The following is a 56174-nucleotide window of genomic DNA, read 5'->3' as shown; positions in this document are numbered from 1 at the left end:
ATCGTGGTGCGGTTCCGCGCGGTCCGCCATGTGCCCGCGGGCTTCGCGGGAGAGGCGCCCGGGTCGGTGCTGCGGTTCACGCTGGGCCCCGACCGCATGTCGCTCGAACTCAACATGAACGGCGCGGACGATCCGTTCCAGCTCGAGAAGGCCGTGATGACCGCGGAGCTGGGCGAGGGGGCGCTGAAGGCGTACGGCGAAGTGCTCTCCGGCGTCCTGGACGGCGACGCGACGCTCTCGGTGCGTGCCGATGCGGCCGAGGAATGCTGGCGCATCGTGCAGCCGGCACTGGATGCGTGGCGCAGCGGCTCCGTGCCGCTCGACGAGTATCCCGCCGGCTCCACCGGGCCTGCGTCGTGGCCGGCCCTGGACGACGACGGGCCCGTTGCCGCTGAGGGCGCCGAGCCTGCGGGGTCTCAGGCGGCCAGCGCCTGACCCGTGGCGGCCAGCTGCACGCACAGCAGCAGCGCCGCGAGCATCACGAGCCGGAACACCCACCGCCCCGGCGGACGCACGAGGGCGAGCACGAGGCCGGCGATCGCGATCAGCACGACTCCCGCGAACGCGACGCCGGCCCCCACCGAGATGCCGGCATCCGGTCCGATCAGCACCGCGATCGCGCCCACGACGAGTGCCGCGGCCGCCAGCACCGCGGACACCCGCCGCCCCAGCCGGTGCGGCAGTCCGCGGACGCCCGTCTGCGCGTCGTCTTCGAGGTCGGGCAGGACATTCGTCAGGTGTATCGCCACGCCGAGCGCCGCACCGGCGACCCATGCCCAGCCGGCCGCCACGCTCGGCGGCTCGGCCGACAGGGTCACGAGCGAGGGCAGCAGTCCGAAGCTGACCATGAACGGCAGCACCGAGACGGGCGTGGATTTGAGTCCGGCGTTGTACGACAACGCCGAGCCGAGCGCGACCAGGTGCGCGAGGGCCATTCGCCAGCCGAGCGCAGCCGAGAGGACAAGGGCGAGGGCGAGGGCGAGGGATGCCGCGACCCACGCGACGCGCAGCGACACATCTCCGCGTGCGATCGGCTTGTCGGTACGGCCGGTCGCGGTGTCGCGGGCGGCGTCGATCGCATCGTTGGAGATGCCGACCGAGAGCTGACCGAGCAGGATGGCGAGCCCGAGCACGGCCAGACGCCACGGCTCCAGCCCGATGGCGATGCCGAGCGTGACCGCGACCAGCGTCACCACCACGCTGGGTCCCGGGTGCGACGAGCGCCAGAGGGCGCCGAGGACTCTCACGGTCAGGCGTCGAACGGGCGTCGCCAGCGCGCGATGCCGATGATGGCGAAGACGAGAGCCGCCAGATAGGCGAGTCCGGTCACGGTCGCGGCGACCGTGAAGACCGCCTGGGAGGTCTCGTAGGTGACAGCTCCCCCGGTCCACGTGGTCAGGGCGGAGTCGAGATGCCCGCTGTCGCCGGAATCCGGGACGGTGACCGCCGCGAGCACCAGTGCGCCCCACAGCACGAAGCTCGAGATGTCGTAGCCGAAGCGGGTCGCCCGGCCGCGGCGCACCGTGCGGTCGAAGAGCGTCATGACCGGCGGCAGCAGCAGCACGACGACCACGAGCAGCCCGTAGACGATGCCGACGATCGCCATCCAGCCCAGGTCTGCGCCCACGAGCCCGCGCCCGAGGAAGAAGAACACGGGCAGCAGCACCGCGGCCACCCATTGGGCGACGAAGACGAAACGGCCGGTGCGTGCGATGTGCATGCACCGACCGTACCGTCTGCCGCTCAGTCCTCCAGAAGCTCGGCCTCGATCACGTCGTCATCCTCCGCGGACTCGGGCGCGGCGGCCGGGCCGCTGCTGGTGAGCACCAGACTCGAGCCGGAGGCTTCGGCGTCCACTCGCACGAGGTCGCCGTCGCGCACCCCGCCCGAGAGGATCGCCATCGCCAGGCGATCCTGGATCTCGGACTGGATGAGCCGGCGCAGGGGCCGGGCACCGAACACCGGATCGTAACCGCGCTCGGCGAGCCACGCCCGGGCGTCGGGGGTGACCGCGAGCGTGAGCCTGCGGTCCTTGAGCCGGCGCTGCAGCGCGAACACCGCGAGCTCGACGATCTGGGCGAGGTCGTCCTGGGTGAGCGCCTGGAAGATCACGATGTCATCCAGACGGTTGACGAACTCGGGCTTGAACGCCTGGCGGACCAGCCCGTTCACGGCATCCCGCTTCTGCTCGATCGTCAGCGTGGGGTCGATCAGGATCGGCGACCCGAGGTTCGAGGTGAGGATCAGGATCACGTTCTTGAAGTCGACCGTGCGCCCCTGCCCGTCGGTCAGGCGGCCGTCGTCCATGACCTGCAGCAGCACGTCGAACACCTCGGGGTGGGCCTTCTCCACCTCGTCGAGAAGCACGACGCTGTAGGGCCGGCGTCGCACCGCCTCCGTCAGCTGGCCGCCCTGCTCGTACCCGATGTAGCCGGGAGGGGCACCGACGAGGCGCGAGACGGAGTGCTTCTCGCCGTACTCGGACATGTCGATGCGGATCATGGCGTGCTCGTCGTCGAAGAGGAACTCCGCCAGGGCCTTCGCGAGCTCGGTCTTGCCGACGCCGGTCGGGCCGAGGAACAGGAAGGAGCCCGTGGGACGGTCGGGGTCGCTGATGCCCGCACGCGAGCGGCGCACCGCGTCGGCGACCGCCTTGACGGCCTGCCTCTGCCCGATCAGGCGCTTGCCGAGCTCGTTCTCCAGGTGCACGAGCTTCTCGGTCTCGCCCTGCAGCAGACGCCCGACGGGGATGCCGGTCCACGCGGCGATGACCGCGGCGATGTCCTCGTCGGTGACCTGCTCGTTGACCATGCGGTCGCCCGCGGGCTCTTCGCGCTCGGCGTCGAGGAGCTGGCGCTCCAGGCTCGGGATCTCGGCGTACAGCAGCCGAGACGCCTTCTCGAGGTTGCCCTCGCGCTGGGCGCGCTCGGCCTGCATGCGCGCGGCATCCAGCTGGGTCTTCAGGTCGCCCACGCGGTTGAGCGACGCGCGCTCGCGCTCCCACCGCTCCTGCAGGCCGTCGAGCTGCGCCTGCTCCTGCGCGAGCGTGTCGCGCAGCGTCGCGAGGCGCTCCTTGGATGCCGCGTCCTTCTCCCTCTTGAGCGCGAGCTCTTCGAGCTTGAGCCGGTCCACGTGCCGGCGCAGCTCGTCGATCTCGAGCGGCGCCGAGTCGATCTCCATGCGCAGGCGCGACGCGGCCTCATCGATCAGATCGATCGCCTTGTCGGGCAGCTGGCGGCTCGGGATGTAGCGATTGCTGAGGGATGCCGCCGCTACGAGCGCGGCATCCGCGATCGCCACCTTGTGGTGGGCCTCGTAGCGCTCCTTGAGTCCGCGGAGGATCGCGACGGTGTCCTCGACCGTCGGCTCTCCGACGTAAACCTGCTGGAAGCGGCGCTCGAGCGCGGCATCCTTCTCGATGAATTGGCGGTACTCGTTGAGCGTGGTCGCGCCGATCAGGCGCAGTTCGCCCCGGGCGAGCATGGGCTTGAGCATGTTGGATGCCGCCACCGAGCCTTCGCCGCCGCCCGCGCCCATCAGCACGTGCAGCTCGTCGATGAACGTGATGATCTGACCCTCGGACTCGGTGATCTCCTTGAGGACGGCCTTGAGCCGCTCTTCGAACTGGCCGCGGTACATCGCACCGGCGACCAGGGCCGAGATGTCGAGGGTGATGAGCTCCTTGTTCTTGAGGCTCTCGGCCACGTCGCCCGCGACGATGCGCTGCGCGAGTCCTTCGACGACGGCCGTCTTGCCGACGCCGGGCTCGCCGATCAGCACGGGGTTGTTCTTGGTGCGCCGGGTCAGCACCTGACTGACACGGCGGATCTCGCTGTCGCGCCCGATCACCGGGTCGAGCTTGCCCTGCCGGGCGCGGTCGGTGAGGTTGATGCCGAACTGCTCGAGGGCGCTCTGCTGCTCCTCCTGTCCGGGCTGCTGCGTGGCGTTCATTCGTCTCCTGAAATCTGTGGTTTCGGCTCGCGTCCAAACTTGAGCCTTCTTGACTCAAGTTTATCAGAGGCCTCGCTCCCCGGCAACGGACCGGTGTCCCCCGCCGTCAGGGGCGCTGCTCGGCGAGCGCGTCCGCGTACGCCCGCCGCACCGTCTCGCCGATCCACTCGGTGCCGCGGTAGACGTTCCCCGGGCCGAGCTCGTCGGCCAGGCCGCTGACGACGACCTGATCGAGCACCTGCTGCTCGCTGATCACGAGCTTGAGCTCGGCATCCACGGCGCGAAGATCCCGCGCGTAGCGGCGGAGCACCTCGATGAGCGACAGGCCGATCTGATCGGTGCCGCGCAGCCGGATGATCACCACCGCGCCCCGCGAGCCGCGGCCGACCGCAGGCAGCTGCTGGGCGAAGATCGGCGCGCTCGCGAAGAACAGGCTGCCGTAGGGCTGTAGGACCACGACCTCGTTAGGGCCGATCTCCGCCGGCGGCGCGCCCTCGCGCATGCGGCCGCCGTCCAGGACGTGCACCTGTCGCAGGCGCACCCGGTTGGACTGCTGCGCGACGAACAGGATGATGCCGAGCCCCACGCCGACCAGGACCGCATACTGCAGCGGGATCACGAGGGTCAGGCCGAAGGTCACGGCCATGATCGCGGTCGGCAGTGGTCCGCTCTTGACCACCGACCACACCCTGCTGGGCTTGATCGTGCCGATCCCGATCACGATCAGCAGACCGGCCAGCGCCGGCATCGCGACATAGCTGACCACCTCCGAGGCGAACAGCACCAGCAGCGCCATCACCCCGCCGGCGAAGAAGAACACGAGCCGGGTCTTCGCGCCGGCGGCGACCACGAGCGAGGAGCCCGACATGGACCCGCCGACGGGCATCCCCTGGAAGAGCCCCGCGACGATGTTGCCGGCACCCTGCCCGACGAAATCGCGCGACGTGTCGGCGGGCTTCCCATCCGCCGTCGGCAGTCCCGCCGAGACCGCCGCCCCCTGCACCACGCCGACGAAGGCGAGCGAGAAGGCGGGGATCAGCAGGAACACCACGTCGTCGAAGTCCGGCAGCACCGGCGCGGGCAGCCCGCTGGGCACATCGACGATGTCGCCGAGAACCTGCACCGGCAGGAAGAGCCAGAGATTGAGCAGTGCCGTCATCGCGGATCCGATGATCACCGCGATCACGAGCCCGAGCGAGCCCACCGGCGTGAGGCGGAACAGGTAGATGAGCGCGATCACGACCAGGCCCACTCCGACCGACGCCATGCTCCACAGCGAAGCGTGCAAAAGCTGGTCGAACAGCTTCGTGATGCGGTTCGAGCCGAGCGACGCGTAGCCGGTGAGGTTCGAGAGCTGACCGAGGATGATGTTCACCCCGACGGCGGTCACGAAGCCGGTCATCACGGGCGTGGGCACGAAGCGCACGAGTCGCCCGCCCCCGAGCAGGCCCGCGATGATCATCACGATGCCGGTCATGATCGCCAGGGTGTACAGCGCCCGATCGGGATCGGCACGGCTCTGCAGGTCGCTGTCCGACACGATCAGGGCCATCGCCCCGGTCGCCTGGACTGCCATGAACGTGCTGCTGGTGAAGAACGTCGCACTGACCATGCCGAACAGGTACGCGTACAGGCCCGCGATGGGGTTGAGGCCCGCCAGCAGACCGGCCGCGAGCCCGTCCGGCACCGCCTCGATGCCCAGCACGACGCCCGACACGGCATCCTTGCCGATCGTCTTCCGGGAGAAGAGTCTCCGCAGGGCCGCGCGCACGCTCACACGCTATCGAACGCGCGCGGCCGCGTGCACTCAGGCCGCGGTGCCGGCGAGTTCGGCCTGGCGCCGCTGCAGGGCGGAGCCGCCCGTGCCGATCTCGCAGCAGAAGGTCGCCCGGTACGCGGTCGGGGTCGTGCCGAGCACGCGGGCGAAGTTCTGACGCAAGACGGATGCCGACCCGAATCCGCACTCGTCGGCGATGCGATCGAGCCCGAGGTCGGTCTGCTCGAGCAGCCGCTGCGCCTGGATGATCCGCTGCCTGCCGAGCCAGGCGGCCGGGGTCGTGCCGTAGTCGGCCTTGAAGCGACGTGCGAACGTGCGCGGCGACATGTGCGCCTTCGCGGCCAGCTGGTCGACCGTGAGGTCGCTGCGCAGGTTGGCGAGCATCCAGTCCGTGACCGGGGCGAGCGACATGCTCGACGCCTCAGGCAGCGGACGCAGGATGAACTGCGCCTGTCCGCCGTCGCGCTGCGGCGGCACGACCATCCGCCGGGCGATCGTGTTGGTCATCTCGGCGCCGAGCTCCTGCCGCAGCAGGTGCAGGCAGGCATCCAGGCCCGCCGCGGTGCCCGCACTGGTGATGATCCGACCGTCCTGGACGTACAGCACATCGGGATCGACCTCGATGGACGGGTACATCGAGGTCATCGTGTCGGTGTACATCCAGTGCGTCGTCGCCTTGCGGCCGTCGAGCACCCCCGCCTCGGCGAGGATGAACGAGCCGCTGCACACGCTCAGCAGCCACGCGCCACGCTGGGCAGCGTGACGGACGACGTCCAGGACGCGCGGGTCGGTGCGACCCCACCACTCGTGCGGAGTCGGCGAGACGACGACGAGGTCGGCCTCGTACGCGAAGGACAGATCGTGCTCGACGTTGATCGAGAAGCCGAGCTTGGACGGGACGACGCCCGGGGTGGGCGCGACGATGCGGAAGTCGAAGTTCGGGATGCCGTCATCGGTGCGATCGAGCCCGAAGGCCTCGCACGCGACGCCGAATTCGAACGGCGCGAACCCATCCTGGACGATGACGGCGACGGTCTTCATGGGGCTCCTCGAGACGCTGACGGTGATGGCAGTATTCGAACGATGTGTGTCCATCCTGCCACTCGTGGCGGAATCACGTCAAGCGTAGCGTTTCTGCCATGTTGATGCTCATTCTTCTCGCAGCCCTGTCCGCCTACGCCATCGGTGCGTCCCTCTACTCGCTCAGGAACGACGGTCTCCACCGGATGCCGACCGACTACACCCGCCTGCCCTGACGCCGTGGGGCCTCGAGCGCTCGCCCACATCGTCGCGAGATCACCCGCTGTTCGCGAGTCCACCCCGCGTACGCTCGTACTGCGTGTGACTTCGCGAGCAGCGGGTGATCTCGCGCAGAGCGCCGCGGGCTCAGCCGCGCACGCGCTCGTAGATCCCGACCATCGCCGCGGTACGTGACGACTGCCGGAAACGCTCGCGGACCGACGGGTCAGGCACCGGGGCCGTGCCGGCGGCGATGTCGGAGGCCGCGATGCGCAGCGTCTCGGCGAGAGCCGACACCGAGGCATCCGGCACCTGCCAGAACCCCGAGCCGAGCTCGCCACCGATGTCCGGGTCGCTGATCACGGCCGGTGTTCCCAGCGACGCGGCCTCGAAGACGGTCATGCCCTGCGTCTCGAAGCCGACCGAGGTCTGCACGACCGCATCGGCCCCGGCGATGCGGCGCAGGGTCTCGGCGTAGGGCAGCCGGCCCGCGAACACCACCGGGTCCTGCAGGCCGAGCCGTTCGATCAGTCGGCGGGCCGCCTTCTCCTGCGCCCCTCCGCCGATGACCTCGACCTCGGCGTCGACGCCCGCCTCGCCCACTGCCTCGAGGAACGGCAGCAGTCGCTTCTCGGGACTCATCCGACCGAGCCAGACGAAGCGCGGTCTGCCGGGCACCCGTTCCCGCGGGCCGGCCGCGAGCGCGGCATCCAGCACGTCGTCGTCGATGCCGTTCCACACGTCCACCACCGGCGAACCGTCGGCGGCGATCACCCCGTGCTCGTCCAGCCGGCGTGCGAAGTGCGCGGAGGGGGCGGTGACGGCGGCGGATGCGGCCGCGAAGCGACGCAGGTACGACCAGCCGTCGCGACCGGCGTCGGCGGCGACGATCCCCCGGAGCGCGCGGCGCTGCCAGCCTTTCAAGACCCGCAGCACCAGTCCCGGCAGCGGCGCGGTCGCCTGGATGCCGACATCCACCCGGTTGTGCATCGTGTGCACGACCGGCAGGCCGTGGCGCGCGGCGAATCGGTGCCCGGTGAGCGCGCCCCAGAAATCGGCCTGCACATGCACCACGTCGACGGACCCCCGGCGAGCCAGCGCAGCATCCACGAACCGATCCGTGCGCCCCCCGGGCCAGGTCATCGCGTACTCGCGGTCGGGCGTGATGGGGATCGACGGCGTGTCGACGTAGGCCGCATCGGCGGCACTCGCGCGCGGGCCGTGCATCCGCGGCGCGACGATCGTGACGGTGTGGCCGGCCCGCTCGAGGAACCGGCGCTGCAGGCGCATCGACACCTGAGCCCCGCCGAGCGACTCGACGTGCTGGTCGCCGAACATCACGACGTGCATCGCCGGCTAGCCGGGGAGCGGTTCGTCGCGGTACAGCGCCTCGAACGTGTCGAGGGTGCGGTTGATGTCGTGGATCACGACCCCGTCCAGCGACGCCTGCTGCATGCGGCGCCGCTCGTCGGGGGCGGCGGTGAGCACGTCGTTCAGGCGCGCTGCCATCTGCTCGACGTTGCCGGGCTCGAACAGGTAGCCGTTCTCGCCGTCATGCACCAGGTGCGGCAGGGCCACCGCGTCCGCGGCGACGATCGGCAGTCCGGATGCCATGGCCTCCATGGTCGCGATGGACTGCAGCTCGGCGATCGAGGCGATCGCGAACAGGCTCGCGCGGCTGTAGAGCGTGCGCAGATCCTCCTCGGCGGCGTGGCCGTGGAACGTCACGCGACCGTCGAGCCCCAGCGAATGGACGAGCGCTTCGAGGTTCTTGCGCTGATCGCCTCCGCCCACGAGGTCGACGTGGACGTCGAGGGCCGGATCGAGTCGCGCCACGGCCTTCAGCAGCACATCGATGTGCTTCTCCGTGGTCAGGCGCCCGACGAACAGGATGCGGTTCGCGTCCCGCGGCGTCAGGTCGGGCCGGTAGTTCGAGCGGTCGATGCCGCAGCTGATCGGGATGACGCCGGTGATCTCGATCGTCGACTCCAGGAAGTCCGCGGCTTTGCGCGTCGGCGTCGTCACCGCGCGGGTGAGGTCGAACGTGCGCTTCGCGTCGGCCCAGGCGAGGTCGAGCATGATGTTGTTCAGCGAGCCGGGCAGCGTCGTGAAGTCGAGGATGTTCTCGGCCATCACGTGGTTGGTGGCGATGATCGGGATGCCGCGCTTGCGCGCCTCGCGCGCCAGGCCGCGCCCGATGATGATGTGAGACTGGATGTGCACGACATCGGGCTTGACCGTGTCCAGGACGCGCCGCGCGTGGTGCTTGGACATCCACGGCAGCACGAAGGACAGCCAGTCGTGCGGCCACCAGCGCCACGAGGGCAGGCGGTACAGCATCATCGGCTGGTCCTCGATCACCTCGATGCCCGAGCCGCGCGACCAGTGCTTCGCAGCGGGCGCCATCACGTGGACCGCGTGACCGCGGGCGACGAGCCCGGCGGCCAGCCGCTCGGCGAAGCGGGCGGCGCCGTTGACGTGCGGCGCGAAAGTGTCGGCGCCGATCAGGACCGTGAGCGGGCGGCGGTCGGCGGGCTGTGCGGCACGGGAATCGTCGGGCGTCTCGGACGGGGTCACGGGATGCTGGTCGCCTATCTCTGCGCGGGGGCGGATCGCACGGGGACGGTGCATGTGCGGGCCAACTCTACCCGAGGCCCTGCCCGGCACCCTGAACGACCCCGGCGACGCTGTCTCAGCTTCGCCGGGGCGACCTCTCGTACGCTGGGGTCATGCCCCGACTTCAGGCCGATGCCGACAGGACGCGCTGGGTCGCGGTCACGGATTCCCTCGGCTTCGGCGGTCGGCGTCATCGCAAAGCGGCGATCCGGATGCTGCTCGACCAGGCCAACCGCGCCATGGGCGTCGCCGAGCGGCCCGGCGGTGGATTCGCCGCCTGGGCGATGAGCCAGGCGACTCCCTTCCTGATGCGCAGAGCCGCGGGTCGCGTGCTCGTCTGGGTGTGGAAGGCCGATCCCGAGCTGCTGGTCGTGATGGCGCAGGTGCAGCAGGCGACGCCCCAGCTTCGTGCCGCCCGTGCCGGTCTGCCGATGGAGTACGACGACACCGAGACGTTCCGCGGCACCTATCTCGGTGTGGGCGAGAAGCTGTCCATGCCGCTGCCGGCCGATCCGCGCACGCCGCCGTTCGCGACCTACACGTGGGACACCGGAAGCCACTTCGTGAACGTCACCGCGGTCTGCAGCGACCGCGAGCGCTTCGGGACGGTGATCGGCGCCGTAGACGAGCTGGCTCGCACGCTGCGGATCACCGACGACCTCGCTCTGGGTGAAACTCCGGGTGTTCTGCGGATCGAGCCCTAGTCACCGCGACCCCGCCTCAGACTTTCAGTGCCTGCTTCGGCATGACGATCTCGCGGATGATGAGCAGCAGCGACGCCATGATCGGCAGCGCGACGAGCACGCCGATGACTCCGGCCAGAGCCCCGCCGACCATCGCTCCGATGAGCACGAGCGCGGCCGGAATCGAGACCGCCCGGTTCATCACGCGCGGGCTGACGACGTACGACTCGATCTGGATGTACACCAGGTACGCGATGCCGAAGGTCAGGGCCTGGGTCGGGCTCGAGAAGAGCGCGACGATCATCGCCAGAATCCAGAAGATCACGGAGCCGAACAAAGGGATCAGCGTGATGACGAATGCGATGAAGGCCATGAGGGCGGCGAACGGCAGATTGATCACGACGTGCAGGACGAACACCACGCCGGCGTTGATCGACGAGAGCGTCACCGAGCCCAGCAGCGAGCTGCCGACCGACGCCGTGATCCGCTCCGTCATGTCGGTCAGCGTCGCGCGACTGTGGGCCGGCGCCAGGCCGTAGAGCGCCTGCTTCATGCCAGTCAGCGATGACAGGAAGTAGAGCGTCAGGGCGATCACGATGAAGCTCGCCGTGATCGCGTTGACGATTCCGATGCCGACCGCCAGCGCCCCGCCTCCCACCGCGGCGATCGTCTCGGGCTTGGCCAGCAGCGCGGACAGCTCATCGAGTGCCGCCCCGACGGCATCCTGCAGGTCGGGCGGAAGCGCGAGGAACCACTCCGATCCGATCGCGTCCTGCACGGCTGCGGGGAACGCCGTCACGAACTGCGCCACCTGGTTGAGGATCGGCGGCAGGACGAAGATGAAGAACGCGGCGGCCAGCACCGCGAACGCCCCGAACACGATCGCGATACCGCCACCGCGCTTGACGCCTCGGCGCTCGAGCACGCGCACGATGGGGTCGAGGCCCAGCGAGATGAACAGCGCCAGGACGATGTAGATCAGGATCGCGGTGATCGATGCGATCGCCGAGCCCAGCAGCAACCCGCCGAGCACACCGAGCGTCGAGACGAACGCGATGACCAGTGGCCGGTCGATCAGGGCGAGGACGCCCCGCCGCTCGATCGCGGGGCGCGGCGCAAGCGCGGGCGAGTCGGGGACGAGGTCGGCAGAGGGCTCGGACATGCCCGAACGTTAGCGCCCCTGCGTTCGCAGGGCCTCATGCCGCGGGGGTGAACCGCAGGAGTCAGTCCGGGCCGTCGTCCGGATCAGGCGCCGCCGGCACGGCATCCCCCGAGAGCCACCGCAGCCACCGGGCTCCGGGATCGCCCTCGAGCACGAGGGCGCGCACGAGCAGTGTCAGGGGGATCGACAGGATCGCGCCCAGCGGACCGATGATGAAGGTCCAGAAGATCACTGAGAAGAAGCTCAGTGTCAGGCTCAGGCTCACCGCGTCGCTCACGAATTTCGGTTGCACGAGCACCTGCAGCGTCACGTTGACCACGCAGTAGATCGCCACGACTGCGAGCATGAGCGGCCAGCCGCCGACGACGAGCGCGAGCAGCGCCGGCGGGATGAGCCCGATCACGAAACCGATGTTCGGGATGAAGTTCGTCACGAAGGCGAGGATCGCCCAGACAGCCGGTGCCGGCACGCCCAGAGCCCACAGGGCGAGACCGTCGATGATCGCGACGACCGCGCCGAAGCTCGCGTTGACGACGTAGTAGCGCCGGACGCTGGAGTTGAACACCTGGAAGCGCCGCACGGTCGGACGCGCGACGACGCCGAACGAGGCCTCCGCGCGGGTGTACCGCGATCCGTCGGCCGCCATGAAGATCACGTACGCGAAGACGAAGAAGAGCGCAGTGAGGATGCCGATCGCCGTGCCCCCGAGCGAGGTGACGAACGACACGATCGTCGAAGGCTGCAGGACCGATGCCGCGGCATCCGACGCCTGTCCGTCCATCCCGAGGGAACTCAGCCAGGTGATCACCGCCTGCGCCGAGGCCTGCAGCTCGTCGGCGTAGTCGGCCACGAGCCGGACGAACTGGGTGCCGGCGAAGAAGAGCAGGGCGCCGAGCACGAGCAGGATCAGGTAGGCGACGACGATGACTCCGGTCGTCGCGGCCCAGCGCGGCCAGCGCCGGCGTTCGAGGGGATGCCGAACCGGGTGGCAGATGATCACGATCACGGCCGCGAGCACGAGCGGCCCCGCCAGTTCCCGCGCGAAGTACAGCCCGGCCAGCGCGACCACGGCCGCGGCCAGCCCGAGCAGCACCCGGAGGGCCGGGGAGAGGACCGGGGCGGGCGTCGGCGAAGGGGCCACTGCCGCCGGCGGCCGCCCGAACAGGCTCATTCGGCGACCGTATTCGCGGTGGAGGTGTGCGAGATGCGTTCGGCCTCGACCCGGGCTGCGGCCTTCTGCAGTTCGGCCGTGAGCGCGCGCATGTCGGCGCGGCTGGCGGGCACGGCGTCGTCGTGTCCGCGCGAGGCGCGTTCGACGACCCACGAGGAGATGGTCGCGACGACCAGGCCGACCACCACGACACCCCCCGCCATGAGGAAGACGGCGGAGATCCGTCCGCCGACGGTCAGCGGGACGTAGTCGCCGTAGCCGACCGTCGTGATCGTGCAGAAGGCCCACCAGACGGAGCGGCCGAACGAGGTGATGGTGGCGCCGGGTGCGTTGCGCTCGAACTGCAGCACGATCAGCGCGATGTACCAGACCAGCAGCAGGGCGGATCCCACACCGTAGATCAGCAGCCGTGCCCGGATGGAGTTTCCCGCCGTCTTGGTGAAGCTGGTCAGACGCGTGAAAGCGTCGAGCAGCCGCACCGGGCGCAGCGCGGGGATAACCGAGAGCACCAGGTCGAACTTGTGCGTGCGGAACCACAGGCGGCGGGGGTGCGAGAGCCGCAGCTTCACAAGGTAGTCGGCGATGAACATCACCCAGATGAGCCCGATGATGGTGCTCGTGACGACGGCCCACGGTCCGTGGACGTCTCCGATGACGTGCACCGTATACGTGAACAGGAACACGGCGGCCGCGAACGCCAGCGGCCAGTAGGTCAGACGCGACCAGCGCTGCGAGGCCTCGGTCTCGCCGCGGGCGGCGTCGGGCCCGGTCACGGTGGTCACGTCTGCACTCTAGAGCCGGACGATACGGGGGCCGCGTCGACCCGCTGTGGGCGCCCCTGTCCGGTCGGCAGCGGCGGGATGATCAGGTGTTCTCGGTCAGCCACGCCTGGGAGAGTCGCCGGGGCGCGCGCAGCAGCCATGCATCTGTGACCACCTCTCGCAGCAGGTCCGCGTCGATCGTTTCGAGGCGCGCGAGCACGGCCGGGTAGCCGTCGAAATGCGGCACCGTGAAGAACGCGTCCGGATAGGTGCTGAGCAGCGCCTCCTTGGCATCGAGCCCGTCGGTGCGGATGCCCACCACCTGACCCTCCGGCCAGCCGCGATCGGCCTGCTCCAGGTCGGCGAGATCCTTCTTCGACGGTGGGCGCTCCCACACGAAGAGCCCGGCGGTCGTGCGCCAGGTCGCACCACCGCGGTGACCGTCGACCGTTTCGACGGTCTCCGGGAAACCGAGGGCGATCGCGCGGACATCGTCGAGTGTCGGCATCCGCATATTCTGCCGAATCGGCGCGGACCGCACCAGAGCCGGCGGCTACCGCTCGGTCAAGTCGAAAGAACTGCCCAGCGGCACGATCGCGGGTCGCTCGACACTCGAGGTGAGCGTCACGCGAGCGCCGATGCGCGCGGATTCCAGCACGGCTGTCATGATCTCGAGCGTGTGCAGGGCGAGCCGGCCGGAAGCACGCACATCGGCTTCGGTCGGTGCGGCGAGCATGTCGAGCAGGCCGATGCCCCGGGCGGCATCGACGTAGCCTGCGCGCTCACCCACCGGCTGCCATTCCTTCGTCCCGAGAGGGCTGAAGAGCACGTCGCCCGAGAACATGTTGGGGTCGGGCACCGACAGCGAGCCGGCCTCGCCGTGGACCTCGATCGGCGCCGCACTGCTGTACGGACTGTCGAAGCTCGTCGTCAGCGTCGACAGTGCACCCGACGCGTGCTGCAGGATGCCGCTGACGTGGGTGTCGACATCGACCGGGATCCGCTCCCCGGCCCGTGCTCCCGAGCCGATCACACGCTCGCTGCGCAGCCGGCTGGCCGAGCCGACGACCGCGGTCACCGGACCGAGCATCTGCACGAGCGCCGAGATGTAGTACGGCCCCATGTCCATCAGCGGCCCGCCGCCCGGAAGGAAGTAGAAGTCAGGATTCGGGTGCCAGGATTCGGGGCCGGCGGAGGCCATCACGGCCGTCGCGGCGATCGGACGCCCGATCGCACCCTCGTCGATCACCGCGCGGGCGGTCTGGGTGCCGGTGCCGAGGACCGTGTCGGGGGCGGAGCCCAGGCGGACCCCGGCCGCGGTGGCGGCATCCATCACACGCTTCCCGCTCGCAAGATCCACCGCGAGCGGCTTCTCCCCGTAGACGTGCTTGCCGTGCGCGATGGCCGCGAGAGCGATCTCCGCGTGCGCCGCGGGGATCGTGAGGTTCAGCACGACGTCGACCTCGGGGTCGGCGAGCAGCGCCGCAACCTCGAGCGCACGGGCGCCGGGGATGCCGGCGGCCACGGCCTCCGCCCGGCTCATGTCGAGGTCGGCGATCGCCGTGACCCTCACGTCGGAGCGGGCGGTGAGTGTCTGCAGGTAGATGCCCGAGATGACGCCGACCCCGATGATTCCTATGCGCGGCGCGTTGCCCACAGCATTCCCCTTTCGATGATGGTGCGCACCGACGGGTGCTCCAGGATGTCCACGCTGTGCCCGGGCGTGCTGACGACGATGCGCCCCGCGCCCCACTCCCGCGTCCAGATCGCCGGCGACGTGATCGGCCGGTGCCAGGGGTGCCAGGGCGGAGCGGGATGCGTCGTGGTGGCGAGCACGTCGTTCAGGTCGTCGGTGAGCACCCAGTACTGCTCGGTCGTGAGGGCGAAGTCCTCCACGCCGGCGGTGATCGGGTGCGCGCGGCCCAGCTCGGTCAGCTCCACCGTGTAATCGAGGTAGTTGTCGGCCGGCCCTCCGGCGCGTTTTTCCGGACGCTTGCCGGGGTGGGTGGCGAACTGCCCGCCGACCAGCTGCAGGTAGTCGCTGGAGGCGCGGTAGGAGTCGGCGATGCCGCCGTGCCAGCCGGTCAAGCCGGTCCCGGCTTCCACAGCCGCGCGCAGGCCCTCGACCTGCTCGCGCTCGATCGTCGACATCGTCACGCACTGCACGATGAGGTCGGTCGCCGCCATGGCGTCGGAGTCGGCGTACACGTCCGGCGAGTCCTCGATGCGCAATGCGTAGCCGTTCTCGCGCAGGAAGGGCAGGAACAGCTCCGTGGCCGCGACGGGCTCATGGCCGTCCCAGCCGCCGCGGACGATGAGGGCGGTTCTCGCTGTCATATGTTCCCTTTCACAACGATTACCACCCTATCCGGGCCCGACCCCATCGCCGCAAGGACGATGTCACCGACTGCGAGCAGTTCCGTCCTCGCCGGGCGCGTCGTCGGAAGCCGCTCCGGGGTCGGCCTCGAGAGCGAGCCGTGGCCGCCACACGACGATGTCGGTCGCGCGCCGCACCCGCCGGCCTTGGCGCAGGGTGATGACCGAACCGGTCGCTCCCGCGGCGAACACCCGCGCGCCGGGGCGGTTCTCCAGCTCTGTGCGCATGCGCGCCTCGAGGTCGCGCACCCGCACCCGCAGCTCCTGCACATGGTTCTCGAGCTCGATGATCCGTGCGATCGCCGGCAGGCTCATGCCGTCGGCGGACAGCCGCGCGACTTCGCGCAGCTGCTCCACGTGCCGGGTGGAGTAGCGGCGAGACCCCCCCTGCGTGCGCGCCGGCACGACCAGGCCGAGGCGGTCGTACTGCCGGAGCGTCTGCGGATGCATGTTCGCCAGCTCGGCGGCGACGGCGATCGCGAAGATCGGCGCGTCTTCATCGAGCTCTCGTTCCGGCATCCGTCCTCACCTCGTCCCTGGTCTCGATCTCGTCACGAGCGCAGGAGATGGGACGAGAGAAGGAGAATTCTTGCGAAGATCTCCTGCCCTCGTCCCATTTCCTGATTCCATGACATGAGAAGCCTCAGCCCCGCGCCCGCGACATCAGGTCGGCGCGCGGGTTGTCCTTCGGCTCGAGCTCATGGAAGCGCTCCAGCGCCTCCCGCGCGGCGTCGTCGAGGTGCGACGGCACCGCGACCTGCACCTCGGCGAGGAGGTCGCCGGGGCCTTTGGCCGAGTGCACACCGCGGCCCTTGACGCGCAGAACCCGTCCGGACGGCGTGCCCGGGGCGACCCGCAGCTTGACCGGGTCTCCCCCGAGGGTCGGCACCTCGATCGTCGCGCCGAGCGCGGCCTCGGTGAAGGTGACCGGCACGGTGACGCGCAGATTGAGCCCGTCACGGGTGAACACCGGATGCGGCCGCACGGCGACCTGCACGACGATGTCGCCGGTCTCGCCGCCGTCGGGCGAAGGGCGTCCGCGACCGCGCAGACGGATCTTCTGACCGTCCGAGACACCCGCCGGGATCTTCACCTTGAACGGCTTGCCGTCCTCGCCCTGAAGCGTGATGGTCTCGCCCCGGGTCGCGGTGATGAAGTCGATCGTGGTGCGCGCGGTGACGTCCGCCCCGCGCTGCGGGCCTCCGTAGCCGCGGAAGCCGCCCGTGGACTGCCCGAACCGCCCCGAGCCGAAGCTGCCGCCCTGCTGCTGGTTGAACATGCTGAAGATGTCGTCGAAGTCCTGGGGCGACTGCTGGCGCCCGCCCCGGCCCTGCCCGAACATGCTGAACACGTCCTCGAACCCGCCGGGCTGGTCACCCGCCGTGAAGCGCGGTGCGCCGGCGCCCATCGCCCGGATCTGGTCGTACTCCTTGCGCTGCTCGGGATCGGAGAGCACCGAGTACGCCTCGCTGATCTCCTTGAAGGTCGCCTCCGCCTTCGCATCGCCCTGGTTGGAATCCGGGTGGTACTTGCGGGCGAGCTTGCGATAGGTCTTCTTCAGCTCGGCATCGCTGATGCCCTTGTCGACTCCGAGGACTTTGTAGAAGTCCCGGTCGAACCAGTCCTGACTGGCCATGCGTCTCCTCTGGTCAGTCGGCCGGCACCGCGACGACGACCTTGGCCGGCCGCAGTTCCACGGAGCCCAGGCGGTAGCCGACCTCGACGACCTCGAGGATCGTCGCTTCGGTCACGCCGGGGGTCGGCGCCTGGAAGATCGCCTCGTGCTGCTGCGGATCGAAGACCTCGCCCGCGGCGCCGTAGGAGACCACGCCGAGCTTCTCGGCCACGGCCCGCACCTTGTCGCCGATCGCGGCGAAGGGAGTGCCCTCCACCAGATCGCCGTGCTTGGTGGCCCGGTCGAGGTCATCGAGCACCGGCAGCAGGCCCTTGACGGCCTCGCCCCGTGCGCGCTCGATCTCGCGTTCGCGCTGGTCCTCCGTGCGGCGGCGGTAGTTCGCGTACTCGGCCTGCAGGCGCTTCAGGTCGTTCAGCAGGGCCGACTCGAGGTCGGCCAGCACGGCGTCCTCGGCCGCGGCATCCGAGTTCTGCTCCGCGCCGAGGATGTCGTCGACGGTCAGCTCGTCCTGCGAGTCGGGGTCGGAGACCTGTGCCTCCGACCCCTCCTCATCCGGTCGAACCTCGTCGCCAGGCACTTCAGCAGGGCCGTTCTCGTCGAAGTTCTTATCGGTCATGACTACTTCTTCTCATCCTCGTCGTCGACGACCTCGGCGTCGATGACATCCTCGTCGGAGCCGGATGCCGGCTGCTCGTCGGACGGACCGTCGGGGGCGGGCTCGGAGGCGGACTGCGACGCCTGGCTCGACGCGTAGATCGCCTCGCCCAGCTTGCCCTGGCTCGCGTTGAGCTTGTCGAACGCGGTCTTGACCGCGTCATCGTCCTCGCCCGCAAGAGCGGCCTTCAGCGCGTCGACGTCGCCCTGCACCTCGGTCTTGACGGCCTCGGGCAGCTTGTCGTCGTTCTCCTTGATGAGCTTGTCGATCGAGTACGAGAGCGTCTCGGCCTGGTTGCGCACCTCGGCCGACTCACGGCGCTTCTTGTCCTCGGCGGCGTGCTCCTCCGCCTCGCGCACCATGCGCTCGATGTCGTCCTTCGGCAGGGACGAGCCGCCGGTGATCGTCATCGACTGCTCCTTGCCGGTGCCCTTGTCCTTCGCCGAGACGTGCACGATGCCGTTCGCGTCGATGTCGAACGTGACCTCGACCTGCGGGATGCCGCGCGGGGCCGGCGCGATGCCGGTCAGCTCGAACGTGCCCAGCGGCTTGTTGTCGCGCGTGAAGTCGCGCTCGCCCTGGAAGACCTGGATCGCGACCGACGGCTGGTTGTCGTCGGCGGTCGTGAAGGTCTCGCTGCGCTTGGTCGGGATGGCCGTGTTGCGCTCGATGAGCTTGGTCATGATGCCGCCCTTGGTCTCGATGCCGAGGCTCAGCGGGGTGACATCGATCAGCAGCACGTCCTTGCGCTCACCGCGCAGGACGCCCGCCTGAAGCGCGGCGCCGACGGCGACGACCTCATCGGGGTTGACGCCCTTGTTGGGCTCCTTGCCGGCTTCCTTCTTGACCAGCTCGGCGACGGCGGGCATGCGGGTGGACCCACCCACGAGCACGACGTGGTCGATGTCGCCGACCTTGATGCCGGCCTCGCGGATGACGTCCTCGAACGGCTTCTTGGTGCGGTCGAGCAGGTCCTTGGTGAGGTCCTCGAACTTCGCACGGGTGATCGTCTCGGACAGCGACACCGGTCCGCTGTCGGTCAGCGACAGGTACGGCAGGTTGACGCTGGTCGACATCGAGCTCGAGAGCTCCTTCTTCGCCTGCTCGGCCGCCTCCTTGAGGCGCTGCAGGGCGATCTTGTCGCCGGAGACGTCGACGCCGGTCGTGTCCTTGAACTGCTTGATGAAGTAATCGACCAGACGCTGGTCCCAGTCGTCCCCGCCGAGGCGGTTGTCGCCGGAGGTCGAGCGCACCTGGATCGTCGAGAAGTCGTCGTCCTTGCCCACCTCGAGCAGCGAGACGTCGAACGTTCCGCCACCGAGGTCGAAGACGAGGATGAGCTCGTCCTCCTTGCCCTTGTCCAGGCCGTAGGCCAGGGCCGCCGCGGTGGGCTCGTTGATGATGCGCAGCACGTTCAGGCCGGAGATCTCGCCGGCCTCCTTCGTGGCCTGGCGCTCGGCGTCGTTGAAGTACGCCGGCACGGTGATGACGGCATCCGTCACGGTGTCGCCGAGGTACTCTTCGGCGTCGCGCTTGAGCTTGCCGAGGATGCGCGCGGAGATCTCCTGCGGCGTCCACTTCTTGCCGTCGACGCCGAAGGACCAGTCGGTTCCCATGTGGCGCTTGACCGATGAGATCGTGCGGTCGACGTTGGTGACGGCCTGGCGCTTGGCGGTCTCGCCGACCAGCACCTCGCCGTCCTTGGTGAAGGCGACCACCGACGGGGTGGTGCGGAAGCCCTCCGCGTTCGCGATGACCTTGGGTTCGCCGCCCTCGAGCACGCTCACGACGGAGTTCGTGGTTCCGAGGTCGATTCCAACAGCACGGGCCATGTGTTTCTCTCTCCTTGTTCAGGGGCCGAACGGATGCCGGACCCCGGGGTTTCCTGATGTCTGCGGGCGGCGCAACCGAGGTTGAGCCGCGATGACTCAACCCTACCGAGGGTCGCTGAGCGTGTCAAATGAACTTGATACGAGTCGGCTCAAGTTCGGTTCGCGTCGTCCGTGCGACTCAGCCGAGGAGAGTCTCTCCCGAGCCGGCGGCCACCGGGTCCGGCAGGCGACGCATGCGGAAGCCGTTCAGGATGCCGGCCGCGCCCGACAGGATGGGGATCAGGAGCGCGACCTGGAGGGCGAGATGCCGCGCCTCGGTGTTGATGCGGATCATCTCGGCCGACACTTCGGGCGACTCCTGCGTGAGCAGCTCTTCCAGGCCCGTGTTGGACATGAGCTCGGCGTCGTCTTCGAGCACCGTGGAGACCTGCTGCTGCTGCTCGGCGGTCAGCACCGTCGACGCGTCCGCCAGCGCCGTGAACCCTGCGGCGAGGGTCGCGAGCATGATCGCGCCGGCGAAGGCCAGCCCGAACGACAGTCCGAACGACCCAGCCGCCGAGTTCACGCCCGCCGCCTCGCTCACGCGCTCGTCGGTGATGGGCGAGAGCGTGTAGTTGTTCAGCTGCGAGACGAGCAGGCCGAGCCCCGAGCCGCTGATCAGGAGCGGGATCGTGAGGTACCAGCCGGAATCGGCGATGGGCACGAGAGGCACGATCACCACGAGCCCCACGACGGTCAGCACGAAGCCCCAGAGGACCAGGTTCGCGGGCCTGCCCTTGGCGACGCGCCCGGCGATCAGGGCGACCGCGAACATGCTGAGCGAGAGCGGCGCGATGGACAGGCCGGCCTGCAGCGCGTTGTACTCGAGCACCATCTGCAGGTACAGCGGCAGCACGATCATCGTGCCGCCGAGGGTGATCTGCTGCAGCAGCTGCCCGCTCACTCCGGCGCGGAACGGCTTCAGAGCGAACAGCGCGGGATCGATGAGCGTGGGCTTGCCGCGCTTCTTGCGAGAGTTCAGCCAGAACACGAGGCCGCCGAGTGCGACCACGCCCAGCCCGATGATGAGCGCGACGTAGCCGCCGCCCTCCTGCCACACCAGGATTCCCAGGACCACGCCGCCCATGCCGATGACCGACAGGGCGGAGCCGACCAGGTCGATCGATCGGTCGCCCGTGAAGCGGACGTCCTTGACGAGCTTGATGCCCGCCAGCACGATCGCGATGATCACCGCTTCGAGCAGGAAGCCCACGCGCCACGACAGGAACGTCGTGATGAACCCGCCCAGGAGCGGGCCGACGGCCGCCGCGATCGCCGCGGACGCGCCGACGAGCGCATAGACGCGCTTCTGGTGCGCACCCTGGAAGTTGCCGTGGATGAGCGACTGCATCGAGGGCAGCAGCAGCGACGCGCCCAGGCCTCCGATGACCGCCCAGAAGATGATGACCGTATTCAGGTCCTGCGCCACTGTCATCGCGACGGCGCCGACGGCGTAGCCGAGCAGTCCCAGGACGTAGGCGAGCTTGCGGCCGATCAGGTCGCCCATCTTGCCGCCGATCAGGATGAACGCCGCCGAGACCAGCGCCTCGAGCGCGATCGCGCCCTGCACGCCGCTGGCGGTGGTGTCCAGGTCGGCGACCACGGCCGAGATGGACACGTTCATCAGGGACGTGTCGAAGACGAGGACGAACATCGCCATCGCGAGCAGGATCGCGAGGCGTCCGTTGAATTTCACCGTCGGCTCGGCGTCCGGAGTCATGGGTCACCTCTCGTGCCGCGCGGCGAACGTTCCGCGCTCTGACCTTGTCTACTGGCACGTGCGGTGGTTCGCCAGGGCATCGGCGTCGAATCACCCTCGCCGGGCGATCCTGACAGGATGGTGCGCATGCCGATGCCGTGGGACTTCCGACCCCTCGAGGGCGCCCGCGTGCGGCTGGATCTGCTGCGTGAGGACGACTTCGACGCCCTGTACGCGATCCAGTCCGACCCCGACGTCTGCCGCTACCTGCTGTACGAGCCGCGGTCGCGCGGGCGGGTGCAGGAGGTGCTGGAGCGGGATGCCGCGGCCACGCGCCTCGGCGAGGCGGACAGTTTCGTGCAGCCCGCCATCCGCGACGCGGCCGGTCGGCTGATCGGCACGATGTACTTCAAGATCGCGAGCGTCGAGGACAAGACCGCCGAGATCGGCTGGCTGCTCGATCCGCGCTTCCAGGGTCAGGGGTATGCGCGGGAGGCGGCGGCGCTGCTGCTCGACCTCGCTTTCGGCGAGCTCGGGCTGCACCGCGTCTACGCCGAGCTGGATCCGCGGAATGCGGCATCCGTCGCGCTCTGCCTGAGGCTCGGGATGCGGCACGAAGCGCACTTCCGTGAGCACATGTGGTTCAAGGGCGACTGGGCCGACACCGGCATCTACGCGATCCTCGCGCACGAGTGGCGCGGCTGAGCGCGACTCAGGCCGCCTGACGCGCCTTGCGGGCCGCCTGCCGGCGCTTGGCCCAGGACTTGAACGCCTTCGTGTCGGGCACCCGGGCGAGGATCGGGCCGAGCACGATCGTGATGAGCACGTACGAGGTCGCCAGCGCCGCCAGGGACGAATCCACGCCCGCGGCGACGGCCAGTCCCGCGATGACGATCGAGAACTCCCCGCGCGGCGTGAGCGCGAAGCCCGCGCGCCAGCGACCGGCTTCGGCGATGCCGGCCTTGCGGGCCGCGCGGTAGCCGGTCACGACCTTCGTGGCCATCGTGACCGCCGCCAGCAGGATCGCCGGCACGAGCATCGGCAGCAGGTCGGCCGGATCGGTCGAGAGGCCGAAGAACAGGAAGAACACCGAGGCGAACAGGTCGCGCAGCGGTGTCAGCAGCCGGGCGGCGTGCTCGGCGACCGGGCCGGAGATCGCGATGCCGACCAGGAAGGCGCCGACCGCGGACGAGACCTTCACCTCGGCGGCAAGACCCGCCACCAGCAGCGTCAGCCCCATCACGGTCAGCAGCAGCACCTCCGCGCTCTTGGACCACACCAGTCGCGAGACCGCCGCGCCGTGCCGCAGCGCCAGGTAGAGGATCACCAGCACCGAGGCGAGTGCGATGAGCACGGTGAGGATGCCGGCCCCCAGATCCATGCCGACCAGGAGCGCGGTGAGGATCGGCAGGTAGAACGCCATCGCGAGATCTTCGATCACGAGGATCGACAGCACCGTCGGGGTCTCGCGGTTCGTCAGGCGCCCGAGGTCCTGCAGCATCTTGGCGATCACGCCCGATGAGGACACCCACGTGATGCCGCCGAGCGCGACGGCGGCGATCGGTCCCCATCCCAGCAGCAGCGCGAGAAGTGCGCCCGGCAGCGCGTTGAGCACCATGTCGAGCAGCCCGGCGAGCTTCGAGGCCTTGAGGTTGGTGACCAGCTCCCCCGCGCTGTACTCCAGGCCGAGCATGAGCAGCAGCAGGATGATGCCGATCTCGGCGCCGATGGAGATGAACTCCTCACCGGCATTGATCGGGATCAGGCCTCCCTCGCCGAAGACGAGGCCGAGAAGCAGGATCAGCGGGATCGACGAGATGCCGAGCCTGCCCGCCAGGCGTCCGAGCAGGCCGATGCCGAGAAGGAGCGCGCCGATCTCGATGAGGACGAGCGCTCCGTGTTCCATACCGCGCTCAGCCCGTCGTGATGATGCGGACGAGCATGTCCAGGCCCTCGCGGGTGCCGACGGCCACGAGCATGTCCCCGCTGCTCAGCCGGTCGGCCGGCTCCGGCGCGGGCAGCACCCCGGTGTCTCGGACGATCGCCACGATCGAGCACCGGGTGCGGGTGCGCGCCTTGGTGTCTCCGAGCGGGCGACCGACGAACGGCGAATCCGCACGCACGGGGATCTGCTCCATGTACAGGCCCGAGAGCTGGTCGCGCAGGCCCGCCAGCTGCGTGAGGATCAGCGATCCGCCGAGCACCTCCGACAGGGCGGTGGCCTCATCGTCGGTCAGCGCGATCGTCTCGCCGGCGCGGTCGGGGTCGTCCTCGTCGGCGATGGCGAGCTCGCGACCGCCGTCGCGGAAATTGATGACCGAGAGACGGCGTCCCTCGTCGGTGAGGATGTCGTGCCGCACCCCGATTCCGGGCAGGTCGGCACGCTCGACGTGAGCGGGCATGCGTCCATCATGACACCGGATGCCGCGGCATCCGGTGTCCGCGAGATGTGCGCGGCCGCCGGGGTTGTAGCCTGGCCCCGACTGCGGCACCGCCGCCGGCGTGCACCGACGCACCCGCCGTTCACCGAAGGGCCCTAGCGTGACCGACATGGACGATCCCTCCGTTCCCCGCATGAAGCCCGACCTGCCCCAGTTCTCGGGAATCACGCCCACCGACGCGCTCGCGACCGCGGTCGGCTCGGAGGGCCCCGCGAGCACCCGCAAGCGGATCGTGCTGGCGTGGGGACTGTGGGACTGGGGCTCGGCCGCGTTCAACGCGGTGGTGACGACCTTCGTGTTCACCGTCTACCTGACCAGCGCGAGCTTCGGTCCCGAGGGAACCGTCGAGGCGCAGCTCGGCTGGGCGCTGGCCGCGGCAGGCCTGCTGATCGCGCTGCTGGCACCGGTGACCGGTCAGCGCTCCGACACCTCGGGCCGGCGGAAGTTCTGGCTCGCGGTCAACACGTACGTCGTCGTGGCGCTGACCGCGGCGATGTTCTTCGTGCAGCCCGATCCGTCATTCCTCTGGCTCGGGCTGTTCCTGGTCGCGGCGGGCAACGTCTTCTTCGAGTTCGCCGGCGTCAATTACAACGCGATGCTCTCGCAGGTCTCCACTCCGCGCTCGATCGGGCGAGTGAGCGGATTCGGGTGGGGCATGGGCTACATCGGCGGCATCGTGCTGCTGCTGATCGTCTACTTCGGCTTCGTGCAGGGGCTGTTCGGCGTGCCCGACGAGGACGGCCTGCCGATCCGTGTCGCGATGATCGTCTCGGCGATCTGGTTCGGGCTGTTCGCGCTGCCGGTGCTGTTCGCGGTTCCGGAGTACCGCGGCACCGGCGCCAAGCGCGAGAAGGTCAGCTTCTTCGCGTCGTACGCGCGACTCGGCCGCGACATCGCGCGCTTGTGGCGGGAATCGCGGCACACTGTCTGGTTCCTGCTGGCCAGCGCGGTGTTCCGCGATGGTCTCGCGGGCGTGTTCACCTTCGGTGGCGTGCTGGCGGCATCCGTCTTCGGCTTCTCGCCCGGCGAGGTGATCATCTTCGCGATCGTCGCCAACGTGGTCGCCGGGATCTCGACGATCGCGGTGGGCGCCCTCGATGACAAGCTCGGCGCCAAGCCGGTGATCATCGTCGCGCTGATCGGCCTGATCGTCTCGGGACTGCTCGTCTTCCTCCTGCACGACGGCGGTCAGATCGTGTTCTGGACCGCCGGCCTCGCGCTGACCCTGTTCGTGGGGCCGGCGCAGTCGGCCTCGCGCACGTTCCTCGCGCGGATCATCCCGCCGGGCCGTGAGGGCGAGGTGTTCGGCCTCTACGCGACGACCGGCCGGGCCGTGTCCTTCCTCGCACCCACGATGTTCGCGATCTTCGTGACGATCGGCGGCGCCGCGTACTTCGGCATCCTGGGCATCGTGCTGGTGCTGGTGCTGGGCCTGGTGCTGCTCATTCCGGTCAAGGCCGTGCAGGAGCGCCTGCACGACTGAGGCTGTCCTCGTGGTGCGGCGCCGCCGGTCGCGCTCCCGAAACCTGTCGGCGCTATCGCGGTGGCCCTCCGCGCTCCCGAAACCTGCACGCGCCACCGGCTCAAGCACCCGCGCTCGCAGGTTTCGGGAGCGCGAGAGGTCAGCCCTGTCAGCAACGCACTCGCCGCGCCGCTCAGGTCGGCCAGGCGTCGGCGAGCTTGGTGAGCAGGCGCGCCAGTTCCGCTCTCTCCTCGTCGGTGAACGCGCCCAGCGCGGAATCGATGGCCGCACGCCGGTCGCCGCGGAAGCCGCGCACGATCGACTGGCCCGTGTCGGTGAGCGCCACCCGCGTGCGCCGGGCGTCGTCGGGGTCGGCCTCGCGGCGCACGAGGCCTATGTCGGCCGCCTGCTGCACGAGCCGCGATGCACGGGGCTGATCCACCCCGACTGCTTCGCCGATCTCGCTCACTGACAGTGGGCCGGATGCCGCGGCCAGAGCCTCGAGCAGGCGCAGGCGCGCCGGTCCGCCGAGACGTGGGCCGGCCATCCAGGGCGATCCGCCCATCCCCTGGCGGGGGTCGCCCCGCATCCAGCCCGCGTCACCGTGGTGATGCGCGTGCCCGGGACCATGGCCGCCCTCCCACGGCGGCCGGGGCATCCGCCGGCCCCGCATGCGCGCGAGCGCCGCGGCGATCACCTCGGCGGGGTCTGGGGATGGGTCGGTCATAGAAAGAATTTACATGCGACTTGACATGTTCCGCACATCCATGTCACACTACATATACATGTGCTCTTACATGCAACTGCGGCAGCCGCACGGAGTCATCCGCCACGCGGGCTGCCCCTACCCGAAGGATTTCCGATGAACAACGAAGACTCTGACTTCACACCTCCCTCCGATGAGGGAACCGCCGGCACCGCCTCCGATGGCGCGCCCACAGACCGTCGACCGCTCGGCTACTGGCTGCGCACCGTCGACGCGCTGATCACCCGCGAGTTCGCGGCGGCTTTCGACGGGGCGGACATCGACCGTCGCGACTGGATGCTGCTCAACGCTCTTTCGGGCGACACCGCGCTTCCGGCCTTCGCCGAGCGCTTCATCCGCAAGGGCAAGCGCCTGCGCGGCCTGGTCGAACGCGGCTGGGTCGTGGAGAACGGCGACGGCACCTGGAGCCTGACCGACGAGGGCCGTGCTGCCAAGGAGCAGCTCGGAACGATCGTGGACGGCATCCGTTCCCGCGTCGCCGCGGCGGTCTCCCCCGAGGACTACGCCACCACCATGGCCTCGCTCGAGGCGATCGCCCGCGAACTGGGCTGGGAAGAGGGACAGCGGATGCCGCGCCGGGGCTTCCGCCGCGGCTTCGGTCCCGGGTTCGGCCCCGGGTTCGGCCCCGGGTTCCGCGGCGGTCCGGGCTTCCGTCCGGGCTTCGGTGCCGGTCACGGCTCCGAGGAGGACGGCGAGGGGTATGGCCGCCACGGCGCTGCCTGCCACCCGCATCACGGTCGCGGCTCGCACCAGCACGGCTCCCACGAGCACGGCTCGCACGAGCACGGCCACCACGGCCACCACGGCCGCGGCGAGCGCTCGGGCCGTTCGGCCCAGCGCGCCTACGAGCGCGGCTTCGACGCCGGCTTCTCGCGCGGACGCTCGGTCGACGCGGGCTGACCCGCTCCCACCCGTCGAAGGGGTGCACGTTCCGTCCGGAGCGTGCAGCCCTTCGGCGTCTCTTCGTCGGGATGGGATCAGAGCAGCTGCGCGACCAGCGTGTCGGCCAGCCACATCTCGAATCGCTCGGGCGACCAGCCGGCGTCCACGACGAGCGCCCCGTACACGCCGGTCGCGGCGTAGGCGCGGAACAACGCCTGCGCATCGCTCAGCGGCACAGCCAGCTGGGCCTCGACCGAGGCGATGAGCTCATCCATCACGCGGTTGCGACCGCGCAGCTTGGCGGCCAGCACGTTGCGCGTCTCCTCGTCCTCGTCCGTCGCGGCATCCAGCACGCGCACCACATCGAAATCCGCCGAGTACAGCGCGGCGAGCCACCCGGCCGCCGCGCGCAGTCGCGCGACCGGCTCGGCTGCGTCCCGCACGGCCCGTGCACGCTCGCGGGCGCCCGCCCGCTCGAGCCAGCGCTCGCAGATGACGGAGAGGATCTCGCGCTTCGCGCCGAAGGCGAGGTAGACCGTACGCGTTCCGACCCCGGCTTCCCGGGCGATCGCCTCCATGCTGGTCGCGCCGTACCCGTCCCTCGCGAACAGGCGCTGGGCGGCATCCGCGATCCGCAGCCGGGTCGCGTCCGCCTGCTCCTGCCGGTACGACGATCGCGGGGTCTTGACGGTGTCGCTCACGAAGTACACACTAGTGACTGCATCCAATGCAGTCCCACTGCATTGAATGCATCGCCAATGCAGAAGGGATGGAATCCATGGAACTCACAGAGCCGACGACCGCCGCGGCGGTCATCGCACGCATGCTGCACGAGGGCTTCGAGGCGGGTGATCCGACCGTCGTCGACGAGCTGTGCGCGGCTGACATGATCGAGCACCAGTTCGGCCTGGCCGGAACCGGCCCCACGGCCATCGAGAAGCTCAAGCGCGGGATCGTCGACGTTCACGCCGCCTTCTCGGAGCTGCGCTTCACCGTCGCCGACATCGCCCAGAACGGGGACACCGTCTGGGTGCGCGCCGACGTGACCGGCATCCACACCGGTCCGTTCATCGGAGAGGCGACCGGCAAGCCGGTGCACTTCACCGTGATCGACGTCGCCACCGTCCGGGACGGCCGCATCGTCGAGCATTGGGGCGTGCCCGACCGGTTCGCGATCCTCGCCCAGACCGGTCAGCTGCCGCGGTCCACGACCGTCGCGCCCGCCGCCGGATGACCTCGTCCTCGAACCCGATCCACGGAATCAGGTGATGTCACCGGTGCAGGACGATCCGGCGCCGCACGTCCTGTGCAGGTGAAATCACCTGATCTCACCTCAGCGACGGGTCTGCTCCGAGCCCGAGAGGCGCTGCGCGAGGTAGATCGGCACGATCGACACGATCACCAGCACGACCGCGATCACCGAGACCACCGGCGCCTGCGCAGGCCGGAACATGTTGTTCAGGATGAAGATCGGCAGAGTCGTGACCCCCGAGCCGGCGGTGAAGGTCGTCACGATGATCTCATCGAAGCTGAGCGCGAACGCGAGCAGGCCGCCCGCCAGCAGAGCCGAGCGCAGCTGCGGGAACGTCACGAGCCGGAAGGTGGTCCACACGCCCGCGCCGAGGTCGGACGAGGCCTCTTCGAGATTCGTCCCGGTGCGGCGCAGTCGTGCGATCACGTTGTTGAAGACCGTGACGATGCAGAAGGTCGCATGGGCGATCACCACGGTCCAGATGGAGAGCGGGATCCCCAGGATCGTGCGGAAGAAGTTGTTCAGCGCGATGCCCGTGATGATCCCGGGCAGGGCGATCGGCAGGATGATCAGCAGACTGATCGCGTCGCGGCCGAAGAACTCGAACCGCTGCAGAGCGATCGAGATGAGCGTGCCGAGCACGAGCGAGATGAGCGTGGCGATGATCGCCACCTGCACACTCGTGAGCACCGCATCCCGCGCGCCCGCGCTCTCGAACGCCTTCGCCCACCACTCGAGCGTGAAACCGGGCGGCGGCCAGGTGAGCGAGGTGGATGTCGAGAACGAGTTGACCAGCACCACCATCAGCGGCACGTAGATCGCCACGAGGATGAGGCCCGTGATCGCCGCCAGCACGATCCGTGCGGTTCTGCCCAGTCGCATGCGCGGTCCTAGAGGTTGTTCAGGGCGCCCGTGCGGCGCACGATCGCGAGGTAGCCGAAGATGATCACGATCGGGATCAGGGCGATGGCGGCCGCGAGCGGCAGGTTGTTCGCCGCGCCGACGTTCGTATAGACGAGGTTGCCGAGCATCTGGTTGGCGCCGCCGACGATGTTCACGGTGATGTAGTCGCCGAGCGAGAGCGAGAAGCTGAAGATGGTGCCCGCGATGATCGCGGGGAACACCAGCGGCAGGACGACGCTGCCCAGGGTGCGCCAGGTCTTGCCGCCGAGATCCGCGGATGCCTCCAGCAAGGAGTCCGGAACCCGTTCGAGTCCGGCATAGATCGGCAGGATCACGTACGGCAGCCACAGGTACGAGAGCGTGATGATGGTCGCCGTGAGGCCGTAGCCGGGAGTGTGCAGGCCGAGCGGGGCCAGCATCCACTCCAGGATGCCGTCCTGCGAGAGCACGGAGCGCCACGCGTACGCCTTGACCAGGTAGCTCGCCCAGAGCGGCATGAGCACGGCGATGAGCAGGATCCGCTGGGCTCGCGGCGAGGCCACCTTGGCCATGTAGAAGGCGATCGGCAGGGCGAGCGCGACGTCGATGAGCGTGACCATCAGCGCGACGCCGACGGTGCGCAGCGTGACCGTCTGGTACAGCGCTCCGGTCAGCACGGTGATGACGTTGTCGAGAGTCCACTCGGTCACGATCTCGCCCGTGAACGAGTCCACCTGCCAGAACGCGGTCACCAGCAGCAGCACGAGCGCGACGATGTAGACGACGCCGAGCCAGAACAGCGGGGCGCTCAGCAGCAGCGCGAGACGCGTGCGGGGATGCGAGGTCAGGAACGAGGAGAGGCGCCGTGGCGCGGTGTCCTTGGGCCTCTCCACGCGGGGTGCGGGAGGGCCGGGCGCTGCGCGGTTCTCGGCCGTGGTGCTCACGCTCATGGGTGCTCCGGGTGGTGACCGAGGGCGGCGGTTCGGGTCCGCCGCCCCCGGTTGTCGGGAAGGGTGCTGACCGGGGTCAGCCCTTGATCTCGGACCAGGCTTCGGTCCACTTCGAGTAATCGACGCACTCGACGTCGGTGCGGCCGTCGACGCAGTCGGCGATCGGGGTCGTCCAGTACCAGATCTGCGACGCATACTCCTCGTCACCGGCGTGGTACGCCTCGCAGTCGTCGCGGTAGTCGCACGCCTCCTGGCTGGAGGGCGCCTCGCCGAAGTAGGCCGTCGCGGCCGCGTTCGTCTCGGGGCTGGCGATCCAGTCGAGCCACGCGTACGCGCAGTTCGGGCTCTTGGCGGCCGAGGCGATCATCCAGGTGTCCGACCATCCGGTGGCACCCTCTTCGGGCAGCACGACCGCGGTCGGAGCAGCCTCGCCCTCGAGCACGTTCTGGATGACCTGCCACGTCGTGCCGGCGACCGAGTCGGTGGTCTCGAAGGCCGAGATCTCCTTCAGGTAGTCAGACCAGTACTCGCTCACGTGCGGTCGCTGCTCCTTGAGCAGGTCGACGGCGGCCTGGAACTGCTCCTCGTCCAGCGCGTACGGGTTCTCGATGCCGAGGTCGGGCTGGTGGGTCATGAGGTACAGCGCGGCATCGGCGATGTAGATCGGCGAGTCGTACGCCGTGATCTTGCCGGTGTAGTCGCTCGCCTTGTCGAAGACGACGTCCCACGAGGTGGGCGCGGGGGTGACGACCTCCGTGTTGTACAGCAGCAGGTTGGCGCCGTAGCCGTGCGGGACGCCGTACGAGACGCCGTCGACGGAGTTCCACGCCTGATCCTTGAGGAAGTCGTAGACGCCGGCGTAGCTCGGGATCAGGTCGGTGTTCACCGCCGCGACGTCGCCGCCGGCGATCAGCCGCAGGGTGGCGTCACCGGATGCCGCGACCACGTCGTAGTCGCCCGTCTTCATGAGGCTGACCGCCTCGTCCGAGGTGCCGTACGTCTTGGATTCGACCGTGCAGCCCGTCTCCTCCTCGAAGCCCGAGACCCAGTCGACCGCCGGGTCGTTGCTGCCGTCCTCGACATAGCCGGGCCAGGCGAGGATCGAGACCGATCCCTCCATCTCGCCCAGTTCGTCTGCGGCGTCGCCGCCTCCGGAGGTGCCGCCCGAGCTGGTGCCGCAGGCGGTGAGCGCGACGACCGCGCCGATGGCCAGGGCGGCCACGGCGGCGGAACGCGCTCGGCGTGTGATGTGCCTCATTGTTCTTCCTCTCGGTGCTGTGAGCCGGGGCGTTCGCCCGCGGCGTCTTCCCGGGTCAGGTTCCCGGGGGTATGAGGGCGACGACGTCCTCGTCGTGCCAGCTCACGTGTACGCGATCTCCGCGATCCTGGTCGGCGGCGCGCGATCGGTCGTTGCGCTCCAGGACGGTCACCCGCCCACCGGCATCCAGATCGACGACGTGCCGGATGGCGCTGCCGACGTAGATCGACTCGACCACCGTGCCCGGTGCCGATCGCACGCCTTCCCCCGACCCCGGCTCGACCGAGAGCGTGAGCTTCTCCGGTCTGATCGTGTGCTCGCCCGATCGGCCGATGAGCGAACTCGATCGGTCCGGGTCGAAGAGGTTGGAGGTTCCGACGAAGTCGGCCACGAACCGGGATGCCGGCTGCTCGTAGAGCTCGCGCGGGGTTCCCAGCTGCTCGATGCGCCCGGCGTTGAACACGGCGATCCGGTCGGAGAGGGTCAGCGCCTCCTCCTGGTCATGCGTGACGAAGATGAACGTGATCCCCAGGTCGCGCTGGATCTGCTTGAGCTCGACCTGCATCTGCTCGCGCAGCTTGAGGTCGAGGGCGCCCAGCGGCTCGTCCAGCAGCAGCACTTTCGGCTGCACGACGGTGGCCCGCGCGAGCGCGACGCGCTGGCGCTGCCCGCCGGAGAGCTGCGAGGGCTTGCGGTCGGCCATGTTCTCCAGCCGCACTCCGGCGAGCGCCTGGGCTGCCCGCTCGCGGCGCTCCCTGCGACCCACGCCGCGCACCCGCAGGCCGTACGCGACGTTGTCGAGCACGCTCATGTGCGGGAAGAGCGCGTAATCCTGGAAGACGGTGTTCACGTCGCGGTCGAACGGCGCCTTGGCAGTGACATCCTGCCCGAAGAGCTCGACGGTGCCGCCCGAGGGCCGCTCGAATCCGGCGATCAGCCGCAGCACCGTGGTCTTGCCCGAGCCCGACGGGCCGAGCATCGAGAAGAATTCGCCGGGGGCGATCTCGAGATCGACGTGATCGACGGCGGTGACCGCACCGAACTCCTTGGTGAGCCCGGTCAGCCGGATCGCCGGTGGCCCGGCCTTCGCGTCATCCGTCATGACGTCCCCTTCGATGTCGGTGCTACTAAATCATATGGAACCATATGTCTAACAGTGGGTCTACGTGTTACGGTCGTGTCACGGATCGACGGGCCACGGGAGACGCGAGGGAGCGCCGCACTCATGCCGAACGCGACGGGCCATCAGGACGCCGCCAGATCCGTCGTCTTCGCCCCCCTGGACGGAACCGGCCGGGCCGAGCTCGTCGAGCAGCGCCTGACCGATGCGATCGTCAGCGGGGTGCTGCGCGACGGCGAGCGCCTCCCCAGTGAGTCCGAACTCTCGCGCAGCCTCGGCGTCGCGCTCGTCACCGCGCGCGAAGCGCTCGAGGGCATGCGCGACCGCGGCCTCGTGCGCACCCGCCGCGGACGGGACGGCGGCAGTTTCGTGACATACGACCGGGATGCCGCGGCTCGGCTGCTGGAGGCGCGCATCCGCGGTCACTCCCGCATCGAGCTGCGCGATCTGGCGCTGCACGTCTCGGCGATCTCCGGCACGGCGGCCGAGGTCGCGGCCGACCGCGCGAGCAACGACGACCTCGAGACCCTGGTCGCGATCCACGACGGCGCCGACCTGTCCACCGCCGGCGGCGCGCGCCGCGCGCTCAGCCGCTTCTGGCTCGAGGTCGCCGCCATCAGCCAGTCGCCGCGGCTCGTGCGCGAAGAAGTGCGCCTGCAGAGCGAGGCCGGCCCGCTGCTCTGGCTGTGCCTGCGCGAACAGGAGTACCGTGACCTCAGCGCCGCCTCCCGCACCCGGGTCATCGACGCCATCCGCGCCGTGGATCCCGTCACGGCGCGCGCCGCCGTCATCGCGCAGGCGACGGCGGCCCTGGACTGGCTCGTCGACGAGAAGGTGCGGCTCGAGGCGTCCGCCCACCTCGCCGGGCAAGGAGTGCCATGACCACCACCACGACGCTTTCCGCAGATCAGGTCGCCGAACGGGTCGCGACGACCTTCGACGGCCTGTTCGCGACGATCGACGACTGGCGTGACGGCCTTCAGGCTCATCTCGAAGCCGACGCGGGGCCGACCGCAGCCAGCCTGGACCCGGTCGTCGAGGCCGGCGCCGTCTCCGCGCTCGCCGCGGACGGCCTCATCACCGGCAGCGGGTTCGTCGCCGCGCCGGGGCTGCTCTCGGACGCGCACTGGCACCTGGCGTGGTGGCTCGGCGGGGATGCCGGCATCCGTCGCCTGGCCACGATCGACGATCCGTCCAATGAGCAGTTCCGCGACTACACGACGCTGGAGTGGTGGCGTTTTCCGGCGCGCACCGGCACGCGGCACCTCACCGGCCCGTACGTGGACTACGTGTGCACGGACGACTACACGGTGACGATCACGACGCCGGTCTCGGTCGGCGGCACACTGCTGGGCGTGGTCGGCATGGACGTCCTGGTCGACCGGCTCGAGCGCGAGCTGCTGCCGCTGCTACGCGCGGCGGGCGTGCCGATCGCGATCGTGAACGCGTCCGGGCGCGTGGTCACGGCCACTGATCCCCGGCGCGAGCCCGGGTCGATGCTGCGCCTGGAAGGCCTCGACGCGGCCCTCGCCCCCCTGCGTGGGCCGGTGCCCTCCGCGATGAGCGGGCGGCTGCCCGGCGGAGCCGAGGTCATCGCGTGCGGTGACACGTCGCTCGCGCTGGTGGTCGGTCCCTAGACCGTCCTGGGGAGGTCGACGCGTATGCCGATGGACGCATGCACTCCCCCGCGCCGTGCCGCGCGGTTCACCAGGACGCGCCCGAGCCAGCCGTACTTGCGACCGATCTCCTGCTGAACCCGCGCCGTTCCGGCGGCATCCAGCAGTGCGGCGGTCGCCTCGACCGCAGCTCCGGTGGGCTTCCCGCGCATGGTGCACGGCGCCACCGTCACCCGGCCCGAGCGCCGGATGCGCTTGACCTTGCCGCTCTCCCGCGGCGTCCAGATCAGCAGCGCACCGCCGTCCTCCGCCGCCCACACCGGCGTCGGCACCGCCGAGCCGTCCCGCTTGAACGTCGTCAGCAGCACGTACTTGGCGCCGGTGATCGCCGCGGCCGGGTCATCGGCCATCTCAGCGGCCGCCCGCCCCGGCATCCGTGGTCCCGACGTCGGTGCGGTGGAAGTTCTGGAACGACCGCGACGCCGTGGGTCCGCGCTGACCCTGATAGCGGTTGCCGTACGGGCCGGAGCCGTAGGGGTTCTCGGTCGGCGAGGACAGCCGGAAGAAGCAGAGCTGACCGATCTTCATGCCGGGCCACAGCTTGATGGGCAGCGTCGCGACGTTGGAGAGTTCGAGGGTCACGTGTCCCGAGAAGCCCGGATCGATGAAGCCTGCTGTGGAGTGGGTGAGCAGCCCTAGGCGGCCGAGCGAGGACTTGCCCTCCAGGCGAGCGGCGATGTCATCGGGCAGAGTGATGAGCTCGAACGTGCTGCCCAGCACGAATTCGCCGGGATGCAGGATGAACGGCTCCTCCGGAGCTGTCTCGATCAGGTGCGTCAGCTCGGGCTGGTCGAGCGCAGGGTCGATGAACGGGTACTTGTGGTTGTCGAACAGCCGGAAGTACCGGTCCAGTCGCACGTCGACGCTCGAGGGCTGCACCATCTCGGGGTCCCACGGCTCGAGGCCGATGCGGCGTGCGTCGAGTTCGGCTTTGATGTCGCGGTCGGAGAGCAGCACGCGACCAGCCTAGGGGGCGGACTCCGCCGATTCCGGCTCGTGGCCGCCGTGTGCGGCATCCGCTCGATGGTGGAGTCTGCTCTCGATGATGGCCACGATGCCGGTGAGGCTCACGGCGATCACGAGGGCCGCGAGCGGCGGCACGGCGGCCAGGAGCGGGATCGCCGCGATCAGCAGCACGGCCTCGACCGCGCGCATGATCGGGCGGCGGAGCCCCACCAGCAGGGCGAACACCAGGGTGCCCGACGCGAACATGGCGATGCCGGCGCCCAGCGCGATCGCGCCGAACCAGCCGAAGGGCTCGACGTCGTCGATGTGCTTCATGGCGTCTTCGATGCCGAGGGCTGCGACGATGATGCCCGCGATGATCACGAAGTGGGCGTACGAGTAGGCGTCGGCGCCGAGGATCGCCCGCGCCTGGCCGTCGCGCCGCGAGAGCGCGTGCTCGCCGTATGCGGCCAGGCGGGCGAAGTACGACCACCACAGCAGCACCGAGATGACCACGGATGCCGCCGAGCCGAGCATGATCTGCAGGTCGATCGGCTCGCGGGCGACGCCGACGCCGATCGCGACGATGGATTCGCCCAGCGCGAGGATGACGATCAGACCGTGGCGCTCCGCCCAGTGTTCACTCGAGGGCAGTCGCCAGCCCTGGCCGATGACGGACCCCACGCGAGTGGCCACGAGTTCGTACGCCATGGCGATCAGCCAGATCCACATCTGAGCGTCGCCGCCGATGGCCGCGCCGACGAAGATGAGGCTGACCGCCGGCACCATCGCCGCCATGAAGATCACCAGTTGGCGCCGCATCGCGGGGTCGCCGCGGGCCACGACCAGGTACAGGCCGATGTGGATCACCCGCACCGCCGCGTAGGCGCCGGCGAACACGAGCGGCCCGTTCCACCCGCCGTCGAGGTCTTCGTACGCCTCGGGGATCGTCAGCGCGGCGATGAAGACCGCGATCATCGCGAACGTCATCACGGTGCGAAGGAACGGCTGATCGGCCGAGGCCTGGTTCGAGATCCAGCTGTAGCCGACCCAGGTCCACCACATGAGCGAGAGCACGATGAGGGCCTGCAGGATGCCGGTCGCGCTGTGGCCCTCCGCCATCAGACGAGACACCTGCGTGAAGGCGAACACGTAGACGAGGTCGAAGAACAGCTCGAAGGTCGTCACGCGGGCCGCGCCCTGATCCGTGCTGGGCAGGGGGATCGGGATGCGGCGCCCACCGGTGTTCGCGGTGCTGCCCGGCTGCGGTCCGCTCACCCGGCCAGTGTAGAGCCGAGGGCGGACCGAGGGATCGGTCGGGACTGGGGATCTTGTTATGCTGGGCAGGCGTGTCCGGGGATGTAGTTCAATGGCAGAACTTCAGCTTCCCAAGCTGATAGCGCGGGTTCGATTCCCGTCATCCCCTCCAATGCCCAGCAGTGCCGACGAAGTCGGTGCGGCTGGGCATTCGTCGTGATGCCGTCCGAACCGATCACGCTCGCGGGCGGGCCCCACCGCCCCGAGGCTCCGCCCGCCGACGCAGTCGGCGAGCGGAGAGGGCGGAGGGACGATTCCCGTCATCCCCTCCAATGCCCAGCCATGCCGACGAAGTCGGTGCGGCTGGGCATTCGTGGTGATGCCGTCCGAGCCGTCTGCGCATCCCTTGATGCCGAATTCAGGCTGAGCGCCGCGGCGCACAAGCATGTTCCGCGGATTGCCGGGATCGGCGGCCCGGCTCAGCCGCTCCCAGCCTGAATTCGGCATAGCCCGGGTGGCATCACGCAGTTAGGCATCGCGCAGGTCGGCATCACGCAGTTCGGCATCGCGCAGGGCGGCAGCCCCCATTGCCCTCCCAGAGTCGGGTGCCACGATGGCCGCATGACTCGTCGGGCAGGCCTCGGGTGGATCGTGACGATCGGCGTCGCGGTCCTGGCGCTGGTGGCCGTCCTCGTGGTCGGGGCGCTCAGGGCCGGTGCCGCATCGGGCGCTGCAGAACAGTACGACGCCGAACAGCTGTGCAACGCGGCGACGATCATCGACACGGGGGCGGGCCTGGACCTCTCGGCGCGCGACCAGACCATCGCCGTGATGACCGCCATGGGCGAGTCGGACCTGCGCAGCCTCCCCTACGGCGACTGGGAGACCGACGGCGTGCGCAACCCCGATGGTTCGCCCACGACCTCGATCGGGCTGTTCCAGCAGCAGGACGAGTGGGGAAGCCGCGAGGAGCGGCTTGATCCCGGCGCCTCCGCGACGCTGTTCTACCGGGCGATGACCGATCGCGTGCCGCAGCCCGAGCGCGACGCGCTCGCCCCCACGCTCGTCGCCCACCGCACTCAGGTCAACGACGACCCGCTCCACTACGAGGAGTACTGGTCGTCTGCCGTCGGGGTCGTCGAGCAGCTGACAGCCGCCGATGAGGCCGTCCAGCCCTGCAACTGACCGGGCTTCCCCCTCAGGTCACCATGAAGGGCTCGTGCCGGTAGCCGTCCGGGTCCAGGACGGCCACGGTCGACTCGGGAACCTCCACGAACGTGCCCGGCAGGTCGTTCAGCGGCTCCGAGACCACCACCTGCGCATCGTCGCCGAAGAGAGCCAGGCGCGCGGCATCCGGGTACAGCTTTCGGATCGTGGGGACATCGACCGAGTGGAACAGCGTGCGCGATCGACCCTGGGTCGAATAGCGGAACGCCCACAGGGTCGCGCCGTCCGACACGGCGATCGTCCCCTGCATCGGGAACCTCACGTCGTGCGCGCGTCCCGTGGACTCGACCAGCTTCACGGTTTCGGTCATCGCCGAGATCGGGTCTTCGCGCAGCCCGAAGGTCAGGGCGAGATGGAACAGCACCTCCGAGTCGGTGGTCCCTCGCACATGGGGGTAGAGCGCCGGGTCGATCGCGAAGGTGAGGTCGCGCTTGACCTCGGCGAAGTCGCCGAGGAACCCGTTGTGCATGAACAGCCACCGCTCGTACCGGAACGGATGGCAGTTCGTCTGCTGGATCGGGGGGCCGCCCGCCGCCCGCACGTGACCGAAGAACAGCGGACTGCGCACCGCCTGCGTGATCTCGCGCAGGTTCTGGTCGTGCCACGCCGGCTCGATGCTGTGGAACGTGGCCGGGATGCCGCCCTCTGCGGCATCCGCGGGGTACCAGCCGAACCCGAACCCGTCGCCGTTGACGGTCTCGGCGCCCAGCGGCGAATTGAGGGACTGCGCGACGAGCGAGTGCTGCGCGTCGAGGATGAGGACGGAGGGCTGCAGCGGTTCCCCCCGGTAGGCGAGCCAACGGCACATGATGCGTCTCCTCTCCGCGCGACGGCACGGAACGCGCCGGCGCTTCGAGGCAAGGTTAGGCCCGCGCCCGGCCGCGCTGGGGCTCGAACGTCCACTCCGGCCGACAGGAGCCTTGTCGCCGCGCCCCGTGAACTGCCACCATCGTCCTCACACCCTTGCTGCAGGAGCCCGCTGTGATCACCCCCGCCGAGTTGACCGCCATTCCGCTGCTCGCCGACCTCACCGACGATCAGCTGGCATTCGTGGCCCGCTCGGTCGAGGACATCTCACTGATGCCGGGCGAGTACGTGGCGCGCGAGGGCGACGAGCGCGCACTGTTCCTCGTCGTGGACGGGGTGATGGAGCTGCGCAAGGACGTCAACGGGATCGAGCGGCGCGTCGGCAAGCGCCGCCCCGGCGAGATGTACGGCGAAGTGCCGGTGATGCTCAGCACGAACCTCCCCGCAAGTTTCGGCGCGATCGAGGCATCGCGCGTGGTGAAGATGGAGGTCGCGGGCTTCTTCGCACTGGCGGCGATGGCGCCTCAGGTCGCGACGATGGTCGGGGCCTCGGCGCAGCGGCGGATCGAGAGTCTGAAGGAACTCGCCGCCGAGACGTCGAAACCCGATATGACCGTCGTCGGACCCTCGGTGGATCCGGCCGTTCACCAGCTCACCACGTTCCTGAATCGCAATCGGGTCGCCTTCGACACGATCGACACGACGGATGCCGCGCATGCCGCACACCGGGAGCACCACGACGCGCTGCCGGTGGTCGTCCTCGCCGACGGCACGGTCCTCGTCCAGCCGACGGTGCGCGAGATCGCGTACGCAGCCCGCCTGCAGGTCACGCCGAAGCGCGACGACTACGACGTCATCATCATCGGCGGCGGCCCGACGGGTCTGACCGCCGCCGTCAACGGCGCCGCCGAAGGGCTTCGCACGCTTGTCGTGGAGCGGTTCGCCCCCGGCGGTCAGGCCGGCACCTCCACGCGCATCGAGAACTACACCGGATTCCCGTTCGGCGTCTCCGGCGATGAACTCGCGGCCAAGGCGATGCGCCAGGCCACCCGGCTGGGCGCGGAGATCATCGTCACCCGTGCGATCGAAGGCGTCGATCCGCAGGCGCGCACCGTCACTCTGGACGGCGGCACGGTGCTGCAGACGAAGGTCGTGCTGCTCACCTCGGGGGTGGAGTGGCGGCACGTCGCGATCCCCGACATCGCCCGTTTCATCGGCAGCGGCGTCTACTACGGTGCGGCGCGAAGCGATTCGGGGATCGCCCATGGCAAGGACGTCTTCATCATCGGTGCGGGCAACTCCGCCGGGCAGGCTGCGATCTTCTTCTCGCGCCGCTCGAGGTCGGTGACCCTCATCGTGCGCGGTGAGTCGCTGGCCGCGAGCATGTCGCAGTACCTCATCGACCAGCTCGCGACGAACCCGAACGTGACGATCGAGACCCGCTCGGAGGTGGTGGCACTGCACGGCGCCGAGAAGCTCGAAGCCATCGACGTGGTCGACCGGCGCACCGGGGCGGTGACCACTCGTCAGTCCGAAGTCCTGTTCGTGATGATCGGGGCGGATGCCGAGACCTCCTGGCTTCCGGACGACGTGGCGCGCGACGCGAACGGTTTCGTGCTGACCGGCCCGCAGGCGGCGGCCAGCGGAGCATGGAACCGCCCCCGCGAGCCGTTCGCGCTCGAGACCACCGCTCCCGGCATCTTCGCCGCCGGCGACGTGCGCTCCGGCTCGGTCAAGCGCGTGGCCGCCGGCGTGGGCGAGGGCGGCATGGCGATCGCCTTCGTGCACCAGTATCTGGCGCTGCCCGCGGGCCCGGCGGCCTGAGAAAGAGCTTCAGGCGAGCGGCGCCGACCGGGCCGCCTTGTTCGATGCCCGTACGGCCCCGATGCTGGCGGTGATCACCAGGGCGATCCCCACCACCTCGAGCCAGACGAGGTCCTGTCCGAGCAGGAGCCATCCGGCCAGGGCGGCGGTGGCCGGCGAGAGGCTCATCAGGATCGCGAAGGCGGCGGCGGGCAGCCTGCGCAGCGCGACCAGCTCGAGCGCGTAGGGGATCGTCGAGGACAGCACCGCGACCGCCGCGCCGAGGGCGAGCAGTTCCGGCCTGAGCAGTGCGGATCCGGCCGAGAGGATGCCGAAGGGCAGCGCGATGAGCGCACCGACGGTCATCGCCAGCGCGAGCCCGTCGAGTCCGGGGAACTCGCGACCGACCCGGGCGGAGGCGAGGATGTAGAACGCCCAGCTCGCGGCGGCACCCAGTGCGAACAGCACGCCGATCGGGTCCAGACTGTCCCAGCCGCCGCCCGCGAGAGCCACCACTCCGGCCAGCGCGAGCAGGGCCCAGAGCCACGCGGAAACGCGTCTGCTCGCGACGATCGAGAGCACGAGAGGACCGAGGACCTCGATCGTGACGGTCACGCCGAGCGGCAGGCGTTCGAGCGCCAGGTAGAACAGGCCGTTCATGGTCGCCAGCACCAGACCGAAACCGGCGACAGCGCCCCACGCGTCCCGCGAGTGACCGCGCAGCACCGGGCGGGCGATCAGCATCAGCAGCACCGCCGAGAAGAGGAGCCGCAGCATCACCATGCCGAGCGGCCCGACCTGCGGGAACAGCAGAACCGCGAGTGCCGCGCCGACCTCCTGGCAGGCGAGCCCGACGACGACGAGCAGGATCGCGGGCGTGGTGCCCGCCCGCGTGGGTGCCACGTCGGGTCAGCTTCGCGTGGCCAGGTGGCGCGCGGTCACGGCGGACACCCTCACGGCCGCCGCATCACGCGGGCGGGGCGGCGCAGATCGTGGAAGCGGTGATGAGGTCGTGGTACTGCTGCGCGGTCCAGGGCAGGCCCGCCTCGGGAGTGGTCTCGCCCGCACCGGCGGGGGCCTTGGAGGCGATGGCAGCCAGTTCGAGCGCGAGCTGCTCGGCGAAGTACGGGCCGCCCCCGGAGTTGTTGAGCACGACCGCGACCGTCAGGCCGGATGCGCGATCGGAGAACGCCGCGGTCGCATACCCGGGCACCGCACCGAACTGGCCGATGAGCGACCCGGGACGCACCGTGCCGCCGCCCACGAGGTACCACGAGGGCGCGTTCGGCATCTGCACCGGGTTCTTGAACCGGTCGGATCCCTTCGGGTCCAGGGCACCGGCCGCGAGGGCCTGCGTGTACCGCCCGAGGTCGCGGATGTTCGACACCACCCCCGAATCCGTGTACCCGCTGCTGGCCGACAGCGAGGTCAGATCCAGCGGCTCGGCGCAGTTCATCGCTCCGGCGGCATCGCGCAGCGAATGGTGTCCCGTGAGCACGGGCTCGGTCGTCGACGGCTCCGCCGCGGCATCGGTCGGCAGCGACGTCGCGGTCAGGTCGAGCGGATCGACGACGTAGTCCTGCAGCAGCTCGGCGGCACTGCGGCCGGTGGCACGCTCCAGGGCGACCCCCAGCAGCACGTACCCGGCATCGGAATCGCGATAAGCCGCGCCCGGCTCGCCCTGCCGTGGCTGGCCGAGGCCGTAGCTGGCGAGCTCGCGGGGGTTCCAGACGCGCGTGGGATTGGACAGGAACAGACCCGAGAGCTGCGTGCTGTACGAGCCGATGCCCGAGGTGCTGTCGCACAGCTCGGCGAGCGTGACGTCGGCGAGGTCCGGGAAGCCCGAGACCCACGTGGTCACCGGGTCGTTCACGCGGACCATGCCCTCGTCGGCGACCTTGTAGAGCAGGTCGCACGTCATCGCGCGGCTGACCTGCGCGACGCGGAACTCCATGTCATCGGTCACCGGCTCGTCGCCGCCGGGCGACTCGACACCCATGCCCGTGACGAGCGTTCCGCTCCAGGGAGCCCAGACCCCGACGATGGCCCCCGATGCTCCGGCCGCCGTCATGGCGTGGGTGACGGCATCCTGCAGTTGCGTCGCCGTCGCCTCCGGGAAGGCGGCATCCACCTGCGTGGGGACGTCGATCTTCACCGTCTCATCGGCCGCGCATCCGGCCAGTGCCAGCGAGAACGCGGTGATCGAGGCGAGCGCGAGCGCGACACGCCGTCGTGTTGGTCCAGCCCGCATTCTTCACCCCCCGATGCCTGCATTGAATTCAAACACACGCATGCCGTGGTCCCGGCATGGGCTCGGGTGGTGTAAGGGATGACTCAGGATGCCGCGGCTCGAACCGCGGCCATGAATCGCTGCACGTCCGGATCCACCCGGATGTCGCTGGGGCGGAGCGGCCGGGAGAGGTACAGGCCGTCGAGCGAGGTGAGACGCGACAGGGCGACATACGTCTGACCCGGGGCGAAGGCACCGGAACCCAGATCGACGATGGCCCGGTCGTACGTCTTCCCCTGACTCTTGTGGATCGTGACGGCCCACGCCAGCCGCAGCGGGAACTGCGTGAACTCCGCGACGATCTCGCGCGTGAGTGACTTGGAACCGGGATCGTACGCGTAGCGGAACCTCTCCCACACGGCCGGCTCCACATCGAACTGCTCGCCATCGACCTCGACCCGCACGGTCCCGCCGGCGATGCGCACGACCGTGCCGATGGTGCCGTTCACCCAGCGCGGCGGCTCGCCGAACGAGCCGGTGTCGTTGCGCAGGAACATGACCTGGGCGCCGACCTTGAGCTTGAGGTCGACATCGGCCGGGTAGGACGCCTCGCCGCGGCCGAAGTCGCCGCTGATCTCCGCGGATGCGGTCTGCTCACGGCCGACGAGCTCGGTCAGGTGGCGGCGGTTGATGCTGTTGACGATGTCGTTGCGGGTCGCCAGCGTGATGATCGGGTGCTCGCCGTCCGCCGGATCGGGGGGCGTCCGCGCCCCCGTGTCGTTGAGGATCTGCGCGATGTCGGCGGTGACGCGACCGTACCGGACGGCGTTGAGCATCGCCTTGAATGCGGGATCGGCCTGGCGGTGGATGTCGATGAGCTCGCGGATGTGCAGGTCCGCGCCGTACGCGCCGATGTCCATGATCCCGTCACCGTCGACGCTGCCGACCCAGACCTTCGCGTCGAAGAACCAGAACGAGCGGTAGTGATCGCCGATGTAGCGGGCTTCGTCACCGCGCGGGGGAACCGGGGCCAGCTGGTACGGGTCGCCGAACATCACGATCTGCACGCCGCCGAACGGCTCGGCCCGCCGCCCCCGCGCCTGGCGCAGCGACCGGTCGATCGCGTCCATCAGGTCGGCGTTGACCATCGAGATCTCGTCGATCACGAGCGTGTCGATCGCGTTCAGGATCTTGCGGGTCGCGTCGGTCTGGTCGATCTGGCTGCCGGCGATGAGCCCGATCGGCAGCCGGAACAGCGAGTGGATCGTCTGCCCCTCGACGTTCAGCGCCGCCACGCCCGTCGGCGCGCACACCGCGATCTGCTTCGCGGTGTTCCACGCCAGGTGCTGCAGGAGCGTGGACTTGCCCGTTCCTGCCCGACCCGTGACGAAGACGTGCTCGCGGGTGTCCTCGATCAGTCGGAACAGCGCCTCCTGCTCGGCGGAGAGCGGAGGTGTGTTCACCGGTTCATGGTAACCAGCGCGGGCCGTGGCGGTCGGCGGCTCTCCACACGCGCGTGGCGTCCGATGACGGCATCCGGGATCTCCCAGTTCCGACTTCCTAGACTGAGAGCGTGGATGCGGGGACGAAGGACGCAGCGACGGCCGACCGCGCCGCCGCCGGGCAGGAGCCCGAGCCTCCGGCATCCCCGCGTCGTCCTCGGCTGGCACGGGAGATGACCCTGCTCGCCGTGATCGGCGTGCTGCTGCTCGCCGCGATCGGCACCGGCGCGGCGGCGCTCTACCGGGAGTTCTACAGTCCGGCCGCGTTCGTCGAGCGCTATCTCGGGCTGCTCGCACAGGGCCGCGCCGCCGATGCACTGGCCGTCTCGGGCGTCGCCGTGGACTCGGCGGAACTCGAAGCGGCGGGACTGCCCGCCTCCGCCTCCGACGCCCTGCTGCGGCGGGCAGCATTGGCGACGCTGACCGACATCGAGGTGGGTCCCGAGCAGATCGCCGAAGACGGGACCATCCGGATCACGGCGACGTATCACGCGGGCGCCTTCCCCGGCTCGACGACCTTCGAAGTGCAGCGCGACGGATGGCTCGGCGTCGCCCCGACGTGGCGGTTCGTGCGCAGTCCGCTCGCCCTGATGGATGTCTCGGTCAAGGGATCCATGATCTTCGAGGTCAACGGCTTCGAGCTCGACAAGCGGCAGGTCTCCCCCGATGGCGTGGATGCCGATCCCCTCGCGCCGGTGGCCCTGCTGGTGTTCTCACCGGGCATCTACTCCGTCTCGGTCGACACCAAGGTCTCGGCGACGCGCGGTGTCGCCGTGCTCTCCGACAGCCCCTTGGCGAACGTCCCGGTCGACCTGCAGGCGTTCGCGACGCCGGCGTTCGTGAAGGTCGTGCAGGAGCGGGTCGAGCAGTTCCTCACCTCGTGCGCGACGCAGGAGGTGCTGCAGCCGACGGCCTGTCCGTTCGGCTTCGTCGTTCAGGATCGCATCGTCTCCCCGCCGACGTGGGCGATCGTCTCGCAGCCCAAGATCTCCGTGGTCCCCGACGGCGCGGGCTGGGGCATCCCCGCGACCGAAGCGGTCGCGCACATCGAGGTCGAGATCCGCTCCCTCTTCGACGGTTCGGTCCGCCAGGTCTCCGAGGATGTGCCCTTCATCATGAGCGGCTCGATCGCGGTGCTGCCCGACGGCTCCGCCTCGATCACGGTCAGCGGCTCGGACCAGCGCTAACCCCGGCCGCTCGGGGTCAACCGCGGGCGTCGCGGGCTGCGAGCTCCGCCAGCTGGGCGTTGTACGCCTCGAGTTCGGCGTCACCCGTACGGTCTGCGTGGCGGTCGGCCCGCTTCTGGGCGCGGTCATCGCTACGGGACCACTGGATCGCCACGGTGATGGCGAGGATCAGGGTCGGAAGCTCGCCGATCGACCACGCCACCCCGCCGCCGATGTACTGGTCTTCGAGGGGGGTGGGACCCCACGTGCGGCCCATCGCACCGAACCACTCCGCGACCATGAGGCCGGACTGGCTCATGATCGCGATGCCGAAGAAGGCGTGGATCGCCATCACGGCGATCAGCAGCACCAGCCTCCCGGCGTACGGCAGGCGGTAGGGAACGGGATCGATGCCGATGAGGGTGAGCACGAACAGGTAGCCGGTGATCAGGAAGTGGGCCGTCATCCACTCGTGCCCGAGGTGGTCGTACAGCGACCAGCGGAACAGGTCGGTGAAGTAGAACACCCAGAGCGATCCGACGAAAAGCCCCGCGGCGACGAACGGGTTGGTCAGCACGCGCGAGACCGGCGAGTGCACGGCCCAGAGGATCCACTCCCGCCCGCCCCGGGTGCCGTCCGTGCGCTTGTGGATCGCGCGCGCCGCGAGCGTCACCGGCGCTCCGGCCACCAGCAGGAGCGGAATCGCCATCGTCAGGAGCATGTGCCCCATCATGTGGATGCTGAACAGGAAGTCCTGGTACGCGTTGACGGGCCCGCACGTCACCCAGAAGAGCAGCACGAGTCCGGCGACCCACAGCACGGTGCGGTACAGCGGCCAGGCGTCGCCCCGGCGACGCAGCCGCAGGACGCCGGCGAGGTACAGGAAGATTCCGAACCCGGCGGCGAACGCCCAGAGCAGGTCGAGGTTGTACGAGGTGAACCAGCGCTCGAGAGTCAGTTCGGGCGGCAGCGCGGCTCCGGTCAGGTACTCCGCGGGCGTGCGCACTTCGGGCAGGTTCGAGGTCGTGGGCGGGGCCGTGCGGGCCAGCGCGGCAGCCGCACCGCTCGCGACTCCCATGAAGGCCAGCTCGAGCGCCACCAGACCCCAGAAGCGGCGGGATGCGGCATCCTCGGTCATCCGCCCGATCAGGCGTCGGCGGTACCACGCGCCCAGAACGCCCAGGGCGATGAGCGCGCCGACTTTGACCAGCAGGATCACGCCGTACGGGGAGGCTAGGTTCTCCCATGCGCCGACGCCGATCGACGCTCGCACCGTGCCCGAGATCGCGACGACCACGAACGCGGCGAGCGCGATGCTGGAGTACCGCGACAGCGCGGTGCCGAGGGCGCGGCGCTCGAGCAGCGGTCGGACCGTCACCATGAGCAGCAGACCGCCCAGCCACACGGCGGCGGCGATGATGTGCAGCACGAGCGCCATGACGGCCGCATCGTGGTTCGCCTCTTCGCCCGAGTGACCCTGGGTCCCCATCGGCACGAGAGCGGCGATCGCGAGGATCGCGACGAACAGGGTCGCCGTCCACGAGCGCACCGCGAACGCGAGGATCGTGATCGTCGCTCCCGCGATCGCGGTGAGCAGCCACGTGCGGCCGCCCTCGGTCTCGACGAGGTAGCGGCCGAGCTGGGACCCGAACTCCGGCCCCAGACCGACGGCGGCGTTGAAGGTGTTGACGAACGTGAAGAAGCCGGTCGCCGCGGCGGCGACGGTGAACAGCGCCGCGCAGATCGAGGCCATGTCCAGCGCGGCGTCGAACTCGCGCTCGCCGGCCGTGAGCGTGAACAGCGCCGCGACGAGCGCCCCCACCATTCCGGCCGCCGTGAGGTTGACCATGAGCGTCGCCGTCGGCAGGGCCCAGCGCACGACGGGGCCCGGGTCGCCGATGGCGAACGGTGCCGCTCCCCCTCCGACGATGAGTCCCCAGATGAGCGTCGCGAGCGCGACGGCCACCAGGATCACCGGGCCGGCGGCCCGCAGCGCGCGGGAGTTCACCGCTCAAGCCTAGGCGGGCATGCAGAAGGGGGACGCCGCAGTCGCGGCATCCCCCTTCTGAAGATCTGCTACTTGACGGCTGCCTTGAGCTTCGAGCCCGCGGTGACCTTGACGCGCTGGCCGGCCGGGATCTTGATCTCGGCACCGGTCTGGGGGTTGCGCCCGGTACGGGCCGAGGTCTCGACGCGCTCGAACGAGATCCAACCGGGGATGGACACCTTGCTGCCCTTGGCGACCGCGTCGGACACGGTGGAGAAGAGGGAGTCGAGAACGCCCGAGACGGCGGACTGGCTCTGGCCGGTGGCGCTCGCGATGCTCGCAACGAGTTCGGTCTTGGTGATGGACTTGTCAGCCATGTGGTTGTCCTCCAAGGCGACTCATTCGTCGCCTTTCATTGCTCGGACCGGAAGGCACATCGCCCCCGGCTGGTCGGATCGACCGCCCCCGAATATACCCACGTTCCGCGGAATTCCGCGGATTTGGGCCCCCCTTGACGTAATCCGTCGGCGTGTCTCAGGTGCTGCTGGGGCTGGTGTGACTGATGTGACGCAAGAGTCCGATGCGATGCGAAAAGCCCGCAGATCCGAGGATCTGCGGGCTTCGCGGTGGTGCGGTGCTTACCAGCTGGACTTCGTGACGCCGGGCAGCTCGCCGCGGTGCGCCATGTCACGGAAGCGGACACGCGAGATGCCGAACTTCGTGAGGACTCCGCGGGGACGGCCGTCGATGACGTCGCGCGAACGCACGCGGACGGGCGATGCGTTCTTGGGAAGCTTCTGCAGACCGACGCGAGCGGCTTCGCGCTGCTCGTCGGTGCTCGTCGGGTCGACGAGGGCCTTCTTCAGTTCGGCGCGCTTGGTCGCCCAGCGGTCGACGACCACTTTGCGCTGCTCGTTGCGCGCGATCTTGCTCTTCTTCGCCATGAATCAGCGCTCCTCTCGGAATTCGACGTGCTTGCGGATGACCGGGTCGTACTTCTTCAGCACGATGCGGTCGGGGTTGTTGCGGCGGTTCTTGCGCGTCACGTAGGTGTACCCCGTGCCCGCGGTCGAACGCAGCTTGATGATCGGACGGACGTCCTGAGCCTTCTTGGCCATTAGAGCTTGACACCCCTTGCCTGCATGTCACGGACGACGGCCTCGATGCCCCGGGCGTCGATGACCTTGATGCCCTTGGCCGAGACGTTGAGCCGGATGTTGCGGCCCAGCGACGGAACGAAATAGGTCTTCTTCTGCACGTTCGGGTCGAAGCGGCGCTTCGTCCGGCGGTGCGAGTGCGAAATGCTGTGACCGAAGCCGGGAACTGCTCCGGTCACCTGGCACACTGCTGCCATGGTTTACTCCTCCTGAATACCGTGGAACCGGACGGTTCCACCCAAGATCCCTTGTCTGCACCCAGGAAGAAGCGGGCCTTTTCAGACCTGGATCCTCAGGTGGGTACGAACTGCGTGCTGGAGTGCGCGCAGACAAAGAGTCAGTTTAGCACGGCGGCCTCCGGCTCGAAGACGCCCGGCGACGATCCGGGATGCCGTCCTCCCCGCATCCGTCACCGCGGGCTCTTCCCCCCGTTCCGCGGAAATATGCCGATAAGCGCATCGGGAGGGTGGGACGATGTTCTCCTCGCACCCTCAGGGGGAACTATGGCAGATTCACCTGACGACATCCGGGCCTGGCCGACCTCGCCTGATGATCTCGCCGACAATCACAAGTGTCCAGGCTGCTTCACGGTCGTGAGCGCATCAGAGTGTCCGGTCTGCGGTTTCGTCCTGACCGACCCGCGAGCGATGCAAGTCTTGGCGCTCGGTCGCAGCATCATGATCGCCGAGACCGATCGCCAGCGGATCATCGCGGAAGTGCGCCTCGCCCACCACTATGCGAGGGTCGCCGAGGTTGCCGCCGCGGCGGCCAGTGCACCGCCCTCGGCGCTGATCGACGCGCCGGTTGTCGATGCCATCGAGTCCGTATCGGTTCCGCAGCCGGTGGCCGCGCCGACGCCGACCGCCGCTCCCCTGCGCACGCCGCTCGAGCCGTGGCAGACCACGCGGACGTTCACTCCCACACCGGAGCCCTCGACCGGCATCGCCGCTCCCCCGTCTCTGCCGTGGGAGTCGCGCCCTCCGCAGGAGCCGCGCCCGCCGCGGGAACCCCGCCCGCCGCGCCGCAAATTGAGCGTGCCCGTCCTGCTGCTGATCGTCGGGGTGTCCCTGGTCGGCGTCGCAGCCGTCTTCTTCCTCGTGTACGCGTGGTTCACGTGGGGCATCGCCGTGCGGGCGCTCATCATCGGCGCGATCACGATCGCCACGATCGCGATCGCATCGCTGCTGCGGCGGCGCTCGCTCACGGCCACCGCGGAGGGCATCGCGGTGTTGGGGGTGCTGCTGCTCGCCCTCGACGCGTGGGCGGTGCGGGCCAACGACTTCTTCGGCACCGGGCAGACACGGCCGGCGCTGTACTACGGCGCTGCCGTGCTGGTCGTCGGGCTCCTGTGCCGCGTGTGGGCGAAGCTCTCCAAGCTGCGCAGCCCCGACATCGCCTCCGTCCTGGCTCTGCCGGCCGGTCTCGGTCTGGCGATCGGAGGCGCCACCTCGCTGCCGATCGGCCAAGCTACGGTCGCCGGGCTGCTCGGGGCCGCCGCGGGCGGACTCGCCCACGCGCTGCCCAGCCCGTGGTCTTCGGCGCGCGCACGCGCGGACGCCGTGCCCGAGCGCACGACGCTCGCGATCGTCGGCATCGCCGCCCTCGTGGGCGCGGCTCTGCTGGCCGCCGCGATCGCCTTCGACGACTTCGCCCTCCCCCTGTGGTCGGGTGCCGCCCTCATTGCGCTGGGCGCGGCGCATGCCTTCGTGCTGCGCCCGCACGCAGCCGTCGAGGCTCTGCCGACCGCGCGCATCCTGGCCGCGATCTCGTCCGGCACCGCGGCCGCGGTGGCCACCCTGCTCGGATGGCAGCTGGCGCTGCGAAGCGACCTCCCGGTGTACACGCTGCTGGTCGGTCCGCTCGTGGCCGTCGTGGTGCCGGTCGCGCTGGACCGCCTCCGCCCGCGCATCAGCGGCCTCGCCGCCGCGCAGATCACGTCAGCCGTCCTGGGCGTCCTCAGCCTGTTCGCCACCCTGATCATCTGGATCGCCGGCGGCGTGGCGGCGACCGCCTTCGGCTGGACCGCCTGGCAGACGGATGCGGTGGCCGCACCCCCCGGCCAGGTCGACGGCGCCTGGTTCGCGGCCGTGGCCGGCGTGCTGATCAGCGCATGCCTGTTCCTCACACCCACTTTGTCGCGCCCCGCCCTGCGCAATCCGCGGATCGTGGTGGCGAGCGTCGTCGTGCTCGCCGGCGTGTCGGTCGTCGCGGTGCCGGCGCTGCTCGTCGGGACCGCCGCCGGGATCGCCGGCGCCGCCCTGGTGGTGCTCCGCCGGCCAGGGCTGCGCATCGGCGCCGGGGTGGCCGCCGGCCTCGGCGGCGTGACGGCGTTCGCCGCCGGAACCGCGGCGCCCTGGCTCTGGCTGATCGGTGTTGCGATCGCGATCGCCGTGCCGATCGTCGCGCAGCTGATCGTGCGACCGACTGGGTATGCGGCGGGGTGGCTCTCGTTCGCTCCTGTCGGCGTCGCCACGGCCGCGGCGATCCTGGCACCGGGTGCGATCGGCGCCGTCGCCGGCACCGCCCCCGAGCCGGCGGTCGCCTTCGTCCTCCTGCAGTGGACCGCGCTCGCCGCTCTGATCTGCGCGGTGGCGGTCCGCGGAGAACGCGCGAGCAGAGAGGCTCTCGCCGCGTCCGGCTACGCGCTCTTCGCGATCTCACTGCTCCCCTACGCGAGCGCGGCTGTCACGCCGGGAGCGGCCGGCGCTCTCGGCGCCACGTCCACCCCGCTGCTGGCCGAACCCGGCGCGGCGATCCTGCGATCGGCAGCGCTGCTCACGGTTCTGACGCTCATCGCTCTGCCGCGAACGCGCCTGGCGGGGGTCAGCGCGCTCGTCGCCGCCGCGCTCGTCCCCGCGGCGGCATCCCTTCTCATCTTCGACGTCGTCCAGACCCTCGGGCTGGCCGACGAGGGAGCGCGGGCGCTCGCGACGGTCGGCGCAGCAGCAGCGGTGGTCTGGGTAGCGGCAGCGTGGTCGTGGCTGCGGCCGCCGTCACCTCTCGCCGGGTCGCTCACGACGCGTACGGCCGTGGAGATCGGCGCGCTCGTGGCCGCGCTGGTTCTGGCATGGGACGTGCCGGCGGATCTGCGAGGAGCGATGCTCGCGATTGTGGCAGCAGGCTTCGCCGCCGCATCCCTCACGCGGGGCTGGGCCGCGCCGCTCTCGGCCGGCATCACCGAAGTTCCCTCGACCGCAACCGACGGGGTCCCCACCGTCGGCAACCCGCGTCGCCTGCTGGTGTGGCCCGCGTTCGCGTTGGCGACGGCCGCACTCTGGTCGGCGCTGTCGACGGCGCCGGGTGTCTCACCGACTGTCGAGGCGTACGCCATTCCGCCCGCCGTGGGTCTGCTCGCCTTCGCGACGCTGCTGGTGTGGCTGCGACGGCACATCGAGGCGGCTGTCGCCGTCACCGGCTCCTTCCTGATCGGTCTCGCCCTGCCCGCGCTCGCCGGCTGGTCGGGTTCGCCGCTGCGAGGGACAGTCGTCGTGATCGTCGCCGCGGCGCTCTGCCTGGCACTGACCTGCACACCGGCGATCCGCGAACGCGTTGCGGCGCTGGCCGGCGCGACGACGGCGCTGTTCGCCGTCGCGCTCGTCACGGTGCAGCGCGCCACCGGGGAGGCGCCTGCGGATGTCGCGTGGCTGCTCGTGCTCGTGGCCGTCGCGTACGTCTCGGCCCTGGGCGCCGGCCGAGGCCGCCGGGCCTCGCTGTACGCCGCGATCGTTCCCCCGCTGTCACTGGTCGTCGCCACCGCGGCGGGGGTTCTGTCGGCCGACGTCGCTCCCGTGCTGATCGTCGCCCTCGTCCTGCTCGCGGCGCTGCACGTCGCGGCATCGGCCCTGGGCCGGGATCCCCTCGGGGCCGCGACCCGCTGGACGAGCATCGGCGCCGCGGCCGCCTTCGCCGCTGCGGGTTTCCTCGCCGGCACGGCGACGATCTCCGGCGTGCAGATCGTCGAGCTGGTGAGCCTGCCGGTCGCCCTGACGGTGCTCGCCGGGTCCGCGTGCGCGCAGTGGCGTCGCCGGCGCAGCGGTGATGCACTGCGCGTGAGGGATGCCGCGTCCGAGGGTCCGGACACGGAAGAGGTCGTGTGGATCGCGGGTCTGCTTCTCGCCGTCGTTCCGAGCATCGTCGCACCGGTCGAGGTGCTGCGCGTCTGGCTGGGCGTGACCGTTCCGCTCGCCGCAGCTCTGGTCGCGGTGATGGTGCCGCTGCGGGGGGCGCGCACTCTGCGCGTCGCATCCGCCGTCGCCCTGACGGCGGCATCCGTCATCATGGGCGCTCGGGCGCTGGCCGAAGCCGTCTTCCCTTCGGCGGAGTCCGCCGTCCACGTCGCGGGCGCCGGCGCGATCCTCGTCGCCGCCGCACTGGTGCGGTTCCTGGTGACCCCCGACTCGCTCGCGGTATCCGGGCCCGAGGGGGCGGCATCCACCGACCGGCTGCTCGCGGGCGTCGCGACCGCGGTCGCGGCCGCCGGTGCCGCACTGCTCCTCGCCGACGTCGTCGTTCTGAGTGACGGTGAGCTCGCCCGCACGACGCTCACCGCACTCATCGCGGCAGTCGCCGGCGTCGGCGGCGCGGCGCTGCTCGGCCTGCCGCGCTGGCGGGGCCTCGGCGCCGTGCTCGCGATCGGCGGCTTCGTCGCGGCGCTCGTGGCGATCGCCGCCCGCCTGATCATCGAGTTGCGAACACCCGTCGTCTCGGTCGAACCCGACCTGTGGGCCGTGATCGCGCTGGGCATCACCGCAGCCATCGGCATCATGGCGCTGCGGACGACCGCCGGCACCGCGGTGGGTCGGGTCGTCGCAACCATCGTCGGCATCGCCTTCTCCGCGGTCCTGGTGTTCTTCGCGATCGCCGAGTTCGGCCTCCTCTCCGCGGCGACCGCCGATGCCGCACGCACTCTGCTCACCATGAGCGTGCTGACGGCCGCGGGTCTGGCCGGCTGGCTGTGGCGAGGACGACTCGGCCTCACGCCACCGATCGTCGCGGCGGTCGCCGCTGCCGCATTCGGGCTCGCCGCGCTGACGACCTACTCCGTGAGCCCGGTGGAGATCGTCACTGCCCCTCCCGCACTGGGGCTGATCGCTCTGGGAGCGCGGGCACTGGAGCGTGATGCGCGAGCGCGGACGTGGCCCGCGCTCGGACCGGGACTCGCGCTGCTGCTGATCCCCTCCCTGCTGCACGACTTCTTCGGCAGCACCGACCTCTGGCGCGTGGTCGCCCTCGGTATCGTGTCGCTCGCGCTCGTGGTCATGGGCGCGGTCTGGCGGTTGCAGGCGCCGCTCGTGCTCGGCTCGGTCGTTCTTCTCGTGCACGGCGTCGCCCAGCTGTGGCCGTGGATCTCCTCGGCGTACGTCTACGTGCCGTGGTGGTTGTGGCTCGGCATCGGCGGCGCGCTGCTCATCTACCTCGCGGCGCGGTACGAGAGCAGCATGCGGGCACTGCGCACGTCGTTCACCGCGGTCGCGTCACTGCGCTGAACCCGGGCCTGCGGCCGCCTCGCGCGCGCCTCGTCCCCACCGGAACGCCGAGACCGTCGGGTCGCCCTCGATCCAGAAGCGCCAAGGGAAGGCATCCGTCCCCGCGACCCCGGCGACGCCCACGCGCGGTCCGCTCGCCACCGAGCCGAGCGGATCGACGAGCAGCGAGAGCCGGGCGACGGCGCCGGCCTGCGCGGTTCCGGCTATCGCATCGATGCCGTCGTGCACGGGATGCCGCAGCCCCAGCGCATCGCCCAGACGGCCGGGGCCGCGCGCGAGATCGCGCTCGGCGCGCACGACACCGCGGCGTTCGAGGCGGCGCCGACCGGCGGCATCCTGCCCCTGCACGACCTCGCCGGCGCGCAGCAGAATCCCGCCGGCGACACCGACCGGCCCGCTGACGACGTTCACGCACGAATGGATGCCGTGGCTCAGGTACACGTAGAGGTGACCCGGCTCGCCCCACATCGTCGCGTTGCGCGCCGTCCTTCCCATCCGGGCGTGCGAGCCCGGATCGGCCACCTTGCCGGTCCCGGCACCGTGATACGCCTCGACCTCGGTCAGGCGCAGGGCGACGGTCTCGCCGCTGATCAGGGTGGTGAGGATGCCGCCCAGCAGCCGCGGCGCGACTTCGCGGGGCAGGCCGAGCAGGTCCTCCCGCGTCGCCGGCCGCACGGGATCGGTCCTCCCGGTCGCACCTGTGCCGGTCATCCCGGCGGCACCTGGCACCACGAGACGTCGAAGCCCGACAGGGCGACGACCTGATCGCCGGTCGCGATCTCGATGATGCGCGACTCCAGCCGCCCGGGCAGCGGCAGGCGGTACCGGTCGTAGGGGTTGGCGACGGCATCCGGTGCCACGGTCACCGCCGCATACCTGCCGCTCGGCGAGACACAGGTGTGCATGACCACATCGTTCGCGGGCAGGTCGGCGATCACGCGGGTGCCGCCGTCCGCGTCGACGGCCGCCACGCTCGTTCCGACGGGAAGCCCCGTCTCATCGGTCGGCACTCCGACGCGCACGGTTCCGGCGCCCGGAATGGGCGTGATCGCCCCACGCAGCCCGAGATCGACGTCCGCGGGAACCAGATCGGTCTCGGTCCCGTCCGCGAGGTCGATGACCTTCATGCCGTCGAACCGGGTCACGACCGCCTCGGACGACCCGCGCGCGATCCCCTCGATCGCGATCGCCGCGCCGAGCGCGGTGGCGTCCTGTCCGGTGGAGCCTGTGAGCAGCAGGGAACCGTCGAAGGACAGCAGCAGGATGCTGTCGGTGTCGGGGACGAATCTCCACTCGGCGATGCGGTCGTCCGAGCCCGTCACGGCGACCGGGGTGGGTGGCGCGTCGGCCTCGGTCTCCTTGAGCGACGCGGTGAACAGCGCGCTCTCGAGGCCACCCGCTGCGCCGAGATCGGCGTCGGAGAAGGTGTAGCCGATGAGCTCGCCCCGGTTCGCGCTCTGCAGATTGGAGACGTATCCCTCCCCCGGCAGCGGGAGCGTCCGCTCGTCCTCGCCGTCGAGATCGGTCACGATCAGCTCCGACACGTCGTCGGCGATCACGGAGACGATCAGATGGCTCGAGGTCGCGCGGAAGTCCTCGATGTGGTCGGCGCTGAAGACGGGGAGCGCCTCGTCGCCGGCGAGGTCGGTGCGGTAGATCGTGTCGCCGCTCGTGGTGCGCTGCAGCACGAAGACCTCCGCCGCAGGAGTGCGGAACGTCTCGGTCAACGTCGCCGCCGGGCTGCCGCCGATGCCCTGCACACCGCTGAAGGTGACGGTGTACTCGGTGTCGTCGAACAGGGGAAGCGTGAAGCGCACCCCGACGCTGCGACCCGAGGTGTCGACCGTGAACGGCGTGGCCGGCGTGACGGTCACCTGGCTCGCGTCGACATCGGCGAGCGACTGCGAGGTCGTCACGATCAGGCGGGATCCGGATGCCGCCGCCGCCGCAGCGGGATCCACCTGCACCGACGTCGCCCGCGGCCCCTGCGCGACGCTCGCGGCAGCCCCGGCCAGGCCGATCACCGCGAGCACCCCGGCGACGACCGCGAAGGTGCCGACGAAAACGCGGCCACGTCTCTTGCGGGCTCGGCCGGCGCGCGTCGGGACGTCAGTACTCATACGGATCCGCGGGCTCGTCGATCGCCTCGACCGAGGACGCGTCGATCTCGAGCCGGCCGTCGGCGGTCGAGCTGACGGTGCCGGTGACGGTCACCCATTGACCGATCTCGAGTGCATCCGATGCCGCGACCGGTATGCTCGCCGGTTGCGCATCGATCACGCAGTGGGTGATCACGAGTCTGGTCAGATCGAAGCCGTTCG

At 69.9% G+C, this 56174-nt stretch carries 53 protein-coding genes and 1 tRNA gene (2 of these 54 running past the window's edge); 13 read left to right on the top strand and 41 right to left on the bottom strand.

What is annotated here, in order from left to right; translation table 11 throughout:
- A protein-coding gene (locus RWQ91_RS05730) for a glucose-6-phosphate dehydrogenase (protein WP_314503461.1) crosses the window boundary here: on the top strand, window positions 1-435 show its 3' portion. 993 nt of this gene lie to the left of the window's left edge; only the last 435 of its 1428 coding nucleotides appear in the window; its start codon lies beyond the left edge, outside the window; the stop codon is at window positions 433-435.
- Here the strand turns inward: RWQ91_RS05730 and RWQ91_RS05725 are convergent.
- The 7 genes from RWQ91_RS05725 to RWQ91_RS05695 all read right to left on the bottom strand — a co-directional run bounded on the left by RWQ91_RS05725 (window position 417) and on the right by RWQ91_RS05695 (window position 9598).
- Window positions 417-1247 carry a UbiA family prenyltransferase gene (locus RWQ91_RS05725; RefSeq protein WP_314503459.1) on the bottom strand — a complete coding sequence of 277 codons (831 nt, stop codon included), beginning with the start codon at window positions 1245-1247 and terminating at the stop codon, window positions 417-419. The genes RWQ91_RS05730 and RWQ91_RS05725 overlap by 19 nt on opposite strands.
- A 2-nt stretch (window positions 1248-1249) precedes the next feature.
- Window positions 1250-1720, bottom strand: a complete 471-nt coding sequence (locus RWQ91_RS05720; RefSeq protein WP_314503457.1) for a hypothetical protein — start codon at window positions 1718-1720, stop codon at window positions 1250-1252.
- A 23-nt stretch (window positions 1721-1743) separates the two neighbouring features.
- Window positions 1744-3951: an AAA family ATPase gene (locus RWQ91_RS05715; protein WP_314503454.1), complete on the bottom strand. Its 2208-nt coding sequence runs from the start codon at window positions 3949-3951 to the stop codon at window positions 1744-1746.
- A gap of 106 nt (window positions 3952-4057) precedes the next feature.
- Window positions 4058-5722: a SulP family inorganic anion transporter gene (locus RWQ91_RS05710; RefSeq protein ID WP_314503451.1), complete on the bottom strand. Its 1665-nt coding sequence runs from the start codon at window positions 5720-5722 to the stop codon at window positions 4058-4060.
- 36 nt (window positions 5723-5758) lie between these two features.
- Window positions 5759-6769 carry a helix-turn-helix domain-containing protein gene (locus tag RWQ91_RS05705; RefSeq protein ID WP_314503449.1) on the bottom strand — a complete coding sequence of 337 codons (1011 nt, stop codon included), beginning with the start codon at window positions 6767-6769 and terminating at the stop codon, window positions 5759-5761.
- A gap of 345 nt (window positions 6770-7114) precedes the next feature.
- Complete coding sequence (locus RWQ91_RS05700) at window positions 7115-8305, bottom strand: glycosyltransferase (protein ID WP_314504336.1); 1191 nt, start codon at window positions 8303-8305, stop codon at window positions 7115-7117.
- An 18-nt stretch (window positions 8306-8323) separates the two neighbouring features.
- Window positions 8324-9598 (bottom strand): glycosyltransferase, encoded by a 1275-nt coding sequence (locus tag RWQ91_RS05695; protein WP_399545949.1) that lies wholly within the window; start codon window positions 9596-9598, stop codon window positions 8324-8326.
- Between the two features lie 98 nt (window positions 9599-9696).
- Here RWQ91_RS05695 and RWQ91_RS05690 point away from each other — a divergent pair, with 98 nt between their 5' ends.
- Entirely contained in the window at window positions 9697-10287 is a 591-nt protein-coding gene (locus RWQ91_RS05690; RefSeq protein WP_314503443.1) for a hypothetical protein, read from the top strand.
- A gap of 16 nt (window positions 10288-10303) precedes the next feature.
- Here RWQ91_RS05690 and RWQ91_RS05685 read toward each other — a convergent pair whose 3' ends face one another.
- The 11 genes from RWQ91_RS05685 to RWQ91_RS05635 all read right to left on the bottom strand — a co-directional run bounded on the left by RWQ91_RS05685 (window position 10304) and on the right by RWQ91_RS05635 (window position 21618).
- A complete protein-coding gene (locus RWQ91_RS05685) occupies window positions 10304-11428 on the bottom strand; it encodes an AI-2E family transporter (protein WP_314503440.1) in 1125 nt (374 codons plus the stop codon).
- A 61-nt stretch (window positions 11429-11489) separates the two neighbouring features.
- A complete protein-coding gene (locus RWQ91_RS05680; protein ID WP_314503436.1) occupies window positions 11490-12599 on the bottom strand; it encodes an AI-2E family transporter in 1110 nt (369 codons plus the stop codon).
- Window positions 12596-13381, bottom strand: coding sequence for an ion channel (locus RWQ91_RS05675; protein WP_314503433.1), 786 nt, complete (start codon window positions 13379-13381; stop codon window positions 12596-12598). The genes RWQ91_RS05680 and RWQ91_RS05675 overlap by 4 nt, the downstream gene beginning before the upstream one ends.
- Before the next feature lie 82 nt (window positions 13382-13463).
- Window positions 13464-13868, bottom strand: coding sequence for a hypothetical protein (locus RWQ91_RS05670; protein ID WP_314503430.1), 405 nt, complete (start codon window positions 13866-13868; stop codon window positions 13464-13466).
- Window positions 13869-13913: 45 nt separating this feature from the next.
- Window positions 13914-15017 (bottom strand): Gfo/Idh/MocA family oxidoreductase, encoded by a 1104-nt coding sequence (locus RWQ91_RS05665; RefSeq protein WP_314503427.1) that lies wholly within the window; start codon window positions 15015-15017, stop codon window positions 13914-13916.
- A complete protein-coding gene (locus RWQ91_RS05660; RefSeq protein ID WP_314503424.1) occupies window positions 14996-15697 on the bottom strand; it encodes a ThuA domain-containing protein in 702 nt (233 codons plus the stop codon). Before RWQ91_RS05660 ends, RWQ91_RS05665 begins: the two co-directional genes overlap by 22 nt.
- A 63-nt stretch (window positions 15698-15760) precedes the next feature.
- Window positions 15761-16255 carry a heat shock protein transcriptional repressor HspR gene (locus RWQ91_RS05655; protein ID WP_314503422.1) on the bottom strand — a complete coding sequence of 165 codons (495 nt, stop codon included), beginning with the start codon at window positions 16253-16255 and terminating at the stop codon, window positions 15761-15763.
- Between the two features lie 124 nt (window positions 16256-16379).
- Window positions 16380-17372 carry a DnaJ C-terminal domain-containing protein gene (locus RWQ91_RS05650; RefSeq protein WP_314503420.1) on the bottom strand — a complete coding sequence of 331 codons (993 nt, stop codon included), beginning with the start codon at window positions 17370-17372 and terminating at the stop codon, window positions 16380-16382.
- A 13-nt stretch (window positions 17373-17385) separates the two neighbouring features.
- Entirely contained in the window at window positions 17386-17988 is a 603-nt protein-coding gene (locus tag RWQ91_RS05645; RefSeq protein WP_314503418.1) for a nucleotide exchange factor GrpE, read from the bottom strand.
- 2 nt (window positions 17989-17990) lie between these two features.
- Window positions 17991-19859 carry a molecular chaperone DnaK gene (dnaK, locus tag RWQ91_RS05640; protein ID WP_314503416.1) on the bottom strand — a complete coding sequence of 623 codons (1869 nt, stop codon included), beginning with the start codon at window positions 19857-19859 and terminating at the stop codon, window positions 17991-17993.
- A gap of 178 nt (window positions 19860-20037) precedes the next feature.
- Window positions 20038-21618: an MFS transporter gene (locus RWQ91_RS05635; protein ID WP_314503414.1), complete on the bottom strand. Its 1581-nt coding sequence runs from the start codon at window positions 21616-21618 to the stop codon at window positions 20038-20040.
- Window positions 21619-21744: 126 nt separating this feature from the next.
- Between RWQ91_RS05635 and RWQ91_RS05630 the strand changes: the two genes are divergently transcribed.
- Window positions 21745-22302 (top strand): GNAT family protein, encoded by a 558-nt coding sequence (locus RWQ91_RS05630; protein WP_314503413.1) that lies wholly within the window; start codon window positions 21745-21747, stop codon window positions 22300-22302.
- 7 nt (window positions 22303-22309) lie between these two features.
- Here RWQ91_RS05630 and RWQ91_RS05625 read toward each other — a convergent pair whose 3' ends face one another.
- Complete coding sequence (locus tag RWQ91_RS05625) at window positions 22310-23503, bottom strand: cation:proton antiporter (protein WP_314503410.1); 1194 nt, start codon at window positions 23501-23503, stop codon at window positions 22310-22312.
- A gap of 7 nt (window positions 23504-23510) precedes the next feature.
- The gene (locus RWQ91_RS05620; RefSeq protein WP_314503408.1) at window positions 23511-23999 is read right to left on the bottom strand and encodes a TrkA C-terminal domain-containing protein; all 489 of its coding nucleotides are present in this window, start codon (window positions 23997-23999) and stop codon (window positions 23511-23513) included.
- Window positions 24000-24147: 148 nt separating this feature from the next.
- Here RWQ91_RS05620 and RWQ91_RS05615 point away from each other — a divergent pair, with 148 nt between their 5' ends.
- The gene (locus tag RWQ91_RS05615) at window positions 24148-25521 is read left to right on the top strand and encodes an MFS transporter (protein ID WP_314503405.1); all 1374 of its coding nucleotides are present in this window, start codon (window positions 24148-24150) and stop codon (window positions 25519-25521) included.
- Between the two features lie 172 nt (window positions 25522-25693).
- Here RWQ91_RS05615 and RWQ91_RS05610 read toward each other — a convergent pair whose 3' ends face one another.
- Window positions 25694-26227 (bottom strand): MarR family winged helix-turn-helix transcriptional regulator, encoded by a 534-nt coding sequence (locus RWQ91_RS05610; protein WP_314503403.1) that lies wholly within the window; start codon window positions 26225-26227, stop codon window positions 25694-25696.
- 135 nt (window positions 26228-26362) lie between these two features.
- On the opposite strand from RWQ91_RS05610, the gene RWQ91_RS05605 reads away from it, so the two are divergent.
- Window positions 26363-27166 carry a hypothetical protein gene (locus RWQ91_RS05605; protein WP_314503400.1) on the top strand — a complete coding sequence of 268 codons (804 nt, stop codon included), beginning with the start codon at window positions 26363-26365 and terminating at the stop codon, window positions 27164-27166.
- A gap of 77 nt (window positions 27167-27243) precedes the next feature.
- Here RWQ91_RS05605 and RWQ91_RS05600 read toward each other — a convergent pair whose 3' ends face one another.
- Window positions 27244-27849: a helix-turn-helix domain-containing protein gene (locus RWQ91_RS05600; RefSeq protein WP_314503398.1), complete on the bottom strand. Its 606-nt coding sequence runs from the start codon at window positions 27847-27849 to the stop codon at window positions 27244-27246.
- Between the two features lie 77 nt (window positions 27850-27926).
- Between RWQ91_RS05600 and RWQ91_RS05595 the strand changes: the two genes are divergently transcribed.
- Window positions 27927-28382: an ester cyclase gene (locus RWQ91_RS05595; protein ID WP_314503395.1), complete on the top strand. Its 456-nt coding sequence runs from the start codon at window positions 27927-27929 to the stop codon at window positions 28380-28382.
- A gap of 99 nt (window positions 28383-28481) precedes the next feature.
- Here RWQ91_RS05595 and RWQ91_RS05590 read toward each other — a convergent pair whose 3' ends face one another.
- The 4 genes from RWQ91_RS05590 to RWQ91_RS05575 form a co-directional block, all read right to left on the bottom strand.
- On the bottom strand, window positions 28482-29282 hold the full coding sequence (locus RWQ91_RS05590) for an ABC transporter permease (protein WP_314503392.1): 801 nt from the start codon (window positions 29280-29282) through the stop codon (window positions 28482-28484).
- Between the two features lie 8 nt (window positions 29283-29290).
- Entirely contained in the window at window positions 29291-30232 is a 942-nt protein-coding gene (locus tag RWQ91_RS05585; RefSeq protein WP_314503389.1) for an ABC transporter permease, read from the bottom strand.
- A gap of 76 nt (window positions 30233-30308) precedes the next feature.
- Complete coding sequence (locus RWQ91_RS05580) at window positions 30309-31490, bottom strand: ABC transporter substrate-binding protein (RefSeq protein WP_314503387.1); 1182 nt, start codon at window positions 31488-31490, stop codon at window positions 30309-30311.
- Window positions 31491-31545: 55 nt separating this feature from the next.
- Window positions 31546-32592 (bottom strand): ABC transporter ATP-binding protein, encoded by a 1047-nt coding sequence (locus RWQ91_RS05575; protein WP_314503384.1) that lies wholly within the window; start codon window positions 32590-32592, stop codon window positions 31546-31548.
- Window positions 32593-32715: 123 nt separating this feature from the next.
- Here RWQ91_RS05575 and RWQ91_RS05570 point away from each other — a divergent pair, with 123 nt between their 5' ends.
- On the top strand, window positions 32716-33492 hold the full coding sequence (locus tag RWQ91_RS05570; RefSeq protein WP_314503381.1) for a GntR family transcriptional regulator: 777 nt from the start codon (window positions 32716-32718) through the stop codon (window positions 33490-33492).
- Window positions 33489-34247: a cache domain-containing protein gene (locus RWQ91_RS05565; protein WP_314503379.1), complete on the top strand. Its 759-nt coding sequence runs from the start codon at window positions 33489-33491 to the stop codon at window positions 34245-34247. Before RWQ91_RS05570 ends, RWQ91_RS05565 begins: the two co-directional genes overlap by 4 nt.
- Here the strand turns inward: RWQ91_RS05565 and RWQ91_RS05560 are convergent.
- The 3 genes from RWQ91_RS05560 to RWQ91_RS05550 are packed head-to-tail and all read right to left on the bottom strand — an operon-like array spanning window position 34244 to window position 36509.
- Entirely contained in the window at window positions 34244-34636 is a 393-nt protein-coding gene (locus RWQ91_RS05560; RefSeq protein ID WP_314503376.1) for a PPOX class F420-dependent oxidoreductase, read from the bottom strand. The two genes, RWQ91_RS05565 and RWQ91_RS05560, sit on opposite strands and share 4 nt — an antisense overlap.
- A 1-nt stretch (window position 34637) precedes the next feature.
- Window positions 34638-35243 (bottom strand): dCTP deaminase, encoded by a 606-nt coding sequence (dcd, locus tag RWQ91_RS05555; RefSeq protein WP_314503373.1) that lies wholly within the window; start codon window positions 35241-35243, stop codon window positions 34638-34640.
- A 9-nt stretch (window positions 35244-35252) separates the two neighbouring features.
- Window positions 35253-36509 carry a low temperature requirement protein A gene (locus RWQ91_RS05550; RefSeq protein ID WP_314503370.1) on the bottom strand — a complete coding sequence of 419 codons (1257 nt, stop codon included), beginning with the start codon at window positions 36507-36509 and terminating at the stop codon, window positions 35253-35255.
- A gap of 77 nt (window positions 36510-36586) precedes the next feature.
- On the opposite strand from RWQ91_RS05550, the gene RWQ91_RS05545 reads away from it, so the two are divergent.
- A tRNA-Gly gene (locus RWQ91_RS05545) sits at window positions 36587-36660 on the top strand.
- 449 nt (window positions 36661-37109) lie between these two features.
- The gene (locus tag RWQ91_RS05540) at window positions 37110-37673 is read left to right on the top strand and encodes a peptidase M23 (RefSeq protein WP_314503369.1); all 564 of its coding nucleotides are present in this window, start codon (window positions 37110-37112) and stop codon (window positions 37671-37673) included.
- Between the two features lie 13 nt (window positions 37674-37686).
- Here RWQ91_RS05540 and RWQ91_RS05535 read toward each other — a convergent pair whose 3' ends face one another.
- Window positions 37687-38523: a class II glutamine amidotransferase gene (locus tag RWQ91_RS05535; RefSeq protein ID WP_314503367.1), complete on the bottom strand. Its 837-nt coding sequence runs from the start codon at window positions 38521-38523 to the stop codon at window positions 37687-37689.
- A gap of 173 nt (window positions 38524-38696) precedes the next feature.
- Between RWQ91_RS05535 and RWQ91_RS05530 the strand changes: the two genes are divergently transcribed.
- Entirely contained in the window at window positions 38697-40346 is a 1650-nt protein-coding gene (locus RWQ91_RS05530) for an FAD-dependent oxidoreductase (protein WP_314503365.1), read from the top strand.
- 9 nt (window positions 40347-40355) lie between these two features.
- Here the strand turns inward: RWQ91_RS05530 and RWQ91_RS05525 are convergent, their stop codons facing one another.
- From RWQ91_RS05525 to RWQ91_RS05515, 3 genes are all read right to left on the bottom strand, one after another.
- Window positions 40356-41228 (bottom strand): EamA family transporter, encoded by an 873-nt coding sequence (locus RWQ91_RS05525; RefSeq protein ID WP_314503362.1) that lies wholly within the window; start codon window positions 41226-41228, stop codon window positions 40356-40358.
- 64 nt (window positions 41229-41292) lie between these two features.
- On the bottom strand, window positions 41293-42576 hold the full coding sequence (locus RWQ91_RS05520; protein WP_314503358.1) for a serine hydrolase domain-containing protein: 1284 nt from the start codon (window positions 42574-42576) through the stop codon (window positions 41293-41295).
- Window positions 42577-42659: 83 nt separating this feature from the next.
- Window positions 42660-44018 (bottom strand): AAA family ATPase, encoded by a 1359-nt coding sequence (locus tag RWQ91_RS05515; RefSeq protein ID WP_314503355.1) that lies wholly within the window; start codon window positions 44016-44018, stop codon window positions 42660-42662.
- A gap of 110 nt (window positions 44019-44128) precedes the next feature.
- Here RWQ91_RS05515 and RWQ91_RS05510 point away from each other — a divergent pair, with 110 nt between their 5' ends.
- Window positions 44129-45244, top strand: coding sequence for a hypothetical protein (locus tag RWQ91_RS05510; protein WP_314503352.1), 1116 nt, complete (start codon window positions 44129-44131; stop codon window positions 45242-45244).
- Between the two features lie 16 nt (window positions 45245-45260).
- On the opposite strand, the gene RWQ91_RS05505 is transcribed toward RWQ91_RS05510, so the two are convergent.
- From RWQ91_RS05505 to rpmB, 5 genes are all read right to left on the bottom strand, one after another.
- On the bottom strand, window positions 45261-47231 hold the full coding sequence (locus RWQ91_RS05505; protein WP_314503350.1) for a cytochrome c oxidase assembly protein: 1971 nt from the start codon (window positions 47229-47231) through the stop codon (window positions 45261-45263).
- A gap of 68 nt (window positions 47232-47299) precedes the next feature.
- Entirely contained in the window at window positions 47300-47587 is a 288-nt protein-coding gene (locus tag RWQ91_RS05500) for an HU family DNA-binding protein (RefSeq protein ID WP_055961628.1), read from the bottom strand.
- A gap of 261 nt (window positions 47588-47848) precedes the next feature.
- The gene (gene rpsN / locus RWQ91_RS05495; protein WP_314503345.1) at window positions 47849-48154 is read right to left on the bottom strand and encodes a 30S ribosomal protein S14; all 306 of its coding nucleotides are present in this window, start codon (window positions 48152-48154) and stop codon (window positions 47849-47851) included.
- Window positions 48155-48157: 3 nt separating this feature from the next.
- Window positions 48158-48328 (bottom strand): 50S ribosomal protein L33, encoded by a 171-nt coding sequence (gene rpmG / locus RWQ91_RS05490; protein ID WP_005051772.1) that lies wholly within the window; start codon window positions 48326-48328, stop codon window positions 48158-48160.
- Window positions 48328-48564 (bottom strand): 50S ribosomal protein L28, encoded by a 237-nt coding sequence (rpmB, locus tag RWQ91_RS05485; protein ID WP_314503322.1) that lies wholly within the window; start codon window positions 48562-48564, stop codon window positions 48328-48330. The genes rpmG and rpmB overlap by 1 nt, the downstream gene beginning before the upstream one ends.
- Window positions 48565-49014: 450 nt before the next feature.
- On the opposite strand from rpmB, the gene RWQ91_RS05480 reads away from it, so the two are divergent.
- On the top strand, window positions 49015-53853 hold the full coding sequence (locus tag RWQ91_RS05480) for an SCO7613 C-terminal domain-containing membrane protein (protein WP_314503319.1): 4839 nt from the start codon (window positions 49015-49017) through the stop codon (window positions 53851-53853).
- Here RWQ91_RS05480 and RWQ91_RS05475 read toward each other — a convergent pair.
- The 3 genes in view from RWQ91_RS05475 to RWQ91_RS05465 are tightly spaced (each overlapping or abutting the next) and all read right to left on the bottom strand, a layout consistent with a single transcriptional unit that may run on beyond the window.
- Complete coding sequence (locus RWQ91_RS05475; protein WP_314503316.1) at window positions 53842-54564, bottom strand: DNA-3-methyladenine glycosylase; 723 nt, start codon at window positions 54562-54564, stop codon at window positions 53842-53844. The genes RWQ91_RS05480 and RWQ91_RS05475 overlap by 12 nt on opposite strands.
- Entirely contained in the window at window positions 54561-55973 is a 1413-nt protein-coding gene (locus RWQ91_RS05470; RefSeq protein ID WP_314503312.1) for a hypothetical protein, read from the bottom strand. Before RWQ91_RS05470 ends, RWQ91_RS05475 begins: the two co-directional genes overlap by 4 nt.
- Window positions 55963-56174, bottom strand: the final stretch of a protein-coding gene (locus RWQ91_RS05465; protein ID WP_314503310.1) for a TIGR03943 family putative permease subunit. 577 nt of this gene lie beyond the right edge of the window; the window shows 212 of its 789 coding nt (coding positions 578-789); its start codon lies beyond the right edge, outside the window; the stop codon is at window positions 55963-55965. The genes RWQ91_RS05470 and RWQ91_RS05465 overlap by 11 nt, the downstream gene beginning before the upstream one ends.

Source organism: uncultured Microbacterium sp., from assembly GCF_963524805.1.
GTDB lineage: Bacteria > Actinomycetota > Actinomycetes > Actinomycetales > Microbacteriaceae > Microbacterium.
Note: the sequence above shows the minus strand (reverse complement) of the source record. Positions and strands in the feature narration are given on the sequence as shown.

Excerpts from the sequence above, each read along its gene's own strand:
- RWQ91_RS05720 (WP_314503457.1), bottom strand. The coding sequence starts at position 1,720 with ATGCACATCGCACGCACCGGCCGTTTCGTCTTCGTCGCCCAATGGGTG.
- RWQ91_RS05715 (WP_314503454.1), bottom strand. The coding sequence starts at position 3,951 with ATGAACGCCACGCAGCAGCCCGGACAGGAGGAGCAGCAGAGCGCCCTC.
- RWQ91_RS05705 (WP_314503449.1), bottom strand. The coding sequence starts at position 6,769 with ATGAAGACCGTCGCCGTCATCGTCCAGGATGGGTTCGCGCCGTTCGAA.
- RWQ91_RS05700 (WP_314504336.1), bottom strand. The coding sequence starts at position 8,305 with ATGTTCGGCGACCAGCACGTCGAGTCGCTCGGCGGGGCTCAGGTGTCG.
- RWQ91_RS05695 (WP_399545949.1), bottom strand. The coding sequence starts at position 9,598 with ATGCACCGTCCCCGTGCGATCCGCCCCCGCGCAGAGATAGGCGACCAG.
- RWQ91_RS05690 (WP_314503443.1), top strand. The coding sequence starts at position 9,697 with ATGCCCCGACTTCAGGCCGATGCCGACAGGACGCGCTGGGTCGCGGTC.
- RWQ91_RS05685 (WP_314503440.1), bottom strand. The coding sequence starts at position 11,428 with ATGTCCGAGCCCTCTGCCGACCTCGTCCCCGACTCGCCCGCGCTTGCG.
- RWQ91_RS05680 (WP_314503436.1), bottom strand. The coding sequence starts at position 12,599 with ATGAGCCTGTTCGGGCGGCCGCCGGCGGCAGTGGCCCCTTCGCCGACG.
- RWQ91_RS05670 (WP_314503430.1), bottom strand. The coding sequence starts at position 13,868 with ATGCCGACACTCGACGATGTCCGCGCGATCGCCCTCGGTTTCCCGGAG.
- RWQ91_RS05660 (WP_314503424.1), bottom strand. The coding sequence starts at position 15,697 with ATGACAGCGAGAACCGCCCTCATCGTCCGCGGCGGCTGGGACGGCCAT.
- RWQ91_RS05655 (WP_314503422.1), bottom strand. The coding sequence starts at position 16,255 with ATGCCGGAACGAGAGCTCGATGAAGACGCGCCGATCTTCGCGATCGCC.
- RWQ91_RS05650 (WP_314503420.1), bottom strand. The coding sequence starts at position 17,372 with ATGGCCAGTCAGGACTGGTTCGACCGGGACTTCTACAAAGTCCTCGGA.
- RWQ91_RS05645 (WP_314503418.1), bottom strand. The coding sequence starts at position 17,988 with ATGACCGATAAGAACTTCGACGAGAACGGCCCTGCTGAAGTGCCTGGC.
- dnaK (WP_314503416.1), bottom strand. The coding sequence starts at position 19,859 with ATGGCCCGTGCTGTTGGAATCGACCTCGGAACCACGAACTCCGTCGTG.
- RWQ91_RS05635 (WP_314503414.1), bottom strand. The coding sequence starts at position 21,618 with ATGACTCCGGACGCCGAGCCGACGGTGAAATTCAACGGACGCCTCGCG.
- RWQ91_RS05630 (WP_314503413.1), top strand. The coding sequence starts at position 21,745 with ATGCCGATGCCGTGGGACTTCCGACCCCTCGAGGGCGCCCGCGTGCGG.
- RWQ91_RS05625 (WP_314503410.1), bottom strand. The coding sequence starts at position 23,503 with ATGGAACACGGAGCGCTCGTCCTCATCGAGATCGGCGCGCTCCTTCTC.
- RWQ91_RS05620 (WP_314503408.1), bottom strand. The coding sequence starts at position 23,999 with ATGCCCGCTCACGTCGAGCGTGCCGACCTGCCCGGAATCGGGGTGCGG.
- RWQ91_RS05615 (WP_314503405.1), top strand. The coding sequence starts at position 24,148 with ATGGACGATCCCTCCGTTCCCCGCATGAAGCCCGACCTGCCCCAGTTC.
- RWQ91_RS05610 (WP_314503403.1), bottom strand. The coding sequence starts at position 26,227 with ATGACCGACCCATCCCCAGACCCCGCCGAGGTGATCGCCGCGGCGCTC.
- RWQ91_RS05605 (WP_314503400.1), top strand. The coding sequence starts at position 26,363 with ATGAACAACGAAGACTCTGACTTCACACCTCCCTCCGATGAGGGAACC.
- RWQ91_RS05595 (WP_314503395.1), top strand. The coding sequence starts at position 27,927 with ATGGAACTCACAGAGCCGACGACCGCCGCGGCGGTCATCGCACGCATG.
- RWQ91_RS05590 (WP_314503392.1), bottom strand. The coding sequence starts at position 29,282 with ATGCGACTGGGCAGAACCGCACGGATCGTGCTGGCGGCGATCACGGGC.
- RWQ91_RS05585 (WP_314503389.1), bottom strand. The coding sequence starts at position 30,232 with ATGAGCGTGAGCACCACGGCCGAGAACCGCGCAGCGCCCGGCCCTCCC.
- RWQ91_RS05580 (WP_314503387.1), bottom strand. The coding sequence starts at position 31,490 with ATGAGGCACATCACACGCCGAGCGCGTTCCGCCGCCGTGGCCGCCCTG.
- RWQ91_RS05575 (WP_314503384.1), bottom strand. The coding sequence starts at position 32,592 with ATGACGGATGACGCGAAGGCCGGGCCACCGGCGATCCGGCTGACCGGG.
- RWQ91_RS05570 (WP_314503381.1), top strand. The coding sequence starts at position 32,716 with ATGCCGAACGCGACGGGCCATCAGGACGCCGCCAGATCCGTCGTCTTC.
- RWQ91_RS05565 (WP_314503379.1), top strand. The coding sequence starts at position 33,489 with ATGACCACCACCACGACGCTTTCCGCAGATCAGGTCGCCGAACGGGTC.
- RWQ91_RS05560 (WP_314503376.1), bottom strand. The coding sequence starts at position 34,636 with ATGGCCGATGACCCGGCCGCGGCGATCACCGGCGCCAAGTACGTGCTG.
- RWQ91_RS05540 (WP_314503369.1), top strand. The coding sequence starts at position 37,110 with ATGACTCGTCGGGCAGGCCTCGGGTGGATCGTGACGATCGGCGTCGCG.
- RWQ91_RS05535 (WP_314503367.1), bottom strand. The coding sequence starts at position 38,523 with ATGTGCCGTTGGCTCGCCTACCGGGGGGAACCGCTGCAGCCCTCCGTC.
- RWQ91_RS05520 (WP_314503358.1), bottom strand. The coding sequence starts at position 42,576 with ATGCGGGCTGGACCAACACGACGGCGTGTCGCGCTCGCGCTCGCCTCG.
- RWQ91_RS05500 (WP_055961628.1), bottom strand. The coding sequence starts at position 47,587 with ATGGCTGACAAGTCCATCACCAAGACCGAACTCGTTGCGAGCATCGCG.
- rpsN (WP_314503345.1), bottom strand. The coding sequence starts at position 48,154 with ATGGCGAAGAAGAGCAAGATCGCGCGCAACGAGCAGCGCAAAGTGGTC.
- rpmG (WP_005051772.1), bottom strand. The coding sequence starts at position 48,328 with ATGGCCAAGAAGGCTCAGGACGTCCGTCCGATCATCAAGCTGCGTTCG.
- rpmB (WP_314503322.1), bottom strand. The coding sequence starts at position 48,564 with ATGGCAGCAGTGTGCCAGGTGACCGGAGCAGTTCCCGGCTTCGGTCAC.
- RWQ91_RS05480 (WP_314503319.1), top strand. The coding sequence starts at position 49,015 with ATGCAAGTCTTGGCGCTCGGTCGCAGCATCATGATCGCCGAGACCGAT.
- RWQ91_RS05475 (WP_314503316.1), bottom strand. The coding sequence starts at position 54,564 with ATGACCGGCACAGGTGCGACCGGGAGGACCGATCCCGTGCGGCCGGCG.
- RWQ91_RS05470 (WP_314503312.1), bottom strand. The coding sequence starts at position 55,973 with ATGAGTACTGACGTCCCGACGCGCGCCGGCCGAGCCCGCAAGAGACGT.